The organism is Nocardia sp. NPDC051463 (assembly GCF_040681975.1).
Classification (GTDB): domain Bacteria; phylum Actinomycetota; class Actinomycetes; order Mycobacteriales; family Mycobacteriaceae; genus Nocardia.
Map to the genome: position 1 here is coordinate 1 of NZ_JBFBAB010000015.1, position 57671 is coordinate 57671.

Annotated in this window: 54 protein-coding genes and 1 tRNA gene (1 of these 55 running past the window's edge); 29 read left to right on the forward strand and 26 right to left on the reverse strand. The window is 64.4% G+C overall.

Annotation, left to right across the window (positions count from 1 at the left end; translation table 11 throughout):
- Both AB0M74_RS20100 and AB0M74_RS20105 read right to left on the reverse strand, forming a co-directional pair.
- The coding region (locus AB0M74_RS20100) for a condensation domain-containing protein (protein ID WP_366527780.1) at positions 1-2350 on the reverse strand (2350 nt) is incomplete at its 3' end.
- Positions 2351-3035: 685 nt separating this feature from the next.
- Complete coding sequence (locus AB0M74_RS20105; RefSeq protein WP_366527781.1) at positions 3036-4532, reverse strand: GMC oxidoreductase; 1497 nt, start codon at positions 4530-4532, stop codon at positions 3036-3038.
- A 505-nt stretch (positions 4533-5037) separates the two neighbouring features.
- On the opposite strand from AB0M74_RS20105, the gene AB0M74_RS20110 reads away from it, so the two are divergent.
- Complete coding sequence (locus AB0M74_RS20110) at positions 5038-6294, forward strand: cytochrome P450 (protein WP_366527782.1); 1257 nt, start codon at positions 5038-5040, stop codon at positions 6292-6294.
- Between the two features lie 156 nt (positions 6295-6450).
- Here the strand turns inward: AB0M74_RS20110 and AB0M74_RS20115 are convergent, their stop codons facing one another.
- Positions 6451-6999, reverse strand: a complete 549-nt coding sequence (locus tag AB0M74_RS20115; RefSeq protein WP_366527783.1) for a hypothetical protein — start codon at positions 6997-6999, stop codon at positions 6451-6453.
- Positions 7000-9139: 2140 nt separating this feature from the next.
- The gene (locus AB0M74_RS20120) at positions 9140-9895 is read right to left on the reverse strand and encodes a Mut7-C RNAse domain-containing protein (protein ID WP_366527784.1); all 756 of its coding nucleotides are present in this window, start codon (positions 9893-9895) and stop codon (positions 9140-9142) included.
- Positions 9896-10243: 348 nt separating this feature from the next.
- Here AB0M74_RS20120 and AB0M74_RS20125 point away from each other — a divergent pair, with 348 nt between their 5' ends.
- From AB0M74_RS20125 to AB0M74_RS20140, 4 genes are all read left to right on the forward strand, one after another.
- The gene (locus AB0M74_RS20125; RefSeq protein WP_366527785.1) at positions 10244-10606 is read left to right on the forward strand and encodes a DUF1304 domain-containing protein; all 363 of its coding nucleotides are present in this window, start codon (positions 10244-10246) and stop codon (positions 10604-10606) included.
- A 93-nt stretch (positions 10607-10699) separates the two neighbouring features.
- The gene (locus AB0M74_RS20130; RefSeq protein WP_366527786.1) at positions 10700-11326 is read left to right on the forward strand and encodes a hypothetical protein; all 627 of its coding nucleotides are present in this window, start codon (positions 10700-10702) and stop codon (positions 11324-11326) included.
- 277 nt (positions 11327-11603) lie between these two features.
- Positions 11604-12518, forward strand: a complete 915-nt coding sequence (locus AB0M74_RS20135; protein ID WP_366527787.1) for a hypothetical protein — start codon at positions 11604-11606, stop codon at positions 12516-12518.
- Positions 12519-12560: 42 nt separating this feature from the next.
- Positions 12561-13949 (forward strand): VWA domain-containing protein, encoded by a 1389-nt coding sequence (locus AB0M74_RS20140; protein ID WP_366527788.1) that lies wholly within the window; start codon positions 12561-12563, stop codon positions 13947-13949.
- Between the two features lie 44 nt (positions 13950-13993).
- Here AB0M74_RS20140 and AB0M74_RS20145 read toward each other — a convergent pair whose 3' ends face one another.
- Entirely contained in the window at positions 13994-14269 is a 276-nt protein-coding gene (locus tag AB0M74_RS20145; protein ID WP_366527918.1) for a hypothetical protein, read from the reverse strand.
- Between the two features lie 281 nt (positions 14270-14550).
- Between AB0M74_RS20145 and AB0M74_RS20150 the strand changes: the two genes are divergently transcribed.
- From AB0M74_RS20150 to AB0M74_RS20165, 4 genes are all read left to right on the forward strand, one after another.
- Positions 14551-14844, forward strand: coding sequence for a hypothetical protein (locus AB0M74_RS20150; protein WP_366527789.1), 294 nt, complete (start codon positions 14551-14553; stop codon positions 14842-14844).
- Between the two features lie 204 nt (positions 14845-15048).
- Positions 15049-15204: a hypothetical protein gene (locus AB0M74_RS20155; RefSeq protein WP_366527790.1), complete on the forward strand. Its 156-nt coding sequence runs from the start codon at positions 15049-15051 to the stop codon at positions 15202-15204.
- A gap of 87 nt (positions 15205-15291) precedes the next feature.
- Positions 15292-16722 carry a DUF1254 domain-containing protein gene (locus AB0M74_RS20160; RefSeq protein WP_366527791.1) on the forward strand — a complete coding sequence of 477 codons (1431 nt, stop codon included), beginning with the start codon at positions 15292-15294 and terminating at the stop codon, positions 16720-16722.
- 5 nt (positions 16723-16727) lie between these two features.
- The gene (locus tag AB0M74_RS20165; RefSeq protein ID WP_366527792.1) at positions 16728-17570 is read left to right on the forward strand and encodes a hypothetical protein; all 843 of its coding nucleotides are present in this window, start codon (positions 16728-16730) and stop codon (positions 17568-17570) included.
- Between the two features lie 3 nt (positions 17571-17573).
- On the opposite strand, the gene AB0M74_RS20170 is transcribed toward AB0M74_RS20165, so the two are convergent.
- Entirely contained in the window at positions 17574-18017 is a 444-nt protein-coding gene (locus AB0M74_RS20170; protein ID WP_366527793.1) for a group II truncated hemoglobin, read from the reverse strand.
- Positions 18018-18251: 234 nt separating this feature from the next.
- Here AB0M74_RS20170 and AB0M74_RS20175 point away from each other — a divergent pair, with 234 nt between their 5' ends.
- On the forward strand, positions 18252-19481 hold the full coding sequence (locus tag AB0M74_RS20175; protein ID WP_366527794.1) for a cytochrome P450: 1230 nt from the start codon (positions 18252-18254) through the stop codon (positions 19479-19481).
- Positions 19482-19489: 8 nt separating this feature from the next.
- Positions 19490-20200 carry a TetR/AcrR family transcriptional regulator gene (locus tag AB0M74_RS20180; protein ID WP_366527795.1) on the forward strand — a complete coding sequence of 237 codons (711 nt, stop codon included), beginning with the start codon at positions 19490-19492 and terminating at the stop codon, positions 20198-20200.
- 60 nt (positions 20201-20260) lie between these two features.
- Here the strand turns inward: AB0M74_RS20180 and AB0M74_RS20185 are convergent, their stop codons facing one another.
- Positions 20261-22189, reverse strand: a complete 1929-nt coding sequence (locus AB0M74_RS20185) for a TerD family protein (RefSeq protein ID WP_366527796.1) — start codon at positions 22187-22189, stop codon at positions 20261-20263.
- Positions 22190-22430: 241 nt separating this feature from the next.
- Here AB0M74_RS20185 and AB0M74_RS20190 point away from each other — a divergent pair, with 241 nt between their 5' ends.
- Entirely contained in the window at positions 22431-22916 is a 486-nt protein-coding gene (locus tag AB0M74_RS20190) for a hypothetical protein (protein WP_366527797.1), read from the forward strand.
- A gap of 175 nt (positions 22917-23091) precedes the next feature.
- Here AB0M74_RS20190 and pabB read toward each other — a convergent pair whose 3' ends face one another.
- Positions 23092-25290 carry an aminodeoxychorismate synthase component I gene (gene pabB / locus AB0M74_RS20195; RefSeq protein ID WP_366527798.1) on the reverse strand — a complete coding sequence of 733 codons (2199 nt, stop codon included), beginning with the start codon at positions 25288-25290 and terminating at the stop codon, positions 23092-23094.
- Positions 25291-25370: 80 nt separating this feature from the next.
- Between pabB and AB0M74_RS20200 the strand changes: the two genes are divergently transcribed.
- The 3 genes from AB0M74_RS20200 (at position 25371) to AB0M74_RS20210 (ending at position 28506) form a co-directional block, all read left to right on the forward strand.
- Positions 25371-26435, forward strand: coding sequence for a phosphotransferase family protein (locus tag AB0M74_RS20200; protein ID WP_366527799.1), 1065 nt, complete (start codon positions 25371-25373; stop codon positions 26433-26435).
- A 182-nt stretch (positions 26436-26617) separates the two neighbouring features.
- Positions 26618-27202, forward strand: a complete 585-nt coding sequence (locus tag AB0M74_RS20205) for a DinB family protein (RefSeq protein ID WP_366527800.1) — start codon at positions 26618-26620, stop codon at positions 27200-27202.
- Positions 27203-27375: 173 nt separating this feature from the next.
- The gene (locus tag AB0M74_RS20210; RefSeq protein ID WP_366527801.1) at positions 27376-28506 is read left to right on the forward strand and encodes an NDMA-dependent alcohol dehydrogenase; all 1131 of its coding nucleotides are present in this window, start codon (positions 27376-27378) and stop codon (positions 28504-28506) included.
- 12 nt (positions 28507-28518) lie between these two features.
- On the opposite strand, the gene AB0M74_RS20215 is transcribed toward AB0M74_RS20210, so the two are convergent.
- Together AB0M74_RS20215 and AB0M74_RS20220 are read right to left on the reverse strand one after the other, a co-directional pair.
- A complete protein-coding gene (locus AB0M74_RS20215; protein WP_366527802.1) occupies positions 28519-28863 on the reverse strand; it encodes a DUF1801 domain-containing protein in 345 nt (114 codons plus the stop codon).
- 99 nt (positions 28864-28962) lie between these two features.
- A complete protein-coding gene (locus tag AB0M74_RS20220) occupies positions 28963-30156 on the reverse strand; it encodes a serine hydrolase domain-containing protein (RefSeq protein ID WP_366527803.1) in 1194 nt (397 codons plus the stop codon).
- A 143-nt stretch (positions 30157-30299) separates the two neighbouring features.
- On the opposite strand from AB0M74_RS20220, the gene AB0M74_RS20225 reads away from it, so the two are divergent.
- Both AB0M74_RS20225 and AB0M74_RS20230 read left to right on the forward strand, forming a co-directional pair.
- Positions 30300-31130: a serine hydrolase domain-containing protein gene (locus AB0M74_RS20225; protein WP_366527804.1), complete on the forward strand. Its 831-nt coding sequence runs from the start codon at positions 30300-30302 to the stop codon at positions 31128-31130.
- Between the two features lie 122 nt (positions 31131-31252).
- On the forward strand, positions 31253-31786 hold the full coding sequence (locus AB0M74_RS20230; protein ID WP_366527805.1) for a DUF3145 domain-containing protein: 534 nt from the start codon (positions 31253-31255) through the stop codon (positions 31784-31786).
- A 967-nt stretch (positions 31787-32753) separates the two neighbouring features.
- Here AB0M74_RS20230 and AB0M74_RS20235 read toward each other — a convergent pair.
- A complete protein-coding gene (locus tag AB0M74_RS20235; RefSeq protein ID WP_366527806.1) occupies positions 32754-33476 on the reverse strand; it encodes a hypothetical protein in 723 nt (240 codons plus the stop codon).
- 307 nt (positions 33477-33783) lie between these two features.
- Between AB0M74_RS20235 and AB0M74_RS20240 the strand changes: the two genes are divergently transcribed.
- Positions 33784-34182: a hypothetical protein gene (locus tag AB0M74_RS20240; RefSeq protein WP_366527807.1), complete on the forward strand. Its 399-nt coding sequence runs from the start codon at positions 33784-33786 to the stop codon at positions 34180-34182.
- A 57-nt stretch (positions 34183-34239) separates the two neighbouring features.
- On the opposite strand, the gene AB0M74_RS20245 is transcribed toward AB0M74_RS20240, so the two are convergent.
- Complete coding sequence (locus tag AB0M74_RS20245) at positions 34240-35109, reverse strand: hypothetical protein (protein WP_366527808.1); 870 nt, start codon at positions 35107-35109, stop codon at positions 34240-34242.
- 253 nt (positions 35110-35362) lie between these two features.
- On the reverse strand, positions 35363-36544 hold the full coding sequence (locus AB0M74_RS20250) for a helix-turn-helix transcriptional regulator (protein WP_366527809.1): 1182 nt from the start codon (positions 36542-36544) through the stop codon (positions 35363-35365).
- Positions 36545-36717: 173 nt separating this feature from the next.
- Here AB0M74_RS20250 and AB0M74_RS20255 point away from each other — a divergent pair, with 173 nt between their 5' ends.
- From AB0M74_RS20255 to AB0M74_RS20270, 4 genes are all read left to right on the forward strand, one after another.
- Complete coding sequence (locus tag AB0M74_RS20255; RefSeq protein WP_366527810.1) at positions 36718-37011, forward strand: hypothetical protein; 294 nt, start codon at positions 36718-36720, stop codon at positions 37009-37011.
- Between the two features lie 831 nt (positions 37012-37842).
- Positions 37843-38796: an NAD(P)-dependent alcohol dehydrogenase gene (locus AB0M74_RS20260; protein ID WP_366527811.1), complete on the forward strand. Its 954-nt coding sequence runs from the start codon at positions 37843-37845 to the stop codon at positions 38794-38796.
- A 641-nt stretch (positions 38797-39437) separates the two neighbouring features.
- A complete protein-coding gene (locus AB0M74_RS20265; protein ID WP_366527812.1) occupies positions 39438-39884 on the forward strand; it encodes a hypothetical protein in 447 nt (148 codons plus the stop codon).
- 16 nt (positions 39885-39900) lie between these two features.
- On the forward strand, positions 39901-40353 hold the full coding sequence (locus AB0M74_RS20270; protein WP_366527813.1) for a hypothetical protein: 453 nt from the start codon (positions 39901-39903) through the stop codon (positions 40351-40353).
- A 340-nt stretch (positions 40354-40693) separates the two neighbouring features.
- Here AB0M74_RS20270 and AB0M74_RS20275 read toward each other — a convergent pair whose 3' ends face one another.
- The 4 genes from AB0M74_RS20275 to AB0M74_RS20290 form a co-directional block, all read right to left on the reverse strand.
- The gene (locus tag AB0M74_RS20275; protein WP_366527814.1) at positions 40694-40864 is read right to left on the reverse strand and encodes a hypothetical protein; all 171 of its coding nucleotides are present in this window, start codon (positions 40862-40864) and stop codon (positions 40694-40696) included.
- 170 nt (positions 40865-41034) lie between these two features.
- Positions 41035-41184, reverse strand: a complete 150-nt coding sequence (locus tag AB0M74_RS20280) for a hypothetical protein (RefSeq protein ID WP_366527815.1) — start codon at positions 41182-41184, stop codon at positions 41035-41037.
- Entirely contained in the window at positions 41181-41507 is a 327-nt protein-coding gene (locus AB0M74_RS20285) for a hypothetical protein (RefSeq protein ID WP_366527816.1), read from the reverse strand. The genes AB0M74_RS20280 and AB0M74_RS20285 overlap by 4 nt, the downstream gene beginning before the upstream one ends.
- 40 nt (positions 41508-41547) lie before the next feature.
- On the reverse strand, positions 41548-41772 hold the full coding sequence (locus AB0M74_RS20290) for a hypothetical protein (protein ID WP_366527817.1): 225 nt from the start codon (positions 41770-41772) through the stop codon (positions 41548-41550).
- Positions 41773-41914: 142 nt separating this feature from the next.
- Between AB0M74_RS20290 and AB0M74_RS20295 the strand changes: the two genes are divergently transcribed.
- Positions 41915-42688 carry a DUF2637 domain-containing protein gene (locus tag AB0M74_RS20295; protein ID WP_366527818.1) on the forward strand — a complete coding sequence of 258 codons (774 nt, stop codon included), beginning with the start codon at positions 41915-41917 and terminating at the stop codon, positions 42686-42688.
- Between the two features lie 194 nt (positions 42689-42882).
- The gene (locus AB0M74_RS20300; RefSeq protein ID WP_366527819.1) at positions 42883-43338 is read left to right on the forward strand and encodes a hypothetical protein; all 456 of its coding nucleotides are present in this window, start codon (positions 42883-42885) and stop codon (positions 43336-43338) included.
- Between the two features lie 1421 nt (positions 43339-44759).
- On the opposite strand, the gene AB0M74_RS20305 is transcribed toward AB0M74_RS20300, so the two are convergent.
- Together AB0M74_RS20305 and AB0M74_RS20310 are read right to left on the reverse strand one after the other, a co-directional pair.
- Positions 44760-45737: a hypothetical protein gene (locus AB0M74_RS20305; protein ID WP_366527820.1), complete on the reverse strand. Its 978-nt coding sequence runs from the start codon at positions 45735-45737 to the stop codon at positions 44760-44762.
- Positions 45738-46362: 625 nt separating this feature from the next.
- Positions 46363-47193, reverse strand: a complete 831-nt coding sequence (locus tag AB0M74_RS20310) for a TIGR04255 family protein (protein WP_366527821.1) — start codon at positions 47191-47193, stop codon at positions 46363-46365.
- Positions 47194-47698: 505 nt separating this feature from the next.
- Between AB0M74_RS20310 and AB0M74_RS20315 the strand changes: the two genes are divergently transcribed.
- The 3 genes from AB0M74_RS20315 (at position 47699) to AB0M74_RS20325 (ending at position 50548) form a co-directional block, all read left to right on the forward strand.
- The gene (locus AB0M74_RS20315) at positions 47699-48058 is read left to right on the forward strand and encodes an HNH endonuclease signature motif containing protein (protein ID WP_366527919.1); all 360 of its coding nucleotides are present in this window, start codon (positions 47699-47701) and stop codon (positions 48056-48058) included.
- A 581-nt stretch (positions 48059-48639) separates the two neighbouring features.
- The gene (locus tag AB0M74_RS20320) at positions 48640-50082 is read left to right on the forward strand and encodes a DNA sulfur modification protein DndB (RefSeq protein ID WP_366527822.1); all 1443 of its coding nucleotides are present in this window, start codon (positions 48640-48642) and stop codon (positions 50080-50082) included.
- 238 nt (positions 50083-50320) lie between these two features.
- Complete coding sequence (locus AB0M74_RS20325) at positions 50321-50548, forward strand: hypothetical protein (RefSeq protein ID WP_366527823.1); 228 nt, start codon at positions 50321-50323, stop codon at positions 50546-50548.
- Between the two features lie 697 nt (positions 50549-51245).
- Here AB0M74_RS20325 and AB0M74_RS20330 read toward each other — a convergent pair.
- Both AB0M74_RS20330 and AB0M74_RS20335 read right to left on the reverse strand, forming a co-directional pair.
- Complete coding sequence (locus AB0M74_RS20330) at positions 51246-52424, reverse strand: XRE family transcriptional regulator (protein ID WP_366527824.1); 1179 nt, start codon at positions 52422-52424, stop codon at positions 51246-51248.
- Positions 52339-53013, reverse strand: a complete 675-nt coding sequence (locus AB0M74_RS20335) for a hypothetical protein (RefSeq protein ID WP_366527825.1) — start codon at positions 53011-53013, stop codon at positions 52339-52341. The genes AB0M74_RS20330 and AB0M74_RS20335 overlap by 86 nt, the downstream gene beginning before the upstream one ends.
- Positions 53014-53442: 429 nt before the next feature.
- Between AB0M74_RS20335 and AB0M74_RS20340 the strand changes: the two genes are divergently transcribed.
- The gene (locus AB0M74_RS20340; protein WP_366527826.1) at positions 53443-53676 is read left to right on the forward strand and encodes a hypothetical protein; all 234 of its coding nucleotides are present in this window, start codon (positions 53443-53445) and stop codon (positions 53674-53676) included.
- Positions 53677-53904: 228 nt separating this feature from the next.
- On the opposite strand, the gene AB0M74_RS20345 is transcribed toward AB0M74_RS20340, so the two are convergent.
- The 5 genes from AB0M74_RS20345 to AB0M74_RS20365 all read right to left on the reverse strand — a co-directional run bounded on the left by AB0M74_RS20345 (position 53905) and on the right by AB0M74_RS20365 (position 57143).
- Positions 53905-54114, reverse strand: coding sequence for a hypothetical protein (locus AB0M74_RS20345; RefSeq protein WP_366527827.1), 210 nt, complete (start codon positions 54112-54114; stop codon positions 53905-53907).
- Between the two features lie 1255 nt (positions 54115-55369).
- Positions 55370-55441: transfer RNA gene (locus tag AB0M74_RS20350), tRNA-Val, on the reverse strand.
- 29 nt (positions 55442-55470) lie between these two features.
- Entirely contained in the window at positions 55471-55950 is a 480-nt protein-coding gene (locus tag AB0M74_RS20355) for a peroxiredoxin (protein ID WP_366527828.1), read from the reverse strand.
- 75 nt (positions 55951-56025) lie between these two features.
- Positions 56026-56448, reverse strand: a complete 423-nt coding sequence (locus AB0M74_RS20360; RefSeq protein WP_366527829.1) for a DUF3052 domain-containing protein — start codon at positions 56446-56448, stop codon at positions 56026-56028.
- A gap of 137 nt (positions 56449-56585) precedes the next feature.
- Positions 56586-57143 (reverse strand): hypothetical protein, encoded by a 558-nt coding sequence (locus tag AB0M74_RS20365; protein ID WP_366527830.1) that lies wholly within the window; start codon positions 57141-57143, stop codon positions 56586-56588.
- Positions 57144-57481: 338 nt separating this feature from the next.
- Here AB0M74_RS20365 and aceE point away from each other — a divergent pair, with 338 nt between their 5' ends.
- Positions 57482-57671 carry the beginning of a pyruvate dehydrogenase (acetyl-transferring), homodimeric type gene (gene aceE, locus AB0M74_RS20370; protein ID WP_366527920.1) on the forward strand. The gene runs 2609 nt beyond the window's last position, so the window shows 190 of its 2799 coding nt (coding positions 1-190); it begins with the start codon at positions 57482-57484; its stop codon lies beyond the right edge, outside the window.

The window sequence follows — 57671 nt, forward strand, 5'->3', positions numbered from 1 at the left end:
TACCCCGCTGGATCAGTAGTCGGGCCAATCGGTTGGAGCGCTTGTCCAGCTCCCGGTAGCTCAGTGGTTGCCCATCGAAAACAATCGCCGTGGCGTCAGGATCCCGCGCAACCGCCGCGGTCAACAGATCGGCCAGCGTCGTAGGTGCCGCGGTGGGTGCGCCGGAGCGCGACAGCAGATCGGTTCGCTCGGTGGGCTCGAGGACATCGATCATCCCGACCGGAACCGTCGGATCGGTGGCCACCGACTCGAGTACCCGAATCCACCGATGCATCAGAGCATCGATCGTCTCGGCGTCGAACAAATCCGTGGCATACGTGACCGCTGCCGTCATACCGCCACTGTCATAGTTGTCCGACAGCACGATCTGCAGATCGAGAGGAGACACCTCGTTGGGCAGGTCGACCACCGACACCTCGACGCCGGGCAACTCCAGCTTCATCCGTTCCAGGTTCTGGAATGCCAACATCACCTGGAACAGTGGATGTCGGGACTGAGGCCGTTGCGGAGCGAGGTGATCCACCAGTTGTTCGAATGGGGCGTCGGCGTGCTCGAAGGCATCCAGATCGATCTGTTTGATCCGGCCGAGTAGGTCGGTGAATGGTTCATGGAGATCGATTTCGGTTCGCAGCACCAGCGTGTTGACGAACATGCCGATCACGTCGTCGAGTTCGGCCGCGCCGCGCCCGGCGATCGGTGTTCCGATCGGAATATCGGTCGTTCCGCTCAACCGGGCAAGCAGAACCGCCAGCGTGCCATGAACCACCGTGAACAGTGACGAACTACATTGCCGCGCAACCCTTTCCAACGCATGCATCAACTCGACACCCACTGCGTACCTGACGGTGGCACCCCGATCCGACAGCACCACCGGCCGCGGTCTATCGGCCGGCAGACGAAGCTCTATGGGAAGGTCCGCGAGCGCGACACGCCAGAACGCCAGGTTCTCGCGGCGGCGCCGCATCCGGGAGCCGTGGCCGGCGCTGTCGGGGTGGACCTGCCCGAGATCGGTGTCCGGTGCGGCGTCGGCGAACGCGTCCAGGAACTGCACGAATCTGGTGTAATGCGCCGACAGTTCGGGCCCGGTGTAGAGGTTGGGATTGGCCAAGAAGTGCAGGATCGTTTGCGGCGGGTCTCCGGTCTGATAGAGGTCGACCAGCAGATCTTCGACCGGTCCGGAGCTGAGGATATGGAATTCCGCAGTCATCGACCCGAGCCGGAGCTCCTGAGGGAAGAACATGACATTCACCACCGGGCCCGCGAAACGCCGCTGTCCGTTGTGCCCGGCGGCGGCGCGAATGTCGGTGAGACCGCACCGCTGGTGCCGCAACGCTCCGATCAGGTCGGACTGCACCCGCCGCACCAGCGTCGCGACCGTATCTCCCGTACCGAGCACGATCTGAAGCGGCACCACGTTGACGAAGACTCCCCCGGACCGCCGCAGCAACGCGGTTGTGCGACCCGACACGGGAACATTGACCAGGACCTCGTCCCTGCCGGTCATACGGGCTAGATAGCTTCCGAAAGCAGCGATCACCACCGCGGCCGGGGACGCCCCCAGCGCTTTCGAGGAATGATCAACTCGCCCTACCGTCACGGTGGGTAGTTCGGCTGAAGCGACGACACTGTCCGCGCGGGTGGGTGCGTACCCAGCGGCCAGGCTGGACTCGTCTTCGACGTCGGCGAGTTTGTCCACCCAATATGCCTGGTCGCTGGTGAATCGATTGGACTCGCGGTAACTGCGGTCGGCCTCGTAGAGGGTGCGCAGGTCCGCCGCCTGGTACGGCTCTGCTGTCTGGCCCTGTGCCGCCGCCGTGTACAGCGCCGCGACCCGGTTCATCATCATCATCGCGGCGTAGCCGTCCAAAGCGACGTGGTGAATCCTGCAGTACCACAGGAAATGCTGATCCCCGACCTGCACAATTACCCATGCGAGCAACCGGTCTCGGGTCATATCCAACGGTGCGATGTATTCTCGGCGCATCCACTGTAAGCCCGCCGCCATGGGGTCCGGTTCACCGCGCATATCGACGACCGGCCCCGGCGAATCCAGCGACGGGTCGAACAACTGATGTGGCTCACCGTCGACCTCTACCAGCCGCAGATATCCCGACTGGAATTCGAGACCCGCTTGAATCGATGTCTTACGCAGCAGATCGAGATCGAGATCCCCATGGAACTCGAGATACTGCGCCTCACAAATCGGCACATCCGGGCTCAATTGCTGCGCCAGCCACAGCCCCCGCTGCCCCGCAGACAGCGGCACCGGCTGAGTGACCGACGCGTTTGGCTCGGAATCCCCACCGGACAGCCGGTCGGGTGGGAACTGCCGGGGCACCGCGGTCATCATCTGCCTCCAGACCCGACCGCGCCCCAGTATAAGCCGATGATTGGCATGCGCATACCCCGGATCGGGGATCTATGCCGCGAAGTAATGTCGAAATTCATGATGGTGATCGACGGCGCTCTGCGACTTCTCCGCGGAGATCGTCGAGGCACATCGGGCCCGAATAGCGATGTGCTGTATTCGTGAACAATCCGCGCTGGCTCGCTACCTCAACACAGATCCTTCGATGCCCGATTGAGGTTTGCCTCTGCTTGGTCGCGATCGGTCGTCGGCGCGTGTGGCGCGACCATCGACAGCGCGGACATTTGCTGTCCTGAACGGCGGGTTCATGCGACATCGGAGGAATGTGGGTCGGTCGAGGTGCATCGAAGTGATCTCAATGTCTCGAGTACTGGTGATATCCAGCCGAGCAAGCGGTGGACCTGCCCAGCGGGGCGGCTATTCCATTCCCACTTCGCAGCCAAGGGTGCGCTGGATCTCGAAACCCTGATTGCGTCGGATAGTCCAATAGCAGCCACCTGCCGCCCCAGCTGTGCGGCCGGCACGACCCCATCGGTATGCGTGCGGCCACTGCCTGCCTGGCGCTTCCGGTCCGACGCCGGTCCAAGCTTTGTGAAACCTGTTCGCGTGCCTCGCGCGCACAGATTCACGTCATATCGAACCGAGACCTTGTGATTGCGTTGGTTGTCTACTCCCCAGATCTGATGATCTGTTCGATATTGCGCTCGGCCAGCGCGCTGATCGTCAACGACGGGTTCACTGTTCCGGTGCTGCCGGGCACAGCCGCCCCGTCCATCACGTACAGGCCTCGATAACCGAACACCCGACCGTATCCGTCTGTTGCGCGTCCGATCACTGCGCCGCCCAACGGATGTGAGGTGAAGGAGGCGTCCCCGCCCACGGTTGGTGGGGCGATGGACAGGCAGTGGCAGGCGGACTTGTCGTTGACTTCCTGCGCTCGTGCGAGGTAGCCGGCAGCACCGTTGTCCGGCCACTGTAGATCCACTCGCCCGTTGGTCGGGTTGTAGACGAACCGGCCGCGGGTGTCGTCGAGCACCATGCCCAGCGATGCGAGAGTGCCGATGTCGTAGGGCGTCGCGCCGGGGATGTACCAGTTCTCCAGCGACACAGGTGCGCCCAACTCGTCCAGAATCCGGCTCGCGGACGGCGCACCCTGCGTACCCAGGTCGGGCGAGCTGAGCGGCCGGGCCAAGCCGACATCGCCGTTGCTGCCCCAGCCTTCGCCGATGTGCTCGTTTAGGTTCGGCAGCGCGCCGGTATCCCGCGCGCGCAGCAGCAGCTCGGAGGTGCCGATGGAGCCCGCGCCGAGGAAAAGCTTGTCGCAGGTCAGTGTTCGGATGCGGAGCACTTCGCCGGTAGGCGCGAGTTTGGTTACGGTGACGGCATAGCGACCCGCCGCCCCCGGTTCCTTGGCGATGGCGTCCACGCGGTGGCCGGGGTAGATCCTGGCAACGCCGGTGTCCTCGGCGTAGCGCAGGTAGTTCTGGTTCAGATCGAACTTCGCGCCGTTGGAGTTGCCGAGGTTCGAACAGCCGACCGTCGCCGACGGCATCGATCGTCCGGCCAGCTCGTCGCGCAGGACGTTCCAATTCCATATGCCGTCGATGCGCTGCGGCATATAGCCGGCCGCGCGGACCTGAGCGTCCCAGGCACGTGCGTGCGCGAACGCGCCGGAATAATAGATGTCGTCCGGTATCGGGCTCAGCCGCAAGATATTTCGGACCCTGGGGTAGTAGATGTCGTGCATCTCGCGGTAGTCGACCACACCGCCGAACACATGGTCGAAGAACCGCTGCTCCGGCTCGATCATCACTCCGGTGAACACCACCGAGCCGCCGCCGACACACGCTGCGCGCCACACGTCGATACCCGGGTAATTGGTAACGTCGAGGACCCCGCCGAACGGATCGAACGACATGGTGACCCTGGTCACGCCGGTAAAGGTGGTGCGGTGCCAGAAGCCGCGGCCATCCGGAATCGAATCGACGGCGAAGATATTGCGCCAAAGATCATTCGGCCAGCGCGACCCGCGCTCGAGCACCGCGACCTCGGTCCCGGACTGTGCCAGACGCAGCGCGGTGATCGACGCCCCGAACCCCGATCCGATGACGATCGCAGGCACATGGTCGGCCGGATCCGGCAGCGGCGCGAAGATCTCTGGCACCAGTGTGCGGTAGATCGACGAATTCGGGCTCGGACTGTCTTCGGCCCACGCTGGAGTGGAGGCTGTCGCAAGTCTGCTTCCGCCCGCAAGCCCCAGCATCGTAGCGGCCAGGCCGACGCCCTTAACGAAACCGCGCCTGTCCATCGTGCCCCCCGCCTGATCTGAACGTCGCTCCATCACATCCCCACTCCCGTTGGTGACTAGGAAACTCGGTTCCGCGCGAGCGGGTGGCCGCACAGGACGATCATCATTGCGATGAGCATCGACAGGGTTGCTGATCCAGGCAAACTCTGTTCTATCAGGCTAGCCGGGCGGTGGGACCGCGAAGCCGGATTCGGTGGGTTCGACCATGGTGACGGCCATACGCTGCGCCTTCCCGCCCCATCTCCACCAACGCCGGCGGTGGCTAGCCGAAGATTAGCCAACGATGCCGGCGGCGGCGCTCTACCATGAGGAGAGTCTGGCGTGGGAGGTGGCAATGTTAGCGCGCGCGTGGATTCGGTGGTTGGTCTTGCATCGCCTCGCACGGTCCTATCTCCTGTGGTCGGCGCGCCGGGGTGATCCCCTCGCGCAGATCCTGGCCGGTCCGGATCGCGGGCTCGGAGCGCCACGCTCCATCGAGGAGATCCGGCGGCGGGGTCGGATGCCGACAATATCGAGGGTGCGCGTGACCGCCGACCACGAGTTGTGTCGGCTCATCCTGCGGGACCGTCGCTTCGGCGTGGTCACGCCCAACAACCGAGCCCTGCCGACGCCGATCCGCTGGGTGCTGACCAAGACGGATCTGGAACTTCCCAACCTGGCGGAACCGCCCTCGATGCTGGTGACCGATCCGCCGGAACACGCCCACTACCGACGCCTGGTCGGGCAAGCGTTCACTCCGAAAGCGGTAGCCAAACTCGGGGAGCGGGTTGTCGAAGTGACCGATGACCTTCTCGAACGCCTGAAATCGATGCCGCAACCGGATCTGATCGACGACTTCTGCGCGCAGTTGCCCATCGCGATCATCGCTGAGATTCTCGGGTTGCCCGCCGACATGCATTCGACGCTGCTGAAGTGGGGAGACACCGGTGCGCCGCTGCTCGACCGAGGCCTGACCTGGACCACTTTCCGCCGCGCCATCGACGACCTGGCCGAGGGGGAGCGGTACTTCGACCAGCACATCGCCGGGCTCGCCGCCGAACCGGGCGACGACGTGCTCAGCATGCTGGTGACGGGTGGCGAACTCACCCGTCGCGAGCAGGTGGCCAACGCGGCCCTGCTGCTGGACGCCGGATTCTTGACGACGGTGAACATGCTCGGCAACGGAATCGCCCTGCTGACAAGCCATCCGGACCAGCTGGAAATGCTGGCGGCGCGGCCGGAGTTGTGGCCGGGCGCGGTCGAGGAAATCCTGCGCTACGACGGTCCCATACGGATAACGGGCCGGATCGCGAGTTGTGACGTCGACATCGCCGATCAGCACGTCACGTCCGGTTCCTTGGTCCTGCTGTTGCTGGCGGGCGCCAATAAGGACCCCGCCGTCTTTCCTGATCCCGAACGATTCGATGTGACCAGGGCAAACGCTGCGGAACATCTCTCGTTCAGCAGCGGTGTGCACGGCTGCCTGGGAGCCAGCCTTGCTCGACTGGAAGGCGCGATCGCACTGCGCGCCCTCTTCGAGCGGTACCCGGATCTGCGTCTGGACGGCCCCCCGATCCCGCGTGGCCTGGTGAACCTGAACAGCTACCGCTCCATGCCCGCCAAACTATCTGCCGGCTAGCTGTTGGGAGATCCTGCCGTTGTCGAAGTGCGGGATGGGCGGTGTACCAAGGCTTTCCGGTCGCGGTCGCTCGGAGTGCAGACGCCGGCGCGCCGGGCGGCCGATGGGCGCCCGGCCGGCTCGTCATTGTGTTTGATTACTCCACTGGGTGACTCATCACGCCGCAGGTGCCATGAAGCCGAACATGGCGCCGATAAACCAGCCCACCGCACATCCGATGATGGCTCCGACCAGGAAGAACCAGATTCCGATCAGCACGCCGAGCGCGCAGCCCATGGCTGCGCCCATCATGACCGACATCGGTCCCATGGCCTGCTGTACGCCGGGCACCTGGTACGCGACAGCCTCGGGCGTCGGCCCGCCGACCGGTGTCAGAGTCAGCTGTGTGCCGGTGCTGTCCAGCCGCGGTGTGACCGCGAGATTCTGTCCGGCCTCCGTGCGCAGTGTCGTCGGGATGGCGCCGACTACCGCACCGTCGTTCGCGAGGACTGTGACCGACTCGGGAGTGACGACGAAACTGCCGGCGGTGAGGGTAACCAGGGCGCTCGAGTGATCGCCAGCGAAACTTGCCGTGTAAGCGACCGGGCCATCCACGCCGGTGACATCGACATTCGCCAGCGTCGCCTCTCCATGTGCTGTCGCGGTGGCGATGCTCGTTGCCGCGATGGCCATGAATGCGGTTGCTATCAATTTTTTGATGAACATTTGCCCTCCTATCGCTGCCGATTCTCTTCACATTCCCCGATGGGCGGTCCGGATGGGTATAATCGTGTGCCGTCGAATTGATCGTTGTCGATGAGTACGCGGATACCGAATTTCTGAATTGTAGTCGGTTTTGTTCTCTGGGGATATATATTTGAAGGCGGTAAGAAGCGACTCTCGACATAATGGGCGATTTACTACGGGAACCCCACACCGGGCGGGCTCACCGGGTTCCCTTGACTTGGCGAGCCGTATGATCCCGCGATTCCCGGTTCAACCTGTGCCGGCGTCTACGTGGAGGACGGCTCCGGGGCTCGGGCTGCGTGGCCATCGGCGGCGCTCGTGTTGCTGAAGCCGCGGACGCATAACAGTTGGCCGCGGTCACTGTTGTTGTCGCGGTCGACGATCAGTGCGGCAGCGGCATGGCCGGCGGCCAGCGCCCGATTGGTCGCGCCGACGTGCATCGAGAACCGCTTGACCGCACTGCACCCCTGGCCTCCTGGAGGCCGTCCATCCACAAGCTGATGTCGGCCCTCGGCGCCCAAGAGATCGGGATGAGCATGCCAGGAGCGATCCACGGAGAGACCGGCTTGCGGCCGTGGATCGCCCCGACCGCCATGATCCACGCGGCCTCCGACCACTTCGCCACCGCGTGAAACTTCATATCCAGGGCGCCCAACTCGCGCGGGAGCTATCGGATCTGCTCCTGGTCCGTCGGAGGCAGCTCGGCGATCAGCTCGTCCTCCGGACGCCGCGCGTGCGCCAGCTCCTCGGACGCTATCTGTTACGCTTCCGCGTCGCTCGCCGCGTAGACCGGCTCCACCTCCTCCCGCGGTACGCCCTCTGGGATCAGCGCCTCTCTACGGGCTTCACTCTGCCCATGGGAGTCTGCAACCTCTACCTCGGAACTTTCGGTGGCCATGCGCCGCACCGGTTCTCCCGAGGCGATGTGCGGAAGATAAAACGTTGTGCCACTACAGATCTGGACTAGCCACTGCAAGACGTCCGTGGGTGATCGACGAACTCTTCGACCGTGTGCCCCGCAATAGAATTTCGGACAGCAATCACGCGTGTCCGTGCTGGAATTATGAAATGGCCGTATGAGCGTCTCGTGTGGCCGATCCAGGAACGACTACTGGCCGCGGGCTGTGGTAGCAGCGCCAGAAATCGGTGTCTTCGGTCGTGTCGAGAGAAATCGAGTAGTCGAATAATCGCAACAACGCGCCTGGTCGGCGAAACAATCGGCGGACAAGGCACGCCGCGTCGACGGCCGGTCGGCGATGTGTGGCTACCCCGGGTTGATGCCCGTTATATCTCGATCCGAGGCGGTGAGCGTCAGTGGTGTTCCAGCAAGAAACGGTCCGTTTTCGTGAAGGCTGCAACATTGGCGTCGGTGTTCGACGGCCGCGGGCAGTCGGTCCATTCAGCGTGGACGGCTCTTTCGACTTCGCCAAATGGTGTCGAATCCAATCGAGGTCGCAGGATGTCCTGGTCTCGGCCGAAGAGCGGTTCGCCTTCAGACAAATGGATTCACCGTTGTTGTCGCCCGCGCCTGCCCAACTGGTCCAAAGCCGTATGTCATTGCGCTGGGCCCCCAGCCGCCGAACGTGGTAGCGCTCGAACATCATCGCGACGTCTTGAAGCGCTGCGCGAAGCTCCGGTCCCAGACAATCGACACACTGAATCTGTTCGACGACATACTCGACCCAAATCACACGAATGAGTTCGACAGCGTGCCACCTCCCGAAGCGCCCGATCTCCCCGCATTGCCGGCGGCTCTCGCGAACAACCTCGACGTCGTCCGGGGCGGACCCCCGAATCCGGACGACGGGAGCGGGGTTGGCCTTCGGAACGATTCCCCCCCCGCCGAATCCGTGGTCCCGGGTCGGCTCCGTTGTCACGATCGAGGTCAGTTCGCCCGCATAGCGGTCGCTCGCGGCGGCGAAACACTCATAGCGAGAGCGTATTGGTCACTCGGGCTGATGTGCCTTCGGAGCAGCAGGCCGCGGGCTGGGTTCGCAGCCGCGGGCATGGGCGAGATCGACTGCGTTGTCGACCACTTTCATCTGCGCGCCGATCCGATCGACTACGCCCGCCCGGCTGCGGGTTGCCTCCTGGCCCGGCATGCCCGCGGTAACAATGACTAAGTCGGCCTGATCGCGGCGCGGATCCGGGCGACGAGGTCGTTCAGCCGTCGCTGATGTGAACCCTCCCAATAGATCCGGTCGCAATCCGGACAACGCCGGAAGGTGTCGTAGTAGCGGCGGGTAAGTGGTTCGAGCCGATCGATGATGTCCTGCTTGGCCACTGCGATGACAATGCCGCCGCACCGCAGGCAGCGACTGAACGGTGCCAGCCGATCGGCCAGGTCGAGCCGGCGGATCACCTCGACGATCTGCTCGAACGGCTGGTCCGAACGCACGAAGACGCCGTGGGTCACGTTGCGTCGCTCGAGAAGTCCGCGGTCTCGGGTGAGCAAGACTCGGTGTTCGAAGGCGGCTGTTTCGGCCAGCGCGGCGTCGTCTGCTGTCCAGCCATAGCGGATGTCCAGTCCCATCAATCGCATGAGTCGTGCGAGTCCGCCGAGGTTGACGTCGACGACGAAACGCGGATCACGCAGCGGGTGGGGACGCACCCGGGTCAGCGGTCCGATGTCCAGGGTCTCGAACATCGGGTAGGCGGTGATCCGATCGCCCGGCTGCGGACGGTGGCCGAAGTCGACGGATTCACCGTTCACCAGCACCAGGTCGACCTCGGGGTGCGGGATGCCGGCCGCCTCGACGAGATCTTTCACGGTCTGGTGCGGACGTATCGGCCGCAGCAGCGTCGCGTACCGCGCCTCCGGGCGTAGGAAGTCGTTCAGTTCGGCGTATACGCGCAGTTCGACACTGGCGGCCATATGGCCATTGTCGTCCCGGGCTCGCAGTCCGTCTCGGACCAGGGCGCGATTCGGTTGTGCTGCTCAGGGGCGGGCACACCGGCCGTCGAATGGGTTGCAGCTGTATCGGCGCAGTTCGATGGGAATCGTCGCCAGGCGTCCGTAGCGGCCGATGCGGCAGTTGTGGGCGGCCCTTCAGCTCGTACCGTCTCCGCGATCACCGCAAGAGGCGGATCTCGGATAGTCGGTGCCGGTCGCGTTCAGCCGTGATCCCGGCCGCGGCGCCGCCCCGAGAGGGCAGTGGCATCGGATTCCGATGGCAAGCGTTTCGTCGGTCGATGTAGCACTCGGGTGAGTACTGTTCGAGCAATGGCGATTATCGCGAACATCCTGGTCGGCGTGGTGGCCGTGTTGCACGCGTACATCCTGGTGCTGGAGATGTTTTTATGGGAGGGAAAGCCAGGGCGGGAGTTGTCCGGGTTCGATGCCGAGATGGCGAGGGCGACTGCGCCGTTGGCTGCTAATCAGGGGCTGTACAACGGGTTCCTGGCGGCGGGGTTGGTGTGGGGGTTGATCGCGGCGGACCCGACGGGATTCCGGGTGCAGGTGTTCTTCCTGGCGTGCGTGGTGATCGCCGGGGTGTACGGCGCGGTGACGGCGAATCCTCGGATCTTGTTCGCCCAGGCGGTGCCCGGGGCTGCCGCGCTGACCGCGGTGCTCATCGCGGGCTGACCGGCGGGGGTGTCCGTCGCTCGATTCGGTCCGATGGTCGTCGAAACATGTTGCGCTGTTTTGGATGGTCACACAGGACCGGAGAGGCTCGGAATGATCACCTCACGGGCCATGGCCGTGGTCGCGGCATTGTTCGTAGCGTCAGGTCTGGTCGGGGGAGCTGGGTCGGTGCAGGCCGCGCCGACCGCCTGTGCGGCGGGAAATCCCCTGCGGCCCACCGCGGAACTATTCGCGACCGACAACACCGCAACGATCACCGATCCCGATGATCAGCGGCTGGGCACGCAACTGGACGGGTTCGAACTCGCAGTCGACGCGATGGCGGTACAGAACTTCGGCCTTCCGCTAGGCTCCACGCTGGTCAGCGGCGTCTTCTGGTCCGAACAGCGACAGCAGGTGGCCTACGAGCGCTCGCGCGAGTTCCACCTGGCCTGCGTCGACGCCGCCGATCTACATCGCATCGCCGACCAGGTGCGCACCCGTTTCCATCAGGAATCGGTGTTGACGTTCCGGCATCTGGTATCGAGCGCACCGGAAATCGACGCGTTCACCATCGAGGTCGCCGGTGTCGATGTCCACCGATTCCGTGATGCCCTGGTTGCCGACCCGACCGCGAGGGACCACCTCGTCGGCGGCTCCGTCACCGATCGAGGCACCTCGATCCTGGTAGCCGACCTCACCGACCTGGCCCTCACGCAGCAATTCGTCACCGGCACCTGAACCCCCGACTCCACTACGGCGACCGCGAATTCGTCGCCGGACGCTCTTTCCCGCGAGCGGAAACCGGCCGAGGCAAACGGCGGGTGACCGCACAGCCGGGTCCCATTCGCGCAGCCGGGGTCGCGGGAGTGGTGTTGACATCTGGGGTGTGAGCTGTTGGCATGTGGGCGAAGGGACTTGGTCGGGAGTCGGAGTCCGGTTGGTTCGCGCCTGTCTTCCCGGCCGGTTCGGTTGGCGCAAGTGTGGGCGGCCGACATGTCGAAAGGCTATGCAGGACATGATTTTCAGGCGTCAGCAGTGGATTGCTCCGGCGCGGGCGGGGATGGTGGGGGTGCTGCTCGCCGGGGCGCTCACGATGGCAGTGGCACCGGCGGGGGCCGCCCCTGGCAGCGGCTCGGCCGCGCCGGTCGTGTCCGCGGGGACTGTGATCGAACCGGCGATCGACTGCCTGCCGAGTAGCGCCCGGCCGAATCCGGTGATAGTGCTGCCGGGTGCGGACGGTGGCACGGCGGACACCGCGGCGCAATGGGGGCCGATGGTTTCGGCGTTGCGCCACGAAGGGGCCTGCGCGCTGGTGTTCCAGGGCGGAATCGTCGACGGAAAGCGGTGGGCGGGCGACATGCCCAGCGCGGCTCGGCAGCTCGCGCAGTTCGTCGCGAAGGTCAAGGCGACCACCGGGGCGGCCAAGGTCGACATCGTCGCGCACTCTGCGGGCACCTTCGTCGCGAACTACTTCGTCAAGGTGCTCGGGGGCGCCGCGGATGTGCCGAATATGGTGCTGCTGACTCCGGAGGCCCGTGGTTGCGACGGCGTCGGTTTCCTCGCGCAGTACGGGTTGAAGGACCTGCCGATCACGCCGGTGCAACTCGTGACGGCGCTGCCGTTCCTGGTGCCGGTGCTGTCGACGTTGATGCCGAGCATGGCCAACGCGCTGCAACTGACTCCGGCCTCCGAGGTCTACAAGGCCGTCATGGACGGACCGCTGGTGCAGCCGGGCGTTCGGTATTCGGTGCTGGCGACGAAGAACGACGGGGTCGCGACACCGCCTGGAGTGTGCTCGTTCATCACTGAACCGGGTGTCACCAACGTTTTCTACGAGGATCTGTTTCCCGGTAGCCCCGCCGTCGACCACTCGACCCTCCGGTCGAGCCCGAACACCGCGAAATGGGTTGTCGAGCAGCTCTACTCGTAATCGCACGGCACGGTCGGTCGGTCACTACTGACAGGAGAATCGGTGGGCACGACGCTCGTCAAGGGGCAGAATGCACCGCTCGCGGTGGTGATGGCAGTGGTGTCGGTTCGGGTCGCCGCGGCGGCCGACGTTTCAGGGCTACTGGTGACCGAGTCCGGTCGAGTGCGCTCCGACGCCGACTTCGTGTTCTTCAATCAGCCGAGTGCGCCCGGTGTCGAGTTGCGGCCGGGAACGCCTGCCTCGCTGGCGGTTTCCGTCGCGGAGGTGCCTGCGGACATTGCGCAGATCCGGGCGGTGATCACGCTGGAGGATCCGACGGCGACATTCGGGCAGGGTGCGCCGCCGGTCGCCGTCGTCGCTGACGGTGCCGGAAACGTGTTGTACGAGTACGTGATCGATGGTCTCGGCAGCGAGTCGGTGGTCATCGCGTTCGAGCTATACCGACGCAATGCCGAATGGAAGGTTCGCGCCGTCGGGCAGGGGTATGCAGGTGGATTCGCGGCTTTGGTCATCGACCACGGCGTCAGTGTGGACGACGAGCCGCCCGCGGCGAGTGGACTGCCCGCGCGCGAAGCGCGGTCCGCATCCGGTGCGACGCATGCGCCCGCGGCCTTCGGCGGAGCGGGCGATGGCGCCGTGGCGCCATCGGGGATCGTGCCCGCAGCCCTGACCTACCCTGCGACTGCGGCGCCGGAGGCCCTCGAGGTGCGCACCGTGCCCGGTGAGGAGAAGCTGTCATTCGACAAGCGCGGCCCGCTGGACATGCGCAAACGAGAAGTGGCGAAGGTGTTGATCACCAAGAACACCTTCGGGGTTCGTGCGCGGGTGGTGCTGGTTATCGACAAGACCGGCAGCATGATTCGGCAGTATCGGCACCGGGTGGTGCACCGGGTGGTGCAGCGGATGATTCCGGTGGCGACACAGCTCGATCACGACGGGACGCTGGAGGCGTATCTCTATGCGTTGTCGTTCGCGAAGCTGCCCGACATCACGGTCGAGCACAGCGAGCAGTGGGCGCAGACTTTCCTGCATCTGTCCGGCACGCATGCCGGAATCGACTACGACACGATGGGCGGCCGCAACGACGAGCTGCCGATCATGCGTGACATCATCTCGTCGCTGCGACCAGGAGATCCGCCGACGCTGGTGCTGTTCTTCACCGACGGTGGCTTCGCCAAGAAACGCGAGATCGCCGCACTCATGCGGGAAGCGTCTCGCCTGCCTGCTTTTTGGCAGTTCGTCGGCCTCGGCAAGGCCAACTACGGTCTGCTGCGTTCACTCGACGAGATGGCCGACCGGCTGGTCGACAATGCCGGCTTCTTCGCGCTCGACGACATCGACAAGGTGGACGACGCCCAGTTGTACGGGCGGCTGCTCGGCGAATTCCCGGACTGGCTCCGGGCGGCGAAAGCCGCTGGAATACTGCGCTGATTCGCCTGCACAGCCATTACCCGATGGCGGCGCGCGGCCGTGCGTCAGCCGATAACCGCGTTCATGATGGTGCCCGCGCTGGTGGCGACGACACCGCCGATCATGGCTCCGGCCACCATCTTCGGTGATTCCAGCCCGCCGCCGGACCACTTCTCCCAGGCGAATCTGCCGCCCGCGTAGATGATGGCGCAGACACCGGCCAAGAGAACGAACCAGGTCATGTAGCGGACCAATTGGAGGAACTTGTCCGAGATGGGCGGGGCTTCCGGGGTCGGATTACCGATCTGTGCCCAGGTGTCGTAAACGGCGGCCAGGATCATCGTGGTGCTGCTCATTCTGGATGTGGGACAGGATGGATTTCGCTCACAGGGATGGTATCGGTTAATCCGAAGTGGCGCAGGCACGCCGAGGCAATAGTGCCACGCATGACACCTTGCGATAGTCGATGTCGGTGGGATGATGGGAAGCGCGCGTGTGGTCGAGCAGTGGCCGCTGCGAGCCGGTGATCTCGCCGATGGGGGTGATGCTGCCACTGTGGGGGCTGTTCCTGGGCACGCGAATTCGCCGGTGTCCGAACAACTGTCGACCGGAGGAGTAGACCGTGAGCACCATCTTGATGTCGGTGGCAGACACTTGCACCACACTGGCGCAGATCGGTAACCCGACCCCGGAAGCGCCGCCCCTCTCGGACAAGATCATGCAGCTGGTGCGGTACATAACCTGGTTCGCGACCTTGTCCGGGGTCCTCAGCATCATTTACGCAGGAGGCAGATTCGCCTGGGAGAAGTGGTCCGGCGGCGGCCTGGAATCACCGAAGATGGTGGCCGGAGCCATGATCGGCGGTGTCGTCGCCACCAGCGCGGGCACTATCATGAATGCCGTCATCGGCGCCTGAAGCCGGGCATCCGGTCAGCTGTTGCGGAACTGTCGCGCAGGTAGTCCTACGAGGAGTGCACGAGCCGCGAGCAACCGCTGGTCGCCGGGTACGACACGACATCCACTCAGGACGCGCGACGGTGCGCACAGCGGTCGCGTCGGTGGGCTCGGCGGATCTGTCCGCGATCATCGTCGCCGCGGTGTCGGCGGTGCCGCCCGGTGGATGCGGAGGGCGACCGTAGCCGTCATCGGCGCGGTCGATGCCACCGTGCGGCAAGGGAGCCTGAACGATCCACGTCCGCCGATGGCCGATCTGGTGGACGGGCTGAGGGCCATGCTGCTTGCGCTGATGGCCCGCATCCCGGACGTCGCGCGCTAAAACCGCAGGTCCGGCAAATATGTGGCTATACTTCCGCCTGGATCTCTCGAAAGTGTCCGGCTCGATCGGAGAGTAGGGAGAAAGACCATGGGCGACGAGCGTTCACTCGCACAGCTCTCGCGCCGGACCTTGTTCGGCGTGGCCGCGGCGACCATGGCCAGTGCCACCCTCGCGGCCTGCAATACGTCGGAGAACAGCTCCTCGACCAGCGTGACTCTGATGCCGGAAGACCCGAAGGCGATCGCCACGGATGCCTATATCTTCGGCTACCCCCTGGTGCTGATGGACGTGACCAGGGTCGCGGCCGAGAAGATCACCCCGACGAACACCTTCCAGCACGCTGCCGGGCTGCCCACCCCCGACCGTCGCGATGCCATTCGACCGAATCTGGACACGCTGTACTCCGCTGCCTGGCTCGATGTGTCCGCCGAGCCCATGGTGCTACAGGTGCCTGCCATCGAGTCCGGCCGATACTGGCTGATACAGCTGCTGGACGCCTGGACCAATACCGTGCACAACCCGAGTAGCGTTCGACCGCGGGTGAAGCCGGAGGCGCCCGCGCCGCCCTACCTCTATGCCGTCACCGGGCCGCAGTGGACCGGGAGTCTGCCCGAGGGTGTGACGCAGCTGTCCATGCCGACGCCGACGGTGTGGTTGATCAGCCGGATTCAGGTCAACGGCACCGACGACATCCCCGCCGTGCAGGCCATCCAGCAGCAGTTGAAGCTCCTCCCGCTCGCCGACTGGATCGCGGGCAAAGCCGCGCCCCCCTCCGCCACGACGCCGACGCGCGAGTCCGCGGATCCACCGTCGAAACAGGTTGTCGAGATGGACGCGAGCACTTTCTTCGAACGGTTGTGCGCGGTGATGGTGGTGAATCCGCCGCAGGTCGAAGATCAGCTCGCGATGAACCGCTTCGCGGCCATCGGGATTCGGCCGGGCGGCAGCGTCACCGGCATTTCCGCCGCGGATCTGACTGCCGCCGCCGACCGCGCGAAGCAAGTGATCCCGGCAAACGCCGACCCGAGTGCGGTGAACGAGAACGGGTGGGTATTCGACCGCGAGATCGGTACCTACGGCACCAACTACCCGTTGCGCGCCAATGTCGCATGGCACGGCTTGGGCGCCAACCTGCCCGAGGACGCGATCTATCCGACCCTCTTCGGCAGCGCCGACCTCAACGGCGTGCCCGCGAACTTCCGACTGCATTTCCCGTCGGGCCAGCTGCCGCCGGTCGATGCGTTCTGGTCGCTGACCGCCTATGGCGCGGACGGGTTCCTGGTACCCAACCCGGCGAACATCTTCGCGATCGGCCACCAGGTGCCAGTTGTCTATAACCCCGACGGTTCACTGGATCTCGCGATCCAGCACAGTGACCCCGGTGCTCGGGTGCCCACGGGGAATTGGCTGCCGATACCCGAGGCGGGCCGGTTCTCGCTGACGATGCGTTTGTATGTGCCGAAACCTGTTGCACTCGACGGACAGTGGAAGCCGCCTGTGCTGAACGTGGCGTCGTAGGAGGGATGATGGGCTGTCGGACTGTCATCCTCTCGGTCCTTACTACGGGGGCGTTTCTTGCGCTCGCGGCACCCGGCGCTGCCGCCGATGTCGGTGTGGAGGTGCGCAGCCCCGCTGGAGAGTGGTCCAACGCTGCCGCGAGTTCGGCCGTGGTCGACTTGATCGGTGTCGCGGCCGAGGCGCTCAGCGGCGTCCTGGACGCCGCCGACCCGGGTGTCGTCCCTTCGCGCACCGCGATCTCGTTCCGGTCGATAGTCCCCGGTATCGAATGGGGCACGGCCAACGAGCACGAGATGCGCACCGGGCTGTCTATGGTGAAGCTCTACATCGTCGACTATGTACTGCGACACGGCGACGGCTCGACGTCGGATCGGTCGCTCGCCGAGCGTATGATCCGTGATTCGGACGACGGCGCGGCCGAGCTGATCGCAGCCAAGTATCCGCAGGCGATCGACGCCGTCGCCGCGGAATACGGGCTCACCGGGACCAAGGCAGGCGCCAACTGGGGCATGTCGTACACCAGCACCGCGGACGTGGCCACTTTCCTGCACATCAAGCAGCGAACCGATCCCGAGTCGCCGATTTTCGGCTGGATGGCGGCGGCCGACGACACAGCCGCCGATGGCACCGCCCAGGATTGGGGCACCAGCAGGTTGCCCGGTGTGATCGGAACCAAGTGGGGCTGGTCGGATTCCGGGCCGAAAGAGGTGGCCTCGGCCTCGTTCGGGCCAGGTTTCGCCGTGGCCGCCCACACCCGCGGCACCCCGGACGAGCAGACCTCGGATGTCACTGGTGCGCTGGCGCAGATGATGATCGATCTGATAGCCCGGCGGATCCCGCGGGGCTGATGTTCAGTCGTCGCCCTCCCAGGTCCATTGTGGTACCGCCCGGATCGGGTGCAGTTCCTCGTCTGTCGCGGCGTGCGAGTTCTGTTGCGCCACGCGCGCACCGAACTCGGCGTGCGAGCGCACGGCGGCCCGAAATTCCTCGTTGTCGAGCAGGCCCGCTTCCTCGAACGCCTCGATGTACAGATCGGCGAAGCGCTGGCGTTGCTCGTCGGTGATGGCCAGGCCGCGGTGCACGGCGATGATGTGGTCGAATCCCAATTGCTCGGTGAAACGGGTTGGGCCACCGAAGGATTCGGCGGTGAACCAGGTGAGGTGGTCGACATGGTCGGGGACCCGTTCGGTGAACTGGGTTTTCAACACCGGGTCGGCGAGAACCTTCTCGTAGAACGCCGCTTCGACGCGGTGCAATGCCTCGTCGCCGCCGGCGTGCTCGTACAGGCTGGTCATGGTGAGAGCCTCCGAAAGGAGCATCGAGCGAGTTTGTCACCCCATTACAGCCTTGGTCGAGGTCGCCGTGCACTGTTTCGCGCGAACTGTCGGGTTTCCTGAGCGCAGGCCAAGAAAAGTAAACAGGTTTTAGTAAACACTGTTCACGAGAGGGTGTGCTGTGGTTCCATCTCCTATGGAACGTGTTCCACACATCGTTGTGAGGTCTGCAGCCCAGACCGGTAGGAGATAGCCGTGACCACGCCCTCGATCCCCGCAGGATTCGACTTCACCGACCCCGACCTGCTCGCCAACCGTCTGCCCGTCCAGGAATTCGCCGAGCTGCGTCGCACCGCCCCGGTGTGGTGGTGCGCTCAGTCCGACCGGGCCAGCGGCTTCGACGACGGCGGCTACTGGGTGGTGTCCAAGCTCGACCACATCAAGGAGATCTCCAAGAATCCGGAGGTGTTCTCCTCGCACGAGAACACCGCGATCATCCGGTTCAACGAGGAGACCACGCGCGAGCAGATCGACATGCTCGGCAACATGCTGATGCTGAACCTCGATCCGCCGCAGCACACCAAGATCCGCCGCATCATCTCCAAAGGCTTCACCCCACGCGCGGTCGAGAGCCTGCGCGCCGCACTCACCGAGCAGGCGGCCAAGATCGTGCACGACGCCAAGAAGTCCGGCCGCGGCGACTTCGTCGAGCAGATCGCGTGCGAGCTGCCGCTACAAGCCATTGCCGAGCTCATCGGCGTCCCGCAGGACGACCGCAAGAAGCTCTTCGACTGGACCAACCAGATGATCTCCTACGACGATCCGGAGTTCGACGGCAACCATCACACCGCCACCGCCGAAGTCATGGGCTACGCCTGGAACATGGCCGAAGAGCGGCGCAAGTGCCCGGCCGACGATATCGTCACCCAGCTGATCAGTGCCGATATCAATGGCGAGAACCTGGGCTCCGACGAGTTCGCATTCTTCGTCATCCTGCTTTCGGTGGCGGGAAACGAGACCACCCGCAACTCGATCACCCACGGCATGAAGGCATTCGTCGACAACCCCGACCAGTGGGAGCTCTACAAGCAGCAGCGGCCGCGCACCGCGCCCGACGAGATCGTGCGCTGGGCCACCCCCGTGACCGCGTTCCAACGTACCGCGACACAGGACACCGAGATCGGCGGCCAGGAGATCAAGAAGGGGCAGCGGGTCGGATTGTTCTACGGGTCGGCCAATTTCGACGAGGAGGGTTTCGAGGACCCGTTCACCTTCGACGTGCTGCGCAACCCGAACCCGCACGTCGGCTTCGGCGGCACTGGTACCCACTACTGTGTCGGCGCGAATCTGGCTCGGTTGGAGATCGACCTGATGTTCAACGCCATCGCCGACGTCATGCCGAACCTGCGCCAGGTGTCGGACCCGGTGCGGCTGCGCTCGGGCTGGCTCAACGGCATCAAGCGCTGGGAGGTCGAATACGCTTGAATCTCGGTATGAGTAAACCGCGCGGCCGCGCGCCGGTGGTCTCCGACGGAGACATCCGGCGGGTGGCCCGTGCCCTGCTGGTCGAGCACGGGCCGGATGCGGTCACATTGCGGGCCATCGCACGGGAACTGGGGATCACCGCCCCTGCGCTGTACCGCTACTACCGGTCACTCGACGATCTGTTGGAGAGCCTGCGCCTGGAGTTCTGTGCCGATCTCGCGGCCGAGCTGTCGGCCGAGATCGACACCCTGCCCGATGACGGCGCGGTGCAGTTCTTCGCCATCTGCAAGGGTTTCCGGCGCTGGGCGCTGGCACACACTAGGGAGTTCACCCTGGTATTCGCCTCGCCCGGCGCGGGCCGCTCGGGCGTGATGCGGCGCTTCGACGAGCCGTTCGGCCGGATATTTCTGGCCGCCGCTGGCCGCCTGCTCGCGACCTACGAGGTCGTGACGCCCCCGACCGATGTGATTCCCGCGGAGCTGCGCGAGGATCTGGTCGGCTTCCAGACCGAGCTGCTGTCCGCGATGTCGGAAGCAGGCCAGAAGTTCCCTGCCGAAAAGCTGGACCTCGGGGTGACCTATCTGATGATTCAGATCTGGGCCCGCCTCTACGGCCATGTCACCCTCGAAGTCTTCGGCAATTACCCGATCCCGTTGTCCGACCCCGAGATCCTGTTCGACACGATGCTGGCGGAGCTGGGCCGGACCGCCGGATTTTGATCACCGATCAGGCAGCGGTCCTCATGCGCCGGCCATCCGCCGGTTGGGTGCCCGCGACGGTCAGATTCGGGCGCCCTTGGTGCGATTGCAGGCGCGGCACAGGATTTGGAGGTTTGACGCGCTGGTCGCGCCACCGCGGCTGAGCGGGATGATGTGGTCGAACTCCAGGTAGTGGCCGTCGCCGCATTCGACGCATTTGCCACCGTCACGTTGCCATACTTCGGCTTTGACCTCCTGCGGGATGCTGCGGGTGTCGCGTTGGCCAGGGGTGAGGATCAGTCGCTTGGCGACCCGCAGCGCGCCTTCCAGTGCCGCGGCGACGTAGTCGGGATCGGCGACTTCGAAGGTCGCGCCGCCGCGTGCCGAGGTGGCGGCGAGCACCACCGTGTTCTGCTCGCGGTGCACGGAAACGATTCGTGCCCAAGGCAGTTCGATGCCGGTGTCGGCCCCGACGAAGCGGAGCTTCTTATTGCTGCCGATCAGTCGGCCGTCGGTGAGTTTCGGGCCACGTGCCAACTGCCGGACATGGATCGCGGGCAGATCTAAGTGCACCTTCTCCTCCGGATCGAGGTGCAGTCCCGGCGTTCGGATCATCGGCAGATCGCCCGCTCGCAGTCGAGATAGCGTGCGGCCGCGGTGCATTCGCCTGCGCAGGTCTTCGATCAGCGGCCCGCTCAGCGCCAGCTCCGCGATGGCATGCTCGAACGCCTCGAACTCGGCGAGCTCCACCTCCCCGTCGGCGAAGGCGAAGGTGACCAACCGTTCCACATAGCTGAGTGCGGCTTCGCGCAGTGCCTCGCGACCCGCGCTCTCGTCGATGCGCTGATATCGCAGCGACGCCCACAATGCGGCCCAGTCCTCGCCGCGTGGTCCCGATGTCGTGAGCGCCCGCCAGGCCTGGGTGTGCCAGTGGGTGAGGAATTCCTCGATCTCGAGCGCGCAGACCTGGCACGGCGCGAGGCCGCCGAATAGCTTGCGGCGCAGCGGGTTGGCACACCGTGCGCAGTCGCGAGGACTCACTTGCCTGCGCGGGTAGGTCGCCCCGGTCCATTCTTTCCCGTCCCACCAACGCAGCCGCGCGGGGTCATCCGGGTCCGAATGCCAGTCTGCGCGTTGTGGATTCGGGGGCGGCGGTGGCGCTTGATCGACCGATCCACCATGGCGCTCGAGGTCGACCGGCCGGGATGGCGCCGTTGCTCGACTTCGGTCCGACGGGTCGCTGGACCGGTCGGCGTTCGGGGGTAGCCCGGCGTCATCGAACGAGTCGGTGCGCGCGGACAGCCGGGCACCCGGCGCGTGTTCGATGGATCGGGACTCTCGCTGCGCCGCGCGAGTTCGGTCGAGCGGGGCCACCGATCGGGGAGTGGTTGCCGCCGACCGATTCCCGTCGGCGGTGCCCACCAGTCGGGGTGCCGTCGGAGGGTGCGTCCTGCCGAACGGGTTCGCGGATCGGGTGGCGGGCGAGCGCTCCGGGGTCCGCTCGGCCGGATCCTCGACGCTGACACCGAATTCGGTGACGAGCCCCGCCAACCCACTCGACCACCCCTGTCCGATGGCGCGGAACCGCCACTGACCGTCCCTGCGGTAGAACTCGCCGAACATCATCGCGGCCACCGAGTCGGTGTCGGTGACCTCGAATTGCGTTACCGGGCCGTCGGCGGCGTGGACAGTGAGCGTCAAGCTTGTGATGTTGCCGAAGGTGCCTTCGTCGACCGAGCCCGCGATGACGATTCGCTGCACGTCGGTTTCGGTGCGCGGCAACGAGACGCTCAGCCGGGCCGTGCCCGGCGCGGGTTCCTGGTCGAGTGTCACCGCCTGCGAGACATGCCGTGGTGCGTTGAAGAACACGAGATCGCGATCGGTCCGTACCGAGCCCGATTCGTTCAGCAACAGCGCATGCGCATCGACGACATGGTCCGACCGCCATGAAACAACCACGGCAAGAAGGGATGTCGGTACCGGTGCGTTGGCACCTTTGCTGAGTTTCATCGTGCTGGAACTATGCCACGCGGGTCCGACACGCCGAATTCCGCGAGGTCGATGCTCGGCGGTGCGCGGTGCAGGGAGTCGGCGAAAGCAGGTCGGGTACGTGCCGTCCATTCCGCACGGATTCATTCGGTGGAGCGCGGACGGTACCTGAACACGCCGCGTCGGCCTTGTCCAGAACTGGTCACAGACTGACCGGTAGGTCTTCCTTTCGATCGGCCGTCCGGTACGGCACAGTGGTGTCATGAGCACCCCAAAAGGGTCAGGCCGGAAAGCGACGCCTCCGAAAGCGCCGCGTGTGCCGAGTGCGGGCGACATCCTGGCCGCCGCGCAGTCCGCGGCGGCCGCGGCCCAGTCGGCGGCAGGCGCGGCGCTGGATGCGGCTCAGCTGACGGCGGGGCAGGCCTTCGACGCCGCAGTGCGACTACCACCGGCGTCGGCGCAGTTGGCGGCGCAATTGCCCGACCTGATCGAGAATCTCTCGACCGCGGTCGACCGCCTCAACTCCACCATCGACCGCCTCGACCGCACCCTGGCACTCGCGGATCCGGCATTCGCGGCCTACGACCGACTGTTGCCGCGGCTCGAGGCGATGATCGGGCTCGGCGAAGACCTCTTCACCGCACTGTCCCGGTTACCGGGCGTCTCGATTCTCGGCCGATTCACCGGTCGCGCTGCGGAAGCGCCGGTCGAGCCGCAACCACCACGGTCGCGCGGCCGAAAGAAGTAACTCGGCCGGGCAGTTCGCGTGGTCCCGTGGTCGCCGGTAGGTGACTGTCGAGTCGAGAGCGTGCTTTTACTGTCGACGTTCACGTCCACAGTAGATGCCCGCAACCGGCGCGGAGCCGAGGAAGCGCAGCCGATATGACATCGGGCACGGATTCGACGCCGGATGCCGGTGCTGCCTAGCGCGCGGCCCGGTAGGTGGCGGCCGCCTTCAGGAGCGTCTCGTGGTACTCGTCCTCGGGGTCGGAGTCGAGGACGATGGCGCCGCCCGCGCCGATGCGCCATAGACCGTTGTGGCGGACGGCGGTGCGGATGACGATATTGAGGTCGGCGGTGCCGGCCAGGCCGAGGAAGCCGATGGTGCCCGAGTAAACGCCGCGTGCTTCGGTTTCCAGTTCGTCGATGATTTCCATGGTGCGCTTCTTGGGGGCGCCGGTCATCGAGCCGCCGGGGAAACAAGCGCGCAGGCAATCGACGGCATCGACGTTCGGGCGCAGCGTGCCGCGGACGGTCGAGACCAGTTGGTGCATGGTCGAATACGTCTCGGTGGCCATCAGCTTCGGGACGTGCACGCTGCCGATCTGGCACACCCGGCCGAGGTCGTTGCGCAGCAGGTCGACGATCATCAGGTTCTCGGCGCGGGTCTTCGGACTGTCGGCCAGCTCGCGGCGCAGCCGCTCGTCCTCGGCGGGAGTGCTGCCGCGGGGCGCGGTGCCTTTGATCGGCTTGCTCTCCACGGTGCGTGCGCGGTCGATCTTGAGGAAGCGTTCCGGTGAGGAGCACGCGATTTCGAGGTCGTCGAAGCGCAGATATGCGGCATACGGCGCGGGATTACAGCGACGAAGACGGCGGTAGAAGTCGAGGCCGTCGGACTCGGCGGCGGCGAAGGTCGCGTTGTCGGTGAGGCAGATTTCGTAGGACTCGCCCGCGTGCAACCGGTCCTGGCAGACGGCAATGTCGGCCAGGTAGCGATCGCGGCCCCGGGTAAACAGCGACGTCACGGCGGCGGTGTCGGTGAATGCTTCGAGCGTCGGTGGATTCGCCCATGTAGGCAGGGCTTCCAGGATCTCGCGGGTATCACGCAGCCAGTCCGCGCTCGCGCGCAGCGCCTCCGGCGCGAGATCGGTGAGCGCGAGCAAATGCGTGCGCCCACCCACATGGTCGACGACGACGATCCGATCGGCGAAGATCCACTGCGCGTCCGGTGTCGGCGCACGGTGTGCCGCCTCGGCTCCGCACTCGGCCTTGACCTCGTAACCGAGGTAGCCGACATAGCCGCCTGCGAAATCGAAAGGCAGATCTGGCAGTTCGACAAATCTCCGGCGGGTCTCGGCGGCGAGATAGTCGAGGATCGTGCCGGGGACGCGGTCTCGGCCCCCATCGGAGGACTCGACGGTGACCGCGCCCTCGCCGACCCGATAGCGAACCACTTCGGCCAGTGGGCCGCCCGCGTCGCCGAGGAAGGAGAATCGGTCCAGGCCGGGTTCGACGTGTTCGCTGTCGAGCCAGAATGCGGTCGGGGAGTCCGCATACAGCCGGAGGAAGGCGGCCTCGGAATCGATGGCTCGTTCGATGACGGTGTGTTCGATCTGCCGGGGGCGCACGGGTGTGTCGTAGCCGAGCCCGGTTCCGCGCTCGATCGTGGGCGTGAACCGCTCGGCTGCTCGGACGAATCCCGTTGTGCCGGACACATGTTGCTCACGCACCCGGGTGATGGATCCGGACTGTCCGATGGTCGAGGACCGCCCCGTCCCCGATCGACCTGTCACGAACCGGTGCACATGCGGTGCCACCGGCTGGGCCGCGGTGAGTTCGGCGAAGTTTCGCAGCAGCGCCGCGCCGTGCTCGCCGGCTATCGATTCGGGATGGAACTGCACGCCCCATTGCGGTCTACTGCGGTGCCGGACGCCCATGATCACCCCGTCGGCGGCGACCGCCGTGATTTCGAGGCTGTCGGGAAGCGGACGCTGAGCGCACAGCGAGTGGTAGCGCACAGCGGTGAAGCCAGGGGGAAGTCCGGCGAACAGGTCGCTGCCGTCGTGTTCGATGTGGTCGAGATATCCGTGCCGGGCCGCGGGCGCGCCCGAGACCACGCCGCCTGCCGCGACCACGATCCCTTGGTGTCCGAGGCACACCCCGAGCAGGGGCAGCTCCGCCTCGCGGATCACTGCTGCCGAGATGCCGACATCACGGGCGACGTCGGGTCGGCCGGGGCCTGGGGAGATGACAATGTTGTCGAAACGGGCGAGATCCAGCCGCGTGAGATCGTCGAACTCGTCGTTGCGCACCACTGTCGGTTCTACGCCGTTCACCTCGCTGATCAGCTGATACAGGTTATAGGTGAACGAGTCGTAATTGTCGATCAACAACGTGTGCATGGTGCCTGGAACCCTACGCGCAGGCCGGAACGGCGGACTGTTGTCAACTGCCTTCAGTTGGAGTGAATCGATGAGGCACAATGTCGGACATGTCTGTTGCGCAGCCGGTCGACGTGGATCGTGACGTTGTCGACTTCACCGTGGTGGGGAAGTGGATGGATGAGCAGGGTCTGCCTGGTGGTGAGTTCGAGGGGGTGACTCCGCTCGGCGGCGGGACGCAGAACATCATGCTGCGCTTCGCCAGGGGCGGCCGGGACTACGTTTTGCGCCGCGGCCCCAAACACCTGCGTGCCAAGAGCAATGAGGTGATCCGGCGCGAGGCGAGGCTGCTCGGGGCCCTCGACGGTGCTGAGGTGCGGGCGCCGCGAGTGATCGCCGCCTGCCCCGACGAAACCGTCCTCGGCGCCGTCTTCTATCTGATGGAGCCGATCACCGGATTCAACCCACAGAACGAGCTGCCCGAGCTGCACGCGGGGGATCCGGAGATTCGGCGGCAGATGGGTCTGTCGGCGGTGGAGGCCATCGCGCGCCTCGGGGCGCTCGACTACCAGGCGCTCGGACTCGCCGACTATGGCAAACCCGATGGCTTCCTGGAACGGCAGGTGCCGCGCTGGCTCGGTGAACTCGAATCCTATTCGGCCAACGAGGGGTACCCCGGCCCGGAGATCCCGGGCGTGCGGCAGGTCGGCGAGTGGCTCGATCGCAACCGACCCGCGCAGTGGACTCCTGGCATCCTGCACGGCGACTGTCACCTAGCGAACATGATGTTCTCCTTGGACGGTCCCGAGGTGGCGGCGATGGTGGACTGGGAGATGTCCACCATCGGCGATCCGCTGCTGGATCTCGGCTGGCAGATCGCGACCCGTCCGGTACCGGGCACAGCGGGTGCGGCACTGGTCGGCAAACTCGGTGCGGTCGGCGGGCTACCGACCCCGGAGGAGATGATCGCGCACTACGGGAAGTTCTCCGACCGCGATCTCAGCGTGGTCCCGTGGTACACGGTGCTGGCCTGCTTCAAGCTCGGCATCGTGCTGGAAGGCACCCATGCCCGTGCTTTCGCGGGCAAGGCACCCAAGCAGGTCGGCGACTTCCTGCACGCGATCACTCTCGAGCTCTTCGAGCGCGCACAGAGCTTGATGGAGTAGTCCGGGGTCGTCACACATGGGCGTGACGCCTGACAAGGTCTGGCGGGCAGGAGTTCCGACTGAGTGGCTTCTCGACCCGGGGGGCAGGCGTCGCTGTGATGGCCATGGGGTGTCGGAATCTCGTGGACATGTGGCTGGATTTATGTGGCTGATGTTATTCGGTCAGCAATAGGGTCGGGCGCATGCCAATCGTGCCTGATGCGAAGAACTGGACCTGGGTTCTCGAGCGGTGCTGTCCGGAATGTGGATTCGACGCCGCCGCAACGCCGTACGAAGCCGTCCCCGGGTTGGCGCGGGAGTACGCCCGTCGGTTGGCGGCGAGATTAACCCTCCCGGACGCGCTCACTCGTCCGGACGAGGGGACGTGGTCGACGCTGGAGTACGCCGCCCATGTGCGTGACGTGTGCCGAATCTTCGCCTATCGCACCGCAATCGCGGCCCGGGCCGAGGCGGCCGATCCCCTGGTGCCCGCCTTCGATGCGCAGGGGCTCGATGCCGCGGAGGCAGCCGACGGGGTGCCGGTGTTCTCGAACTGGGACCAGGACGAAACGGCGATCGCCGACCGATACGGCGAGCAGGACCCGGCCGCCGTTGCCGCCGAACTGGCCGAAGCCGCCGACCAGGTGGCGCGCGCGCTCGAATCGGTGCCGGTCGCCGACCGTGGATTCCAGGTGCGGCGCAGCGACGGCTCGACCTTCACCGTGGAGACTCTCGCGGGCTATTTCGCGCACGACGTGATTCACCATGTGCACGACGTGCGCGGCTGACATCGGGCAGGATCTGAAGCGAGTGGGTCGGCAGCAGCGGGGATTGGGACCGGTTCCGGAGTTCCGCTGATCGACACCGACGAATTTTCGACCCAGTACTAGAACGCGTTACAGTTTTCTCGTAGTGTGGGTGCAGTCACATAGAAGCCCGTGCATGCGAGAGGTCTACACGAATGAAGACGAAAGGCGCGATCCTGTGGGGGATCGACCAGCCGTGGTCGGTGGAGGAGATCGAGGTCGGTGACCCGGTCGCCGGTGAGGTTCAGATCCGGATGGAAACCGCCGGAATGTGCCACTCGGACCACCACATCGTGACCGGTGCGACTCCGATGCCCGGCTACCCCGTGATGGGCGGCCACGAAGGCGCGGGCGTGATCACCAAGCTCGGGCCCAACTGCCCCGCCGATCTGCAGGTCGGCGACCACGTGATCCTGTCGTTCATCCCGGCCTGCGGCCGCTGTCCGGCGTGCGTGAGCGGCAATATGGCGCTGTGCGACCTGGGCGCTGGGCTGCTGATGGGTCAGGCGATCAGCGACGGCACCTATCGAATCCAGGCCCGTGGTGAGAATGTCATCCCCATGTGTCTGCTCGGCACCTTCGCGCCGTACATGACGGTGCACCACACCTCGGTGGTGAAGATCGACCCGACCATCCCGTTCGAGGTCGCCTGCCTCGTCGGCTGTGGCGTGCCGACCGGCTTCGGGTCCTCCACCCATGTCGCCGAGGTCAAGCCGGGCGAGACCGTGGTGATCGCAGGTATCGGCGGTGTCGGCATGAGCGCCCTGCAGGGCGCGGTGCTCTCCGGCGCCTCCAAAGTTGTTGCGATCGATCCGAACCCGTGGAAGCGCGAGCAGGCGCAGAAGTTCGGCGCCACGCACACCTACGAGAGCATGGCCGCCGCGATCATGCCGCTGATCGAGGCCACCGAGGGCCGGATGGCGCAGAAGGTCATCCTCACCATGGGGGAAATGCACGGCGACTACGTCGAAGAGGGCCTGATTCTGACAGCCAAGGCGGGCACCCTGGTGATCACCTCGATGGGCCGCATGGACGCAGGCGACGTCAAGATGAACACCTTCCTGCTGTCCATGCTGCAGAAAACGGTGAAGGGCTGCATCTTCGGCGGCGGCAACGCCCGCCAGGACGCACCGCATCTGCTGTCGCTGTACAAGGCAGGCCAGCTCAACCTGGACGACATGGTGACCCGCAGCTACTCCCTGGAGGAGATCAACCAGGGCTACCAGGACATGTTGGACGGCAAGAATATTCGCGGCATCATCAAGTACACCGAGGCCGACTGGTAACAGTCGCGCCGGTCACCGCTCGGCGAGCATGGCGGCGATTCGTGCGACGAGGTCGTAGGGAATCGGCTTGCCGAGCGGGAATGTCAACGTCCCCTTGCCGGCCCGGTACGGCGCGATCTCGCGGTCGAACGCGGCATCGCCTTCTGGGATCGGATACAGGCTGACGTGCTGTTTCCAGCCCGCGAAATGAACGATGTCGTGACCGTTCAGCGTGAAGGTCGGGATGTTGTAGGTGATCGCCTCGGTCGCGTTCGGCAGCACGCCGGTGATCGTGCGCCGGATTTCTGTGAGGACCGCGGCGACCTCCGCAGGGAATGATCCGATATAGGCGTCGATATTCGCTGGTTTCGCTGCCACGAGCTCCTCGATTCCGTGCGGGGTTCCCGATTGATCGATCCGGCCGGCTGGTCGAGCAGTATCAGTCTAATTCCGCGTGGGGTGTCACCCTGTGTGTGATCAGACGTGACAGTGCAGCAGCGCCGCGCGCAGATTACGACTGCGGACATCGTCGAGCACCGCGAGACCGAGGCGGTTCATCGAGTAGCCGAAGCCGAGACCGGTTGCTGGATCGGCGAATCCGAACGAGCCGCCGAGGCCCGTTGTGCCATAGGCACGCTTGTCGGAGCCGAAGCTGAACGAGCCGCGCGACTTGCGGAAACCGAGGTGGTATCGACTCTTGGTGTGCAGCACCAGGTCTTCGGCGGGTACATCATCGGCCGTGTCCGCGGCGGCGAGACGGTCGAGTACATCGTTGTCGATCGGCAGCGCTCCGGTGCGACCCGCGGCAGCGCCGTATGCCATGGCCAGCGATCTGGCATTGCCGACACCGTTGGAGCCGGGCATCTCGACCTCGAGGAACTCGCGCCGAGCCGCCCTTGCCGGTGCGCCCACCCGCGGATTATTCAGCGCCGCATAGGAAAACCCGCGCTTGGCGAATAATTCGGCGCCGATCCGCAGGGGGATATCGCGTTCGTAGCGCAGGATGTCCAGGCCCTCGGTGGCGGCGAGGCCGGCGATACGATCCATGTTCTGCTCGGCGGGAAGGCCGATGAAGAAGTCGAGTCCGAGCGCTTTCGCGATCTCCTCGGCAAAGACGCGGCCCAGCGAGCGGCGCGCGGGATCGACGCGGCGCACCAGTTCGCCTTGATACAGGCCGAGGGTGATGGCGTGATAGCCGTGCCGGGTGCCGGGACGCCATGCGGGTTTCTGCGCGGCGAGGATGGTCGCCAGCCCGTCGAGGTCCGCGAGCTGGGGGAGTCGGACGACGGTGTCCAGACCGGACAGGCCCGCCTGATGATCGATCAGCTGCCGGACCGTGACGGCATCCTTGCCGTTGACCCCGAACTCCGGCCAGTACGTCGCGACCCGTTCCTCGTAGTCGAGCAGGCCGCGCGATACCAGTGCGGCGATGACGAATCCGGCCATGCCCTTCGTCGAGGAGAACACCGGGACGATCGTGTCCCGCTCCCACGGCAGCGTCCGGCGCCGGTCGCGATGACCTGCCCACAGATCGACGACCGGGCGATCGCCCACGTAGACGGCCACCGCGGCACCGATTTCGCCGTGCTCGGAGAAGTTGCGGCGAAATGCGTCGGCGACGGGTCCGAAACCGGACTCCACCTCGCCGTGGATAGTGGGCTGTGCGCTCATGGTTCGGAGATGGTACCGGCGGTACCGGAGCCGGTGGGTGTCGGTCGGTGCGGACCCGGTCGAGTATCCGGACACGTTTCGTCGCGGAATCGGTGGCAGCGTCCGCTTACCCCGGCCTGCCGGGTGTCTCGTACGCTCGCCTGGTGCGTTCACTCGAGCAGATCAAGGATTGGCCGGTTCGGCATGCGGGGGCAGGTGTCGTCACCGGCGCGGGCGCGACGACCGCGGGCGATGTCGAGCGAGTGTTTCCGCTCGCGTCGGTGACCAAACCGCTGGTCGCCTATGCGGTGCTCGTCGCGGTGGAGGAGGGCGCGATCGAACTCGACCAGCCCGCGGGCCCACCGGGATCGACGGTGCGACATCTGCTGGCGCACACCTCCGGTTTTGCCTTCGACACGACCGATGTACTGGCCGCGCCGGGAACTCGACGGATCTACTCCAGTGTCGGCTTCGAGGTGCTCGCCGCGTTCGTCGCCGAGCAGTCCGGGATCGGGTTCGCCGAATATCTGCACGATGCGGTCTTCGAACCGCTCGGTATGACTGCCTCGGTGCTGACCGGCCCCGCCGGACACGCGGGCCGCTCCACCGTCGCCGATCTGACGCGCTTCGCCGCGGAGTTGCTGAATCCGCAGCTGATCTCCGTGCAGACGCACGCCGAAGCCACGTCGGTCCAATTTCCGGGGCTGGGCGGTGTGCTGCCCGGTTACGGTTCGCAGCGACCCAACGACTGGGGACTCGGTTTCGAGATCCGTGACGGCAAATCGCCGCACTGGACCGGCGGTGGTAATTCGCCTGGTACCTATGGCCATTTCGGGCAGTCCGGCACATTTCTGTGGGTCGATCCGAAAATAGGGGTGGCGAGTATCGCGCTGACCGACGAGAATTTCGGCGACTGGGCGCGGGAGGTTTGGCCGGTCTTCTCCGATGCGGTGATCGCGGAGTCGACTTTTGCACGAAATGAGGCACCGGAGTAACACCATGGAACATGCTTCCGAAGTAACACGTGTAACTCCGGGCACTCCAGTACACTCAGGCAACGCTGGATTCGACGAGTCGTTGGGGAAGACGTCCCTCGTCGAAGCTGGAGGTGTTAGTGGTGCGCGCATCGAGTCAGTTCGCGGACGCGACGGCGGGTGTGGTTTACATCCACTCGTCGCCTGCCGCGCTGTGTCCACACATCGAGTGGGCACTTACCTCGGCCTTGGCCGCTCCCGCGAAGCTGCGCTGGACCGCGCAGCCCGCCGACGGCCAATTACGCGCAACCAGTGACTGGGTCGGGCCGGTAGGCACCGCGGCCCGGATAGCCCAATCCTTGCGGTCGTGGCCGGTGCTGCGCTTCGAGGTCACCGAAGACCCCAGCGACGGCGTCGACGGCGAGCGCTACAGCTTCGTGCCCAACCTCGGCCTCTGGCACGGTTCCACAAGCGCCAACGGCGATGTCACCCTCGGCGAGATGCGCCTGCGCGCCCTTCTGCAGGCCTCCCGTGAACTCGGCAAGTACGCGGGATACGACCTCGCCGCCGAAATCGACCGGGCCCTGGGCACCGCATGGGACGAAGACCTGGAGATTTACCGTTACGGCGTCGAATCCGGCGCGGAAGTCACCTGGCTCCGCCGGGATGTGGGGTAACTCGGGTGCTTTTCGCTGCCCTGTGCCGCTAATTGCCCTGAGTGCTCGGCACCGGTCGGCACGCAGATCCAGTGCCTCGCCACCGAATATCACGCAGCGCAGCGCCAGCGTGCCCGCGGCCGCGCGGTGGGCCTCGGTCAGTGATAGGTGGACTCTGTAGTCAGCCGGCTCACGATGAGCTTGTTTGCCGGCGCGCCAATTCATTCAATGCTTCGGCGCGCACGGACCGTAACGGAAACAAGGCAAGTAGCCGCGCGCCTCGGACTGCTTCCTCTATGTCCATACTCTGGTCGGTGGACGATATGCCCGTTCAGTGAACAGTACGGATCGTTCGAACAGAATTTGGCACCCGATTTCCAAGAGAGCTCGGATCGAAGACAACTGATCTTCTGGTAGGCGGGCAGCGGATCGAACCGTCGCTCAGGTTTGGGATTCCGGCAGGTTCTCCGGGAAAACGCAGGTTCGATATCAGGCCGCCCATTGGCGTGAATGCAGTCCGCGACCGCAACGACGGGTCGGTGGCCGCCGTCATCAGGTACGTCGTGAAACGACTCAGCGACACGACGATGCCGACGCGGCTGTCGAGGTCGACGAACCACTCGGGCGCCAACAGGCCTCGATCCCCCCATCGGACGATGAAGTCGCTGAGTCGTGTCCAGTCGACACGATCTGCGCTGCGCGCGAACCCGATGCAGCGGCCGCCTCCAGACGCGGTGTAGGCGAGGTCATAGTTGCCGTCGACATGGCGGAAGATGCTGGGAGCATGCAGTATTCCGCTCGGGTGCCGATACACCGAATTGCGCAGCGACCGGAATGTGGTCGCGTCGGTGCGGCCAGCGGCACCCCCGCCGCCAACGCCGGTACCGATCTGCGGCAGATCTTCCCGGAAGACATCGCACGAATCAATGGGACCCGATCGACTTCGGCTCGTCGAGACGCCGCGGTGATTGCGAGTGCACTGTGGCCGCTAGGTGCGGTGGGGATCGAGCGCGCGGCTGATCGTGACGAGGTCGGTCTCGCGTTGCGGCGACGGACTGTCGCCGCGATAGCGGCTGCTGGATTTGTCCTCACATGTCCACACGCCGTCGGCGTTCGCCGCCCACGATTCGTCGCCGCAGAACTCGCGGTCGGTGAGCAGCGCTGCCGCCTGGGCGGCAGGGGCCGTCGCGCCCAGTTCACGCAATGCCTCGGTGACCATGTCGGTGGCCGCCGCCAGCGGTAGGTCCGCGTCGCCGAGAATCGGCAGCGTGGCAAGCAGTCGGGCTCCTGAGCGCTGGATCCCGCCGACACCGGCCGGGGTGGCCAGTGCGGCGAGTTCCGGCCAGCGCAGTCCCGCGTAGCTGCCCTCCATATCCGTGGTGCTCAGCGGCAGCGTGGTCGCCCGCGCCGCCGGACGCAGCAGATAGTTCACCGCGTACTCGTACTCGACGGCGGGCGTCAGCTCATAGTTCTCGTACACGATGAACACCGCGTGCCCACCCGAGAGCGAGATCGTCAGTACCGGCCAGCGTGTGGGGTCGGTCAGCCGGTCGCGCATGCGGCGGAAGTCCTCGTCGGGCACCCCGAAAAATTCGTGTGCTCCGTTCACTGTCCCGCAGAGGTGATAGGACCAGAACGCCGGATCCTCGGCAAGCGCGGTCGCGTCGTACAGTTCCGCCTCGGCTTCGACGACATATCCGGGAATCTCCATGCGCTGATCATCGCGCGGGCGGTGGCGGTGATGGTGAGTGCGGTGGATTCCAGCAGGCGGCGGCCGCTTCGATGCTATGTGGTCTGAGCGGGGCTAAGTAAGGGGTGGGGTCGGCTGCAGGCGGTCCGTTTCCGGGGTGCCCGACTGTGAAGAGGGGCCTGTACGCCTGGATCTTCGCCACGGTTCGGCCGTCGGACGCTATACACGGGCCATCAGGAGTATTTCGCCTATTGACGGGTATTCGCCGATCGTGGCAATGAGGCGCAAAATCGACATATTGGATCAGGCTGGAATTTAGGACCGAATCATGCATATCCGGTTGATTGCGTGTGGAGCGTTTGTCGGGGCGGTTGCGGTAGCGGTGGCGTTGGCAGCGCCCACGCAGGCAGCGAGAGGGTTGGTCACGATCCATCAGACGGGATCGAACTGGAGCGTGACGCTGACATGGACCGGCGGTAGCGAGTGCAAGGGCATTACCTTGCCGCAACCGATCGGCACTGTTGTGAAAGGCACGGAGTTGCAGGTGCGAAACGCGTTCGCGCTGGATGGATTCAACTCCCGCAACTGCACCCGAACAAGTACCGGGGGCATGGTGAACGGTGGAGATTTTCGGGTTGTGGGTCCGTATTCGGAAGATGACTATCAGCTCATATATCCGGATGTTTCCCAGCGGTACATGAGCTTCCGGCCGGCGGCGACCGGGTAGTAGGTCGACAGCAAAAAGAGGGAGAATCCGACCCGCCGTACGGAACTTGCGGGCACTCTACGGGTGCGATGGCCCGTGTCGGGATGACGTCGCCTGCGGTGTGAAGACGACCCGCTTGCCGCCGCTGCGATATGAGCGGCGATCGGGTTCGACCCGTTGCCACGCGATGCCGTCCCAGACGTGTAGTCGATCCGGGGACAGTAATAGGCGCGGCGGGCGCAGGCGTCGCCATGTCGTCAGGCCGAGGTATCCGACGAATCCAGTGGCGGTGAACACGATGCCGTTCACGATCACCACGGCCACCAGGGTGGCACCGGCGTGGACCTCGCTGAACCTTTCCCTACCGACCAGGACGAGGTCGAACAGCCCACCGAGCAGGCCTGCGAGAAATGCCGTTTCGACGATGGTCGAAAGAGGCCGGCCGTGCAGCCCGACACGCCAGCCGATGAAGACGCCCATAGCGACACCGATGACGATGTTCAGCAGTCCGAGGAGCGCGACGGTCCCGCCAACGGCTTGCAGCAGCGCGCCGGTGAGATCGGCCATGGCGACGAGCAGTGCCGCATAGCCGACAGCCGACACGTACCACGGTCTGGTGCCGACGATGCTGCGGAAGGTCGTCGGCCATGCGAACTTGCGGCGCTCGATGGTGCGGGCAGTCAGATCGAAGAAGAGCACCGGAACCAGCGCGATCAACTCAACCAGTGCCCCCGGAATGACATCGTGGAGGAGAACCAAGATCAGGCCGACAAGTGCCGCGGTGATGACCAGCGCGACGAGACGAGCAATCGGTATGCGAAGACTCGAGCGGTTCGGCTCGGGCTCGACGTGCGGTGCAGTAGGGCCGGGTAGCTCGGTGCGGCCCTTGGGCAACCACAGCTTGTGTTCCTCGCTCCAATAGGCATGAGAATCAGGATCGGACTCCATTATTCAGCCCTCATGTAGTGCTGGTGGATATCGCTGTTCAGCCTGCTCCGCAGCCAGTACATACCAGCAGCAGAATACACCTTCGAGGCTCGCGAGCTGGGAAGGAGAACGTGCTGTCATAACAGCGGTCGAGAAAGTGAGATCCCGTGCAAATCGAGCGGAAGCAAACGACAAGTGGGTGGTTGTTTCCGGCCCGACAAGACTCGAGATCGTTCACTCGAGGCGAACCAGAAATATACTGGCAAGTTCAACTTCAGGTGCGAGGACGGGGATTATCGAGCGGCTGCGACCTGTAGCGGTCGCGGAATGCTTCGCGAACGGCATCCGCGTCCGGTGCGCATTTTTCTTCGATCCTCGAGACCACCTCGGCCACGCGCCAATAGTGGGAGGGCACCAAGTTGCCGGAGGTCACCACGGCCAGCGCCACCTCCGCCGCTTCATCAGGCTTGTCGGCGGCGACGAGTGCCAGACCCAGATCAAGGTTCGCCATCGCGATGCGGCGCGGTCGGACAGACGCAGCTCCTGCGAGGTCAGTGAGAACGTGCCGCGCGTAGGCTTCGGCCGCCGGATCACCGAGCCAGGCCAGCGTGGTGGCCACGTAGGCGTCCGACTTCGTGGGGTCGTACCGGAAGTGATGCTCTGGCCGGTCAGGAACGCTCAGCCCGGACACCAGCCTGGCTACTTTGCGCAGCGCCTGGTTCGTGCCCTTGCTGTCTCCGAGCCGTGCCAGTGCGCGGCCCTCCTGAGCCGTTGCCTGGATGAACGCCGAACTGTCCTCCGGCGCTATGGTCTGAGCGGCGCGTGACAGCTCGGCCGCCGCTATGAACACGCCGTCCGTGAGCTGTTGCCATGCCCGTGTTTCGAGGCACCATGCCGCGATCTCCGAGTGCTGTGCTTCGTCGGCGAGCTTCCATGCCAGGTGACCGCGTGCCGCTGCGGCGGGTAGCTCTCCGAGGTCGATGTGGCAGGTGCTCGCGAGCAGCGACAGCCAACCGACCGTTACGAGCAACCGGCGGTGCTGGGTCAGCGTCTTCCGGCTGTCCATCAGGCGCCCGGCGTAGCCGAGATGCTGACGGATGCGGACGAGCAATTCGCCGGGCGGAGTCGTCGGGTAGGCCGCAGCCAAGTCGTCTGCCGCCAACTCCAGGCGCTCGAGGGTGTCGCCTCCGATGTCCGACGCCGCCGCCCGCTGAATCCACTCGGCCGCTGCCTGTTCGCCATCGGCCGGCTCGACGAACAGCGCCGAGCCGATCCCCAGCGCGTCGGCATAGGCGCGGGCGTGTTCCGGTCTGATCTGGCGCTGCTCGTTCTCCAGCATTCCGAGCATCGCCTTGCTGTAGTGCGTACGCGCGGCCAGCGCGGAGAGACTGAGCCCTGCCGCCTCCCGCGCAGCGCGCAGCCGCTCACCTGTCACGTTCTCCCCGCCGGGGTTCATGAGAGCAACGGTAACCGTGCGTTGTCCCGGTTGTGGACGCGTGTGGACGACTAACTGCTCCGTGTGTGAAAGACACACGCCTAGCGTGGTTTTCAGACCCGCCGCCCGGTCGATGCCTCGGTAGTCCTCGGCGGGGGGTGCATACCAACCGGACGGCTGAAAGGGGGCGGGAGATGGACGCGATCGGATGGATAGATCCGTCGTCGCCGATACCGGAATGGGATTCGGCACAGGTGCGGCGATTGGCGCGGCGGTTGGGATACGCGCTGCACTGGGCCGATCCTGGTTCACCGCTAGGGCTGGTCGAACAGATCGAGTCCTCGGGGGCCGATGTGCTGCTGTTGTCGTCGTCGGCGCATGTCGACGCAACGGTGCTGAATCGGTTGATGGCGGTCGCCGATGTGGAGTGCGCAGCTCCCCGCGTATCGTTCGCCCGCTGGTCGCCGGTCGCCGGAGTCCACCGATGATCGTGCTCGGGTGGATCGTCGTGGTCGCGCTTCCGCTAGGGGTCGTCATGTGGGCGATCCTCTGGCCGATGCCAGCTCGAGCGGGCCGGTAGTAGACGCCGAAATCCAACGAGGTTCGAGATGTCGCTTGGTAGAGGGGGATTCGGCGGTTACGGCGGCGATCCAGGTTCGGGAGCGAGAGAGATCTGACGACGGCTCAGCACTGCTCGATGGTAAGGCGACATTCCAGATGTCAGGGCGTGTCGATGATTTCGTCGAGCGCGGTGCGAGCGGCGTCCAGGAACTCGCGGTGCAACGCGGTATCGGTAGCGAGGGGGGTCATCGATCTATTGAAGAAGTTTGCCGATGAGACCGTCGGTGGCTTGGGAGATGTGGCGATCGAGGCCGTAGTGTTCAAACCTCTTCTGGCGGAGGTGAATAACAGTGGCGAGGCGGGCCACTTGATGACGGTCTACTACACGGGCGACAAGTAGGGACGAGGTTCGCGTGGGCAGCGGAGGACTCACGATGAGCCCAGCAACCACGAGCGCTCACGCGGCCCGGTGCACAGCGCCAGCACGTCGAGCTGACTGTGAGATCAGCCTGGCGACATCCGGCGGGCGCGACGTTGGCCTGCCCTGACAACCGAACCGAATTCGGCGCTCCTATCTGCGACTTCACTCGCATCGTGCGGTTTCGTGTCGCAACGGCGATACAGGACGTTGCTGGTGTGCGGGAGTGGGTTCGGCGAGTCGTGGGATGTCAACGCACAGTTCGTCGGTCGCGGGGCGGGCAGTCAACTAGAGTCTGGCGTGTGTCAGACTGTCGCTCGATCCTCAGTGTCGGCATCGTATGAGGGCCATCGTGTATGACCGCTACGGCGGCCCTGAGGTGCTGTCGCTCGCGGAAGTCCCGGTACCTTCTCCGGGGCCGAAACAAGTGCTCGTCCAGGTGCACGCGACGTCGGTCAACCTCTCCGATTGGGAGACCCTGCGGGGGACACCGCTGTATTCGCGCATCGGCGGGCTCCGGGCACCCGGACGCCCCGTTCTGGGATCCGATATCGCTGGACGGGTCGAGGCCGTTGGCTCCGAGGTCACTTTGTTCGCGCCGGGTGAGGAGGTCTACGGCGACAATCTCACGCTCAAGGGCGGGTTCGCGGAATATGCCGTGGCTCCCGAATCAGCGCTGGCCCGCAAACCGGCGTCGCTGAGCTTCGCCGAGGCGTCGACCCTGCCGCAAGCCGGGGCGATCGCACTGCAGGGCACGGCCGGTATCGCCGCCGGTATGTCGGTGTTGATCAACGGCGCGGGCGGGGGCTCGGGAGCGTTTGCGATCCAGTTGGCCAAAAGCGCAGGCGCGCACGTGACCGGGGTGGACAACGCCGCCAAACTCGCGTTCATGCGCACGCTCGGCGCCGACGAGGTCATCGACTATCGCGCCGAGGACTTCACCCGAACCGGGCCGTACGACCGGGTACTCGATCTCGTCGCACACCGATCGATCTTCGCGTATCGCAGGTCGGTCGCACGCGGCGGCCGCTACCGCTGCGTCGGCGGCACCACACGCGCGTTGCTGCGGATGACGACGGTCGGCGTGGTCGCCGGGATGGTGACCGGCCGCGGGCTCGGGGTCCTCGCGGTGAAGGAAGGCCCCGCGCACTTCACACCCCTGGCGCAGTTGTGTGTCGCGGGCCGAATCGCTATCCACACCGACCGCAGTTTCACGCTCGACGAGACCGCGGCCGCGCTGGCCCATGTCGGCGCGGGCCGCGCCCTCGGCAAAGTGGTGGTCGAGATCCGCTGACCGGCACCACCAAAAGCTGAGCCCGCAGGCATACGGTGCGCTGTAATGGGTGCCTTCGATATGCTCCAGCGCCGATCCGATCGCGCCCAGCACTTGGTGCGGCGTGGTCGTGTGGCGCACATATCGGGCCGCCGGCCGGGCACCGGCACGGTGAAAGTCCTTCTTCCACAGTCGGAGTTATCGCCCGGGCGTTGTCAAAGTTCAGGCGTGCGCCACCATACCGAAACACGCGCTTGATACTCTACGTGTCGCGCATTGAAATCCATTGCAAGCCAGTACAACTGGGGGAAATTCCCGATTGATTCGATCCATCGCAGACCCACCCCGATCCGATCTCGAGGCTCGCGCTCTTCGGCGTTTTGATGCGTTCGGCTGGCCGCGGCTCCGCCCGTGGAAGGGGCCGTTCACGGGTCAGCGCCTCGGGCATCGGTCCCTCTCGTTCTCGACTCCTGTGGTGGATCCGAGCACCCCGCGTCGGAAAGCCTGACAACCCCACCGGCCCCGCCTTGTGCATCGCCACCGCCATATAGCCCGGTCGGTCGACGCGCAGGGCAAGGCCGTCTGCGTCCAGGATGTCGCACGCAACTCGATGCGGTTCGGAATCGGTTCCGCCGCAAGCGAACTAATCGAGGGGGAATGCAATGAACACCAGGAAAGTCACCATTGCCGTAGGCCTGGTCGCGGCGGCTCTGGCTGCGCCGGGACTCGTACCAGCCATCGCCGGGGCCGCACCCGGAAACGGCAACGCCACCTGCCACGTGGAGGCGAACAATCCGCACCACTCGAAGGGGTCGCCCGGCTGGATCGTGGGAAAGGGTCGAATCTCTTGCACAGCAGACATCGACTCGCTGGAGATCACCGTGCAGATCGAGCGGAAGCAAAACGGCAAGTGGGTGGTTGTTTCCGGCCCCGACAAGACTCCGTACCCTTCGCCCAAGGCGAACCAGAAATATACTGGCCAGTCCAATTTTAGGTGCGAGGCCGGGGAGTACCGAACGGCTGCGACCGGTAGCGGCGTATACGGTGGACGTCCATCCGGGTCGATGGCCTGGGAGTACTCGGGCACCGTCACCAACCCCTGCGGCTGACAAGGAGCGACCAAAGATGAGCGAACATGGCGGCTGGGACGAATTTGTTGTGGCACTGTGTGATCTGGCAGTGAAGCACGGCGCCGACACTTTCCTCCATGATTCTCTCGTGCTCCTTACTGCACGTGCGATACCGCCGGGCGACAAGTCGGGAAGGATCGCGGTCACCCGGTTCGACGACGAGGCCGCCCGGATAGAAACCGGATGGTGTTTCAACATTGTCACCGACTACGTCGCCGAGGACACCAGTCAGCCGGTGCCCGCACTGAGACTCATTGATGCGATCTGTCGCGGCGACGCCGAAGAGCACTGCCTGATCGATGCCGATGGACGTTGGGTCGGAGTTCTTCTCAATGCGTGGGGGGAAGGTGGCAGTTGGATGTCAGGTGACCATGATCGACCCGAGAAGCGGGCGACGCGACGGTTCCCGAGCTGGAACGAAGCCCCTATACCAGCGTCAAAGAGCTGAGAGGTAGGACCGAGTCAGCCCTTCTCAGGCAGTGAGCAATACAGGGTCGCGCGGCTGACGCCGAAGGTCGCCGCGATCACAGGCACCGGTTCGCCACTGGCGCAACAATTTTTGAGACAGCATGAGCTGCGGTTATTGGTCCGGCCCGACCGCCTCACCGGCCCGTCTCGATTCTTTAGTTTCGAGACGGGCTCCCGGCCGGGCAGGCAATCCGCAGACTGCGAGAACTTCGCACTGCCCGAAAAGATTTCAGAGCTTGGACGCCACGCCAGGCGGGCATTGTCCGGGTAGTCTCGGCCGGTCACAGCCGCACCCGCGTTGCGCTACCGACAGGGGAGTTTCAGGCCGTGACTGGTTTCGGCGGGCTCCACATGCCCGCCTTGATCATCGACAGCACCGGGCTGGTCTCGATGTCCGATGACGGGAGCCCGAGCGCTGCGGTCACGGCCTGGTGCCCGATCTCGCCGTCTCGGAACAGTTCGGCAGCCAGCGCGGTGACGGCGGGCCACACGGCCGAAAGCGATCAAAGCGGACGACCCGGCAGGCACCCTGATCGGGCTAGCGTCCCTACAGCGTCCCTATGGGCGGTCGAAACTAGGTTCCGGCCCGGCCGGGCCGCCTTCACCTCCGGGTGGGGTGCAGAGCAGCCAAGCCGCTGAGCACCCCACAGCCGCAAGGGATTCAACTGCCGAGCGTTCCGGCCCAATCGTCGGCATCGTCGGCGGCGGCGATTGTATGGCGCTGTTCGCCCGCGCTGATCTCGTTCAGGAGCCGGGCGGCGGTCATGGCGAATTCCTCGTCAGAGACGACGGTTGAGACCTCGACCTTCACGGCCATATCGAGGCCGAACAGCCGGGCGCGCTGGGCGATGAGCTTGCGCGCGCCTTCCACCGCCTGGGGTCGCCGCGCACGGCGGCGGGCCACACCGCCACGAGCAGCCGCTCCAGGCGCGCGCCTTCAACGTCGCGGTACTCGGCCACCAGCTCGAAGTCGGTCCGGTCGAGCAGCCGCATCGCCGCGTGCCTCGCGCCGCTCTCGTCGGCGTAGCTGAGCCTGTCGGCAACGCGCGCCCAGGTCGCGCCAGCGAGGCGCAGATCGAGCGCCTGCTGTGCGCGCTCGCGCTCGTCGGGGCTCGGGATGTTGTTCCCGGCCATATCGGGTTCCTTTCCTACGGACAGCGATTGGTCGGACATATCAGGCGGCCGGGACGGCGCGACTGTGGAGGATGCCGGGCGCTGCCTCGGCGTCGGCGAACTCGATGCGGAACCGGACGCCGCACGCGACGCAGGCGTAGGGCACGCCGATATCGAGCGCGGCGGGCCGTTCCGCGCCGGGGTACACGCAGGTGGGGCACCAGGCCATCTGGTCAATGAGTGCGTCGAGCTTGGTGGTCAGGGTGTCGGTGTTGTTCGTGGTCATGGGTCGGGCCTCTCTGGGTTCGGTTGGTTCGGGTCGGGTGTCGCCGCTCCGGTGAGGCCGTCGGAGCCGGGCGGCGTTGGGGTCGGTCAGGTCCGGCGTGGAGCCCGTGGTCCGCGTCAACCGACCGAGAGGGATACGAACGATGAACACGTCTACCGGTGTCCAGCCTGTCCACCGGCCGTCAAGCGGCCGGATGGATGCCGCCGAATTGACCGCGCTGGCGATGACGATCGTCATCGGCGCCGGAGCGTTCGCGTGGTCGTTCGCGGCGCTGACCGAGCTGGCGGTGATGGCCGGGATTACACCGCGTCTAGCGTGGGCCGGACCCATTTTTGTTGACGGTGCGATTGTCCAGTCCGCTGTGGCCCTGGTTTCGTTGCAACGGCGTAGCCGCCAACGCGTCGAGATTCCCCGCGCGACGCGTTGGTTCTTCTGGGGCGAGTTGTTCGCCGCCGAACTCATCAGCGTGGTCGGAAACGGCTTGCACGCTGCGGAATCCGGCCAGCGGATCTTGCCCGCGACGATCGCGGCATGTGTTGCGGGTGCCGCACCGCTGTTCGGCCTGGCCGCCACGCACGGGCTGACCGCGCTGATCGAGGTTCCCCGTAACCCGGCACCCACCCCCGAGGACGAGTTGACGGCGGTTCACGCCGATTCGACACGGCTGGACACCGAGTGGACGGGACTGGACACCGACGGGACAGGGCTGGACAGCGGGCAGACAGTCGACGCCGCAACAGTGGACAGCGATCCACTCGCCGAGCGTGACGCGGAGATTCTGCGCCGCAGTGCGGCAGGGGAGTCGACGCGCCGGATCGCCGCCGCGGTCGAGTTGTCGCATTCCCGTGTCGCGCAGATCATCGCGGCCTCCAAGGTGGACGACGCCGGTGGGGAGGTATTGAGCCTGGTTCGCTGACCGATTGCCTGGTGGTGCGGGAGGGTGTGCGGCGGTCCCTCCCGCGTCAAGGGCGCAAGCGTCGCCGACTGGCGATGGCCGTTGCGGCCACCCTGGACCCACGAGCCTCTACCACCCCACGGGCAGAGCCCTACAGGGCAGGCAGCGAGCCTGCCCCCTCATCCCTTCACCACCTCGACCACAGGAGAAACATCATGACGAACACCTTGACCGACCTGGACCAGATCAACGCCGAGCTGATGGGCGCCGGTGCCCGCAATCCGTTCGGTCGCGATGTCGAAATCGGCACGATGGTCAGCGGCGAAATCGTCGCGGTCGTACGTCGGCATCGCCACAACAGCCAGGGACAGCCGCTGTACTGGGTCAACCGCAAGCCAATGGTCGCCCAATCCGGAGACCCGGTCATCGACTCCCAGCTGATCCTCGAGATCGAAGCCGGGGAGCTTCAGGACGACACCGATGACGGTCTGCGGTCGATCACCTTGGACCGGGACGTGCAGCGCGCTATCGCCGCGGGCGTACGCCGCTCCCGCGCCGGTGGTGTCGCGATCGGCGGGCGCCTGGAGGGGCTGCTGTATGCCGGCCCTGTCGAGGGTGGCGGTTACGGCCGCAATTACGACCTGCGCGCCTACCTGCCGCCGACCGCATAGATCGACCACCCACGGAAGCCCGGCCGAGAAATCGGCCGGGCTTCTTCGTGTCTTCAGCCTCTCGGCTGGTCTTCTCTCCCTGACTGTTCCCCCGGCCCCTTCCTCCGCAGGCAAAACGAGCCCGGAACGGCGGTCGCTCAAGGGTGGCCGCAGGCCATCGCCGAAGGCGACGCGACGCCAGGAGCGCCCTTGAACGATTGCCGATCCGGGCTCACACTATCCGGCCGAGGAAGGGGCGATCCCGTCGTGGTTTCAGTGGATCGGCAGTCGATCTTGGTGCAGGTCGAGGCGCGAAAGACGCGCGACTTTCTAGCGAATCAGGCATACAAACGGGTGCGGGTTTTTCGCGTTCTCAACCACCATCCCACCCATCCCGTGAGCTGCGGTTTAGGGCGGGATTTCTGCTCACTCCCCACCCCCACCCAGTTCGACATCTCATCACCCACTTCGTGGTCAATGAGATGTCGAACTGGGTGGGGGTGGGAAGTAATCAGAAATCAAAGATCAAATAGGGGATGGGTGGGGTGATGGTTGAGAGAAAAAGAAGTGGTTGCGTTGGGTGGGCATCGGAAGGTTTGAGAGTGGGTTGCGTTGGCAGACGGTGACGGTGGTGACGTCGTGTGCGTCGGCGGAGGTCTAGGGCGCACGCGGCTACGAGCGGTGTTCAGGTCGTAGCGCGCGAGTCAGCCAGGTGCGTTAGTGGCGCGGTCGGAGCCCGCGGAAGAGCACCACGGCCTGGCGGCCGTGTGCCCCTGGGGGATGGCGCCTGCATTGTGTTCCCGCGCCCCTCCAACCTCAAGGGCGCTCCTGCGTCGCGTCGCCTAGCGGCGATGGCCTGGCGGCCACCCTTGACCTTGGAGCCTCTGCGCGGGAGGAGCGGGCGTCAAGGGGCAGGCCGGGGGCCTGCCCGGTGGAGGCGCAAGCGCCACCACCCAGGGGCAAAGAACTCGCCGCTGCTGCGGTCCGCGCATGGTCGTCAGAGTGTGAAGCACAAGGAGGTGCCCACGCGAGTCACGTTGTCTACCTGCGTCATTCAGGTAAACCGGATCACGTCGGAGTCTGAAGACAGTCGGCAGCAACTCACCAGCATCGAGGTGGCAATCACTTAGCGGCGGCTACCGGCGGGCCGCGCCGAATGTTGGTGAAAGGGTCGCCGATTCGCGGCGAAAAACCCGCACCTCGAACCGGCTAAAAGTGCTGATAGACATCCAAATCAGATCGGATCATACGGCTTCGGCCCAGAACGATACGTTGGCCTCGGCCGGAAAGTGGATGCGCTGGCAGGATGTGTTCGGTTGACGAGGTTGGCGGGTCGTAGGGGAGCTGGCAGTCGTCCGCTGAACGTCACTCCAGTGCGGCGCACGTTTGTCCCACCGCGACTTGGCACAACGGATCTTGCTCTCGCGACGTATCACACCGGGCTAGCAGAGGTGATCGACGTCGACGCGCTCAGTCCGCCGGTAGCGGGCGTATGACAGGTCGTCCGCGGAAAGGGCTTCTGCGGTTAGGGCGCCGCCGAGCACGGCGTTTCTAATGCTTAGATCAGTGCTCTCAGATGGTGTGCAGGAATCTGCCAAGGCCTCAGCGAAAGAGTCCCAAAGAAAGTACTTCTCAACGGGATCGGTTGTAGCGCTGAGCCGTTCGGCGATCTGTTGAGGTGTTCGGCAACCATTCGTACCTGTGTGGAGCCAGTTCTGCAGCGCTCCAGGTAGGTCTGGGAGCTCGTCATCTCCATAGACCGGGATGATGCCGGATTTCACGACAATCAAGAGGGTCAGCTCGTACGGTGCTTCGTCCCATCCGTTCCCCACCTCGATCCTCAGTTCAAGTATGTCGTCGAGAACGCGACCCATGGCTGAGCCCTGTTTGCCGGCGCTCTTGTAGGCGGCGTTCTCCAACTTGTTGATCCAGGGGACTACCTCGTCTGGAAAGGCGAAGCGGCCGAACTTCCGGGCTACTGCTTCACTGAAGTCTCGCACCTGCTCGTCGTTGCCAATGCCTCGCTTCATCGGGCGGCCGACGATCGCTGACTTTGCGACTGTGGCGACGACTTCTAGGTCTGCGAACGTCTGGTCGTCGATGGCAGGAAGGTGCGCATATCGAGGCATTTTACCTTTGCGGGCAAGGCCGCTGCGATCGCCGTCGATCTTGACGACCCTGGCGACCTGAACGTAGGTCCTGGTTTTCTGCACGACGTCACACGTTTGACTGATCAGCGCGACTCCGCAGGGTGTCGCGATCGACTCCCAGTCATGATCGGTTAGCACGGATAGCTGTGTGAGATCGACGAGCACATCACCTTGGCGGAACTCTTCAAGATGTGGGACCGTGCCATCCAGTCCGGCTCCTACCTCGGTCAAAGCTTTTGCGCCCCTCTCGATCTGGGCAGGTGCCCTCACAGCATTCTACGGCTCCGCGACGTTGCCATGACGTGCACCAAGATAGAAATCAGGAGAGTGTCGAGAACCTGAGATATCCCTGGATCCTCCGCTCCGGCGCGAGCGGAGCTGGTCAGCGAAACTAGTCCCGTCAGCGCTGGGACTCAGCATGGCGTTTCGAACCTGCTCGGCGTTGCTACTGTCATGCTCCCTGACGAAGGCGGTGATCTCGTAGAGGGTTTCGATGTTGGTAGCGTTCATTCGCGCCCCGTTCGCCCACATGTGCACCGAACGTCGAGATACTCCGAACAGTCGACCCAACTGTTCCCAGGTGAGGCCCGACGTCTGATGCAACCAGCGGACGATTTCGCCCGTGCTCTGAGAGTCGGGAGCGTCAGTGACAGGTCCCTGCTCGTTCGCTGTTGAGCTAGACCGTGGGTTGACCGCGATCAGGCCGGATGCAGTTCGGTCCGTAATTTGAATGCTTTGTAGAGGCGCGGCCTGAGTGCTGGGTGCTGTCGTGAGCAAGGGAGCAAACAACATGACTGTTGTGCCGAAGGTTGCGGCGGCGTGGTGGAAGGTGCTTCGTTGTGTGCTGTTGCGTGTCCAAGAGTCCCCGCCGAAGTCCTCTACCCAGGAAGCTCCCTCAATTGCGGGCATCGACGTCGCCTCCATACTCCGCCAGGAAGTCGCTAGTGACGGTCCAGCGGAAATACCGGTAGGTCCGTTCTGTTAGATGGCGGATCTGCTGGTTGAGCAACTGCCTGGTCAATGGACCGGAGTTGGTTTGTACGTAGGAGTCCAGATCAAGTACCCAGCTGCGAGAACTAGCCGGCGGAACTGTCGGGTCGAACGCCGCACCTGCAGGAAGGAGTCCCCATCTCGCCTGAAACCCTTCGCCATTCCCAAGCTCGTACGAGGCCTCGGCAATCGAGTGCTGTCGAGCCACGTTGCCGATGTCAGTGGTGATCTCGCCGACCATCTCAGGCCGGACGAGCTTGGAGATCCGGTCAATCTTCTCAGGATCTGCTATCCGATTGATGTACCGAACTCCGATACGTTCGTGATAGATCGGGTTGACGATCTCGCTGAAGGCCTCCCATGCCGAAGTCAGGCGATCGACGAACTCGGTCCGACTTGTATAGTGCCCTGTCGCGAGGGCAAAGAAGGTAGTGCTGAAGCTGATCATCCACTCCTTATTGGGCGAGTGGAGCTGCCAAAGAGTCGTTTGTTCCTGAACTGGCGCAACGCCAGCAGGTCCGACCTTGATGGAGGTTTCGTTCTGCTTATTGAAGATCGGGTACTTGCCTCGTAGGGAGGTGACGATCGCACGGACTGTCTCGTCGTCGGTGTCCCACAGCTGGGCAGCTTGCGAGAACCGCACTTGGGCGAGGACTTGAGCCAGTGGCGGACTTGCCAGGGGAACCTCACCCACTGGCTCTGAACCGAAGGGGCCTTCTACCACGTCCAACGCCATACTTCACACCGTACTTCACACAGGTATCGAGTGTGTCACGACGTGGCAATCCCGCCCCAAGAATTTGCTGACGACGGCGGCGGGCGCCGGCGAGGTGAGAGCTGAACCGCTAGCTGTTCTATCTCATGAGATTGGTGTGTTCGGTTTGGGGCGGACCCACCGTGTGATGGATCGGGGGTGTCGGGCTTGGTTGATGAGCACAAGCGTGGTTGCTTGTTGAGCCGGATTCGGGTGAGGTCGGCCTTCGGGGCGCCGACGATCCGGGGAATGTGTCGGTCCCCGTCCGTACGCTAAGCCATCCATCTTGGCGCAGATCGGAGGACGGCGGAGTGGCTGAGGGCAGGGCATGGTCGTTGTTGACGAAGATGGAAGGCCGCTCCTGGGTGAATCGCCCCGACGCTGCGATGTTCAAGGCTTGGAGAAGCTGCTGGATCGTGTCTCGGTCTTGGTCCCCGCTGTACCGCAGGAGAAGAAGTCCCCACCTGCTGGGGGCCGCCGGACTGCGATGGTTCGGGTTCGTAAAGGGCAGGACAAGTTTCGTGAATCTCTCCTACAACGTGACGGGTTGGTCTGTGCGGTCACCGGACCGTGTCCAGCCAAGGCTCTTGAGGCCGCTCACTTGCGTGCATTCGCCACGCACGGAACCCACGATCCGGATGAGGGACTGTTGCTGAGGGCTGACATCCACAGCCTCTTCGACGCTGGTCTTATCGCCGTGGATCCGACGACGATGAAGGTTGTCGTGGCACCTGCTCTGAAGGGCTATCCGGGTTACGCTGGCCTTCAAGATGTTTCGATCTCTCCAGGCCCCTTCGCGAAAGCGCTAGCTGACCATCATCAGGAGGTCGCATCTGCCTGGGCATAGCCGAACTGGTCACCGACTCAGCGGGCGCAGTGATGTGTCCGTGTCCGAGGACGGCCAACGAATATGTTGGGACCTTGTTGGCCTCCAGCACAATTGGTGGCCGTCAGCTGCTTCGGTCGGATGCCTCAAGGAGAGCCTCGGGCGGGTTTTCCCCGCCTCGGGGCGGTCGCCCGCGAGGCTTCCGGCATGACCACGCTGCTCTGTTCGGGATCCGCTGTCAGTGCATTGGTTACGGACGATCCGGACATTGCCGACGCACATCTGTGCGTTTCTGCGATCTTGAACTAAGCGATAGCCGACGCGTAGCTTCCTGCAACATTCTCGAACCGAAGGCGCGCGCCCGAACTTCAGTGCCAAAGCTCCTGTGCGCTGGCAAGATTAGGTGCGATGCACCATGTCCCACTGGTTGCAGAGGCGTCGCCCTAAGGCCTCGACCTAAGGTCGTTGTGAAAAATTACGCCGGCCTTTTTTTGCTTGCGCGCCAGGCTCATTGACTTCATATAGGCCGGCGGAATACAGTCTCCGGCATCGCCTGCGGTCCACGCTGGCGCGGAACCCGCTAGCACGACGATGAGGACGATATGAGCGACGATGCCGAAGGCGTGCAGCTGGCACCAAGTGTCGACATCGACGCTCTGCGCGGTCGGATCGGACAGCCAATCAAGCTTCAGAAGAACGGGATTCGCACCTGGGCCGGCAAGATGGAGAAGATCGTCTTCACAGCCACCATGAAGGAGATCGGCGAGCACCTCAACTTCGATCGTCTGCTTGAACGTCGCGACTTCGATATCGAGAGCCAACGGGCCGGCAACCGCGATGTGGCCGACACACACTGGAAGAAGATCGAAGCCTTCCTGTTGGAGACGGACCGACCGTTTCTGGGAATGTTGACTGTGGCGATGCCGCGGGACCAGGTGACCATCGAAGAGCTGAGCGTCGTCGGGATGGGCTCGGACTTGGTCAAGCTGACCATCTACGCCGATGCAGAGAATCCTGTAATGGAGGATGGGCAGCATCGCAACATGGCGATCGCTGCGGCGTGGCGTCAGGTGCGAGACCTTACCGACGATGCGGACCCACGCCTGCTCAAGGCTCGCAGACGGCTTGCCGACGCCAGCGTCACCATCGAGATGCTATTCGAGGACGACCCGGACGTACTGTCCACGATCTTTGTTCAGATGGCCAGTACTAAACCGATCAGTCCATCATTGATCGCGGTCATGGATAAGACGAGTCTGCCGAATCGGCTTGGGTCGTACGTGATGTCGAATTCTGACCTCTTCAAGGATTCGTCCGTATACCTGAGCACCAAGGCAGCCAGGGCATTGGCGAAAGAAAAGGGCCAAAGCTTCGATCCGCTCTACGCCGCCGCCGCCGTCCGCAACACCGCTGCGAATATCGCGGGTGTCGGTGTCCGAGACCGCACACCTGAGCAACGCGAAAACATTCTCCGCAGCATCGTCGAGCAGCGGCAACTACGCGATGGCCTTGGAGAGGCCGCCGCCCTGACATCCGTCGGAGACGAGGTCGTCGCCACGATCGACTATGCCTACAGGAACATGCCGGGATGGCGAGATGTGGCCAACGGCGAGTCGACCATCAGCGCGTTCAAGGAAGATTTCGTTCACGGTGCGGCCAGTGGTCTCTACACCGTCGCTACCGCTCTGGCAGCGGCCCGCGTCGCGGGTGTCTCGCCCGAGCTGGTGATCGACGTGATGGCTGAGTCAATCCCCTGGCGGCGCGATGCACTTCGCGAAGTCGAGGTCGAGGGCAATCGCGTCCTTGTGCACGAGTTCTTCGAGAACACATTGGTCCTCACCACTCTCGGCAAGGACGCCGAGTGGAAGGTAGGTACCGCAGGTGCGCAACGCAGCACCTACGAAAAGGCCATCGACAAAGTCCTGCGTCACTTGGCGGCGGAAGACAGGCGGCTTCGGCCCCTGGCGGAACGCTCGACCCTTATCAAGCTCGGCCTTGAGTCTGCAACCCCCGGAAAACGGGGCAGGCCGAGGAAGGCGGTGTAGAAATCCGTCACTGACGTCGGTGTTCCGGCGCTAAGAAAGCGCCTGTTCGCCTCGCTGAAGGTGTAGGGCAGTCTGCTGTGACGGCTTCCCTATACCTGGAGCCCACCCGGGCCTTCCTTTGATCTTCTGGTTTTCTCTCACTCTCACTCTCGCTTTGCAGCGAGCCTCGGCTCGGTCGCGTTCCGCGGCCGTCGCGGCCGTCAACACGGCCGTCACCAGTGAAAGGAGATCGTCCCCCGTGGACGAGAACGAGGAGAATGGAGAAGGCCCGCAGGACTCCGACCACCTGGAGCGGGCTTCCCGCGCGCACCGGTGGGATGCTGCCGTCAAGACGTGCACGGTATGTGCTCTGATCCTGGATTCGACGATGATTCTGCTCCACGCAGACGCCGACGCCAGCCAGGCAACTACCGCCGCCCGACTGGCGTCCGCAGTGCTGCACGCGGTAATCGGTTTGCTGTCCTGAACCGCATGCAGTGAGGGATGAGTCTGGATCGTCGGTTGGCGCCGGCGATCCAGCTCGCTCTGATTATCGCATGCTCCGTCATCGGAGGCCGGTGGTGCAGAGGCTCCGGTCTCTGACGATTGGCCGCCGATCCGTCGACCTCCGGTGTAGCCGGAAGTGCCCTGAGCTGGCGAAGTAAACACCTCTAAACTTTCGTTTTACGCTCGGTGGCGAGCTGCTAACTTCGTGATCAGCACAGCGCCCATGCCGTTTGACCTTGTAAGGCACGTTCTTATATCGACTGCGCGGGACGCGATCGGTACGACACACCGCCGTCTACGTTCACGGGATGGCGACCTACGCCGCGATCCTGGAGAAGAACTCAGGCGGAAATCATTCGCCAGTGGAGACGATGCCGGCGAGATCCTTCGGGCGCACGCTATCCGGTGGCCGGATCCGGGCGGTCAGTCCGACTGGCGGAATATGTGAGGACGCTGTGTGGGCGACCGACGCGCGGTCTGGAGTTAGAGGAACTGCCTGACCCGGCCGATTGGTGGTCGACCCTATACCTGGGCAAAGCGTGTACAACCTGCCATGACCGCAGCCGTGGGTAGTTGGTTGGTGTCGTGAACCAGCCAGCGCAGGAACGCGACCATGTGCGTGTTGGGACTCGAGTCGACAGTCACCGCCGTGGAACCAACGTCATGAGGCACCACAGCTAGATCGCATGTAGCCGGTATCGGCCCGTAGGGTTGCTGTGGCTTGTGTCGCTGGTGACTTCGGTTTCTTGAGCGGCGCGCAACTCGGTGCCGAACGTCAGTGCATGCACATCGCTCAGAGGGATATCCAGCTCTTCGGCAACTACCCGGGCGCTGACCTTCGAACTCGACCGGTTGAACACCTGTGGAAACACTCGAGACATCTCATAGTTCGGCATCCCGCCGGGCTCCGATGACCGGAATCCTTGAGCGGACAACTCGATACAGATCTGACGGTAGGCCCAGTCGCTGATCCAGTCGGCTTTGTGTGCTGCCATTGCCAGCGCCATCGCGGACACCTTGAACTGGCTACGCACCGTCAATACATCCGCGACCGACGGGGTCGACGGCAGATACTCAACGATGCTCGCCGCCGGTACCAAGAACTCCGAGGCGAACGCGTCAGCTTCGCGCTCGATGGCAGCTGTCTCACACGGCTCGCCGTCATGCATGACGAGGTGGCCGAGCTCGTGGGCAAGGTCGAACCGTATCCGTTCTGGGGATTTGCGGCGCGCCAGGAACACATACGGTGTACCGGATCGCCACATCGAGTACGCATCGACTGCATCGGCAAACGGCGGCAAGCTGTAAACGCGGACACCACGAGATTCACACAGCTGCACAAGGTTCGGCAACGGCTTGGTTCCCAGTCCCCAGACACCACGCAGCAGTTGCGCGGCAGTCTTCGGGGCGTTGCCGGCCAGCGAGGGCAGCATCATCTCGGGAAGAGCGAACCGTTTGGAGATCCACCGGTCGATCTCCACGCCCGATACACCGGCCGCGACTGCCGCATCGCATTCGCGAGCACTAGCTCGCCGCGCAGCGCGGAAACGAACCTCGTCCGAGTCAAACACCGGCGCGCCACCACGATCGAAGTACCCGACTGGGAAGTCCAACACCCCCGCGAGCGCCGCGGCCACATGCCGCGGCGCCTCGCCCGCTTCGTATCGGGTAATTGTTCGGGGAATCACTGACAGCATCCGAGCCAGTTCGGCTTTCGTCATTCCCCGACGCATACGGGCGATCCGGATCCTGTCCGGATCCAGATACGCCTCAGCCGACTTCGACGACCTCGAAGTTAACGTCTTGTCCCCCGATGTCGCGCGGCCTCGCGCTGTCACTGTCCGGCCTCCATTCATCGAGGACTACTCGCACCTTCCAACCTGTGAATTGGCCGTCTTTGAACCCGAGCGGCAGTGATACTTCCACACGCACAGCATCGGTGTCGCGGTGGTACACGAGGAACCAAGGTCCGTGTGGCGGCTGGTTGCGCAGGTCACTGTCGTGGTCGCCTGCGCCGCCGCGAAGTGCTTGGACGGTGATCAGCGGCACTGTGCCGTTCACTGCCTCTTCGGTGGCTCTCCCTCGGCGGCGTGCAGCAGATGGGCCACTGGGATGGTCGATTATGCCAGTGACCTCGTTGCCGCCGACGACGGACAGCGTGAACGCCCCATCCTTTCGTTGGGAGATGGGACGATTTTTCGGATCGGCTCCGGTCCACAGCTTCGTTACGGCCAGTCGTTCGCGCATCGTGCCGACGACATGGATCCACCGCATGAGACCAGCGGCAGTGATCGGGTGATGTTTGGTCATGTTGCCTGCCCAGGTATCGCCCGCCTCGATGGCGGCCGCGATGTCCGGGACCATGATGCCCATGTGGCTGAGATACGAGGCGGCGTCCGGAGGCTCGATCACGATCGGGTGATGAAACGGTACTGGCTGACTCACGGTGCTGATACCTCCGTCGCGCCTCAATTTTCTGTTTGAAACCGGTCAATGACCAGGTCAAGGGAAGATTAACACATGTGTCTATAGCATCGGCGCCCAATGGTTGATTCGAACCTGAACACGTATATAGTTGCGCGCCAACGGTTTGCCGGTCGGCGGCACGGGCTTCCGGGCGAAAGAGCGGCGGGCAGGCTTGTCGGCGGGTGCGGTGATGATTCGGGTATGGAGCCTCGCCCATATGACCAGGGCGGCCCGTCGATGGCGCACCTGGTCACACTCGATGACGAATGGAACCCTGACCGCGGACACCACCTCACTGCGTGGTGTGACGGGTACTCGACATGCACCGACTGCGCCGGAAACTGCCGGTGTGCCGCGGCGGAGGATGAGCCGCTGTTGGTCCCGTGCGCCGGCTGACGCAGACCGGTCATGGGTTTGATCACCGGGTTCCTACTGTTCGTGGCCGCGCCGCTGTGGTTGGACGCCATCCCCTGGGTCCAACTACTGGGCAGCCGTGGCGCTTTCGCGTTGGTCGCCGCGGCCTGGTCGGGGCTGATCGTCGGCTACCTGACTGCCACGGGCCCGCCGGTTGCTGCCGTGCTCGCGGGCCTGCTCACCGGCGCGGCGGTGCTGATGGAACTGGCCTTGAAAGTCGCCGATTAGGCGCGGTGTTGCTTCCCGAAATCATCAGTTGCGCTCGTGGAGGCTGCCACCAGCGAGGAGTTCGAACGCTTCGAACGGCCCATGTGAGCCGGAAGAGAACTCCAACTTTCTAACATTCAAGAATCTGTAGGTAGAATTTGGTCCAAGTTGGTCCAAGTTGGATCAGCTATTAAGAACGAGCCCCGGAGGCTCAGTGCCATCCGGGGCCGTCCAGCTAGCTGCGCGATCTCAGTTGTCTAGGCCGAGGATCGCCGCTAGTGCCTGCACCGCCAGCTCGGTGATCGTCTTGGTCGCTGAGCTGGCGGTGTTGCTTCCAGCCAGCAGCGAGTAGACGGTCACACCCGTGCGAACCCACGTCAGTGCGTCGTACACGGCATGGATATTGATCCGATGCCGTTGGGGCGGTGCTGTGTTCGATTCTGGCCGCGTATCTGCCACGCGCCTTCCTCTCCTTGTAGAGGCCCGCCACGGGAGTGCGACGGGCGAGACCACCCCGAACCCATCGGAGAGGCCCCGGCTGTCGCGCTCACGCATGAAGCCGCCGAAGCAAGGTGATCGGCCGAATCGGGTTCCCCCGGTTCAACACTGGCCGACTGGGAGCAATCTTAGTAGGCGCATGGGCGGATTCACTCATAGCGACCTCTGGATACGCGATGCGGAAACGACTGAGGCTCAGAACTGTTCGCGATCTGGGAACATGGGGGCTTTCGTTTTTCGTGTCGTGCTGCGGTATCCGGTTGCGCAGCAGGCCGGACCGAGCGGACGCAAGCCTCGGCACCCCGGCCATTGTTGTGGTGTAGTTCACAGTTGGCGGTGTCGTATCACTTGAAACCCAGCACCTCGGTGCGTTCGGGGAACAGGACGAAATTCCACCTATAAAGTATGTTTCCGTGGTCGCGGCGACTTCATACTCTGCCTTTGTCGGAGGCGGCGCTGGTTACATGGTCGTTGGCGCGGAAAATCGGCGGCGAGCTCCGTCAAACAGGCGGAGCCCCCATCGACGATGGTGCTGAGCATGTCGACACGATGTGAGCCGTAGTCAATCTACGTCCGTAGCCGATCATGAACTCGTCGGCGTCTGCCCAGTCGACTTGCTGTCGTCACGATGCAACCACTCAAGTTCACGACGGTATGTCCGGATATCTCCAGCTGAACCCGGATCTTCGGGTTCCAGGTATGGAGGCAGGGGGAGTGAAATCTGCGGAACTTCATCATCCTGATTAGTCATGCCCAGTTGGACACGACCGGGCAGGCCGTGGTTCCATCTGCGTCCTGTGACGACAGTATCGTCCAACCATGGATTGGTCGTGCCTGGCGCCGCACCGACGGCTTGAAGGCGCCACAGCGGACGCACCACGGCGCCTCGCGGAACTAGTGCACGACGGTGTCAACGACACCAGCGGCCTGGCCATGTTCACCGAGATCTGTCAGATGATGGGGCCGGGCGAATGTCTGCACTCTCACCACCGCCGAACTGGCGCAGATGGAGGTTGTGCCGGGCTGCTCTGTAGTTCGGCCAACGCCACGGCAGACAGTCCGAGTGTCCCTAACCAGAGTTTGCCGGCGCCGTGGCCAGTCGAGCTACTGGTTTCCTTGTGACTCCGCCGTGCCCTGCTCCATGTTTGCTCCACGGAAGGTGCGTGGAGCAACGGAGTTTTTGGTGACAATCGCTTCCTACCTGCATCTTCAACTGTGGGCGCAGAGGGGATCGAACCCCCGACCGCTGGTGTGTAAAACCAGAGCTCTACCGCTGAGCTATACGCCCGTGCTCGCCGGAGATCCGACGGCAACGGTTCATAAATCTAGCGCGGCGAGCGCTTTCTCCCAAGCCGCCTGGTCACGGGGCTCTCCGGGGCCGTTCATTTCGGCGAATCGGATGATTCCGTCCTTGTCGACGACGAAGGTGCCGCGGTTGGAGTAGCCGGACTTCTCATTGAAGACTCCGTAGTTCTGCGCTACGGCGCCGTGTGGCCAGAAGTCCGACAGCAGGGGAAAGACATAGCCCTGTTCGGCCGCCCAGATCTTGTGGGTGGGTGGGGGGCCGACGGAGATCGCGAGGATCTCGGCGCCGTCGTTCTGGAACTTCGGTAGCTCGTCGCGGACCTTGCACAGCTCACCCTGGCAGATCCCGGTGAACGCCAGTGGGTAGAAGACGATGAGCACGTTCTTCTTGCCGCGGAAGTCCGAGAGCGTGACTTCCTGGTTGTTCTGGTCCTTCAGTGTGAAATCCGGTGCGGCAGAGCCGACCTCGAGTGGGCCAACCTCACGTGGCATCGCGAATCCTCCATCGAGTCGGGCTTGCGCCGGGCGGCACGAAGGCCGCCCGGCGAAACCATAGCGAAAGACCGGTCAGCGCTGTTTCGAGGGCGCTTTCGGCTGCACCAAGCGGCTGCCTGCCCAATCCCCGAGACTGATAGCCGAGGTTTGCGTGAAGCCCGCGGGCGGTGCGGACTCGGCGATCTCACTGGGATCGACATGCCCCGAATTTCCGGTCTTCGGGGTCAGCACCCAGACGAATCCGTCGTCCGACAACTGCCCGGTGACTTCCATCAAGGCATCCACTAGATCCCCGTCACCGTCGCGCCACCACAGCAACACGACGTCCATGACCTCATCGGAGTAATCGTCGAGCAGCTCGCTGCCGATGGTTTCTTCGATCTCGGCTCGCAGGTCGTCGTTGGTGTCCTCGTCCCAGCCCAGTTCCTGGACAACCATGCCGTGAATAATGCCAAGCTTCTGAGCGTAGTTCTGCGCGTCCGCCGCGGCGACCACGGTGGTGTCCTCCTCAACTCCAGACAATAGGTAGTTGCAAGCGAACATGGTTATCGGCTCGAGCGCAAGCTGATCGGACGAAATACCCGTCGAATGTCGGGTGACAAGATCGTTGCGAGCCGGTTTTCCTGTTCGATTCAGCGTTTCGGGCAAGCCTCACGGACGGCGTTGCGTGCGTCGTTGACCCGTCTGCTCGCGTCGTTGAGCGGTCCGACCGGTGCGGTGTAGGTCATCTTGCGGGTCTCGGAGGCAAGGAGCCGTGCGGCGGCGACGTATTCGGTGAATTTCGCCGCCAGGTCCGACGGTAGCGAGTCGCTCGCGGAGTTCACTCCGGACTCGACCCGTTCGGCCGCCTCGTCGAGGGTCGACGCGGCGGTATCGCGCTTGCTCGCGTAGTCGGGCGCGTTGGAGTCGTGTGCGTTGATGAAGTCGTTGTACTTCGAAACGCCGACACCGGTGGTGCTGGGGAATTGCCCGCAGTTGTCGTTGATCGCCTGCGTTTGTGCCGCAGCCTTGCGTGAGGAGGTGGCCGCGGCCGAAGAGGAGGCCGCCTCGGTCTTGTATGCCGCTAGGTCTGCAGCGTTCGGATTCGCGACTCCCTCCACCCGATTCGCGCAACCCGCGATCGTCAATCCGGCGACGACCGCGAAGGTCGCGCACACCAATCCGAACCCGCGTGGGTCCAGCACCTTCATCGTCCTCCCCGCTCCGGTTGTACTACGGCGGTCTCGACTCACGTTCCCTGCAGAACGGTACTGGATTTGCTGCTGACATGATGACCTGGGACACATCATCCGCAAGGATGGAGGTGCGCCCGAAACTTTCGTGAAGCGGGCAGTCCGCCAACCATGCGTGCCTGCCCGGGGAAACCGACGCCATCACATGTCCACCCCCTGTACGAGGAGCAGATTTGACCGACCTGATCCACTCTTCCGCTGCAGCGAAATCCGCTGTGCCGAACTCCGAGACCGCCCCTGTCCTAGGCAGCGATCCGCACGGATCGCCTGCCGCGCCGGCAGGCGGCCGTGTCCGGGTGATCCGCGAAGGGGTGGCGTCCTACCTACCGGACATCGACCCGGAGGAGACCTCCGAATGGCTCGAATCGTTCGATGAGATGCTCGACCGGGAAGGCCCGGGCCGTGCGCGTTATCTGATGCTCCGGCTGTTGGAACGTGCCGGTGAGCATCGGGTCGCCATCCCCGCTTTGACCTCGACCGACTACG

Bases quoted from the DNA above. Each gene is read 5' to 3' on its own strand.
- AB0M74_RS20115 (WP_366527783.1), bottom strand. From the start codon at position 6,999: ATGTTCATCAAAAAATTGATAGCAACCGCATTCATGGCCATCGCGGCA.
- AB0M74_RS20120 (WP_366527784.1), bottom strand. From the start codon at position 9,895: ATGGCCGCCAGTGTCGAACTGCGCGTATACGCCGAACTGAACGACTTC.
- AB0M74_RS20125 (WP_366527785.1), top strand. From the start codon at position 10,244: ATGGCGATTATCGCGAACATCCTGGTCGGCGTGGTGGCCGTGTTGCAC.
- AB0M74_RS20130 (WP_366527786.1), top strand. From the start codon at position 10,700: ATGATCACCTCACGGGCCATGGCCGTGGTCGCGGCATTGTTCGTAGCG.
- AB0M74_RS20135 (WP_366527787.1), top strand. From the start codon at position 11,604: ATGATTTTCAGGCGTCAGCAGTGGATTGCTCCGGCGCGGGCGGGGATG.
- AB0M74_RS20145 (WP_366527918.1), bottom strand. From the start codon at position 14,269: ATGATCCTGGCCGCCGTTTACGACACCTGGGCACAGATCGGTAATCCG.
- AB0M74_RS20155 (WP_366527790.1), top strand. From the start codon at position 15,049: ATGCGGAGGGCGACCGTAGCCGTCATCGGCGCGGTCGATGCCACCGTG.
- AB0M74_RS20160 (WP_366527791.1), top strand. From the start codon at position 15,292: ATGGGCGACGAGCGTTCACTCGCACAGCTCTCGCGCCGGACCTTGTTC.
- AB0M74_RS20165 (WP_366527792.1), top strand. From the start codon at position 16,728: ATGATGGGCTGTCGGACTGTCATCCTCTCGGTCCTTACTACGGGGGCG.
- AB0M74_RS20170 (WP_366527793.1), bottom strand. From the start codon at position 18,017: ATGACCAGCCTGTACGAGCACGCCGGCGGCGACGAGGCATTGCACCGC.
- AB0M74_RS20180 (WP_366527795.1), top strand. From the start codon at position 19,490: ATGAGTAAACCGCGCGGCCGCGCGCCGGTGGTCTCCGACGGAGACATC.
- AB0M74_RS20185 (WP_366527796.1), bottom strand. From the start codon at position 22,189: ATGAAACTCAGCAAAGGTGCCAACGCACCGGTACCGACATCCCTTCTT.
- AB0M74_RS20190 (WP_366527797.1), top strand. From the start codon at position 22,431: ATGAGCACCCCAAAAGGGTCAGGCCGGAAAGCGACGCCTCCGAAAGCG.
- pabB (WP_366527798.1), bottom strand. From the start codon at position 25,290: ATGCACACGTTGTTGATCGACAATTACGACTCGTTCACCTATAACCTG.
- AB0M74_RS20200 (WP_366527799.1), top strand. From the start codon at position 25,371: ATGTCGGACATGTCTGTTGCGCAGCCGGTCGACGTGGATCGTGACGTT.
- AB0M74_RS20205 (WP_366527800.1), top strand. From the start codon at position 26,618: ATGCCAATCGTGCCTGATGCGAAGAACTGGACCTGGGTTCTCGAGCGG.
- AB0M74_RS20210 (WP_366527801.1), top strand. From the start codon at position 27,376: ATGAAGACGAAAGGCGCGATCCTGTGGGGGATCGACCAGCCGTGGTCG.
- AB0M74_RS20220 (WP_366527803.1), bottom strand. From the start codon at position 30,156: ATGAGCGCACAGCCCACTATCCACGGCGAGGTGGAGTCCGGTTTCGGA.
- AB0M74_RS20235 (WP_366527806.1), bottom strand. From the start codon at position 33,476: ATGGAGATTCCCGGATATGTCGTCGAAGCCGAGGCGGAACTGTACGAC.
- AB0M74_RS20240 (WP_366527807.1), top strand. From the start codon at position 33,784: ATGCATATCCGGTTGATTGCGTGTGGAGCGTTTGTCGGGGCGGTTGCG.
- AB0M74_RS20245 (WP_366527808.1), bottom strand. From the start codon at position 35,109: ATGGAGTCCGATCCTGATTCTCATGCCTATTGGAGCGAGGAACACAAG.
- AB0M74_RS20250 (WP_366527809.1), bottom strand. From the start codon at position 36,544: ATGAACCCCGGCGGGGAGAACGTGACAGGTGAGCGGCTGCGCGCTGCG.
- AB0M74_RS20255 (WP_366527810.1), top strand. From the start codon at position 36,718: ATGGACGCGATCGGATGGATAGATCCGTCGTCGCCGATACCGGAATGG.
- AB0M74_RS20260 (WP_366527811.1), top strand. From the start codon at position 37,843: ATGAGGGCCATCGTGTATGACCGCTACGGCGGCCCTGAGGTGCTGTCG.
- AB0M74_RS20265 (WP_366527812.1), top strand. From the start codon at position 39,438: ATGAACACCAGGAAAGTCACCATTGCCGTAGGCCTGGTCGCGGCGGCT.
- AB0M74_RS20270 (WP_366527813.1), top strand. From the start codon at position 39,901: ATGAGCGAACATGGCGGCTGGGACGAATTTGTTGTGGCACTGTGTGAT.
- AB0M74_RS20285 (WP_366527816.1), bottom strand. From the start codon at position 41,507: ATGGCCGGGAACAACATCCCGAGCCCCGACGAGCGCGAGCGCGCACAG.
- AB0M74_RS20290 (WP_366527817.1), bottom strand. From the start codon at position 41,772: ATGACCACGAACAACACCGACACCCTGACCACCAAGCTCGACGCACTC.
- AB0M74_RS20295 (WP_366527818.1), top strand. From the start codon at position 41,915: ATGAACACGTCTACCGGTGTCCAGCCTGTCCACCGGCCGTCAAGCGGC.
- AB0M74_RS20300 (WP_366527819.1), top strand. From the start codon at position 42,883: ATGACGAACACCTTGACCGACCTGGACCAGATCAACGCCGAGCTGATG.
- AB0M74_RS20310 (WP_366527821.1), bottom strand. From the start codon at position 47,193: ATGGCGTTGGACGTGGTAGAAGGCCCCTTCGGTTCAGAGCCAGTGGGT.
- AB0M74_RS20315 (WP_366527919.1), top strand. From the start codon at position 47,699: ATGGTTCGGGTTCGTAAAGGGCAGGACAAGTTTCGTGAATCTCTCCTA.
- AB0M74_RS20320 (WP_366527822.1), top strand. From the start codon at position 48,640: ATGAGCGACGATGCCGAAGGCGTGCAGCTGGCACCAAGTGTCGACATC.
- AB0M74_RS20330 (WP_366527824.1), bottom strand. From the start codon at position 52,424: ATGAATGGAGGCCGGACAGTGACAGCGCGAGGCCGCGCGACATCGGGG.
- AB0M74_RS20340 (WP_366527826.1), top strand. From the start codon at position 53,443: ATGGGTTTGATCACCGGGTTCCTACTGTTCGTGGCCGCGCCGCTGTGG.
- AB0M74_RS20355 (WP_366527828.1), bottom strand. From the start codon at position 55,950: ATGCCACGTGAGGTTGGCCCACTCGAGGTCGGCTCTGCCGCACCGGAT.
- AB0M74_RS20365 (WP_366527830.1), bottom strand. From the start codon at position 57,143: ATGAAGGTGCTGGACCCACGCGGGTTCGGATTGGTGTGCGCGACCTTC.